The organism is Mesorhizobium sp. M0601, from assembly GCF_040320845.1.
GTDB lineage: Bacteria > Pseudomonadota > Alphaproteobacteria > Rhizobiales > Rhizobiaceae > Mesorhizobium.
Genome location: NZ_JAMYQK010000030.1, coordinates 1 through 55,097, shown reverse-complemented (window position 1 = coordinate 55,097; position 55,097 = coordinate 1). Strand labels below are relative to the sequence as shown.

At 63.5% G+C, this 55,097-nt stretch carries 57 protein-coding genes (1 of these 57 running past the window's edge); 39 read left to right on the top strand and 18 right to left on the bottom strand.

Translation table 11 applies throughout. The annotated features are described in order from the left end of the window. From NKI41_RS23465 to NKI41_RS23455, 3 genes are all read left to right on the top strand, one after another. Positions 1-1,912, top strand: partial view of an ABC transporter permease gene (locus tag NKI41_RS23465; RefSeq protein WP_352685368.1) — the 3' portion only. The gene continues 638 nt to the left of window position 1, outside the view; only the last 1,912 of its 2,550 coding nucleotides appear in the window; its start codon lies off the left edge, out of view; the stop codon is at positions 1,910-1,912. A gap of 219 nt (positions 1,913-2,131) precedes the next feature. Next, positions 2,132-2,911, top strand: a complete 780-nt coding sequence (locus NKI41_RS23460; RefSeq protein ID WP_254817871.1) for a Bax inhibitor-1/YccA family protein — start codon at positions 2,132-2,134, stop codon at positions 2,909-2,911. Positions 2,912-3,021: 110 nt separating this feature from the next. Further along, entirely contained in the window at positions 3,022-3,591 is a 570-nt protein-coding gene (locus tag NKI41_RS23455) for a GNAT family N-acetyltransferase (protein ID WP_352685347.1), read from the top strand. A gap of 4 nt (positions 3,592-3,595) precedes the next feature. On the opposite strand, the gene NKI41_RS23450 is transcribed toward NKI41_RS23455, so the two are convergent. Together NKI41_RS23450 and NKI41_RS23445 are read right to left on the bottom strand one after the other, a co-directional pair. Then, a complete protein-coding gene (locus NKI41_RS23450; protein ID WP_031212724.1) occupies positions 3,596-3,982 on the bottom strand; it encodes a DUF2794 domain-containing protein in 387 nt (128 codons plus the stop codon). A 481-nt stretch (positions 3,983-4,463) separates the two neighbouring features. Next, positions 4,464-5,213, bottom strand: a complete 750-nt coding sequence (locus tag NKI41_RS23445; RefSeq protein WP_352685346.1) for a DUF1223 domain-containing protein — start codon at positions 5,211-5,213, stop codon at positions 4,464-4,466. Positions 5,214-5,388: 175 nt separating this feature from the next. Here NKI41_RS23445 and NKI41_RS23440 point away from each other — a divergent pair, with 175 nt between their 5' ends. After that, the gene (locus NKI41_RS23440; protein WP_352470827.1) at positions 5,389-6,069 is read left to right on the top strand and encodes a ceramidase domain-containing protein; all 681 of its coding nucleotides are present in this window, start codon (positions 5,389-5,391) and stop codon (positions 6,067-6,069) included. A gap of 69 nt (positions 6,070-6,138) precedes the next feature. Here NKI41_RS23440 and acnA read toward each other — a convergent pair whose 3' ends face one another. Further along, the gene (gene acnA, locus NKI41_RS23435) at positions 6,139-8,829 is read right to left on the bottom strand and encodes an aconitate hydratase AcnA (RefSeq protein WP_352685345.1); all 2,691 of its coding nucleotides are present in this window, start codon (positions 8,827-8,829) and stop codon (positions 6,139-6,141) included. A 282-nt stretch (positions 8,830-9,111) separates the two neighbouring features. Here acnA and ccmA point away from each other — a divergent pair, with 282 nt between their 5' ends. From ccmA to NKI41_RS23405, 6 genes are all read left to right on the top strand, one after another. Then, a complete protein-coding gene (gene ccmA / locus NKI41_RS23430) occupies positions 9,112-9,720 on the top strand; it encodes a heme ABC exporter ATP-binding protein CcmA (RefSeq protein ID WP_352685344.1) in 609 nt (202 codons plus the stop codon). Between the two features lie 196 nt (positions 9,721-9,916). Then, entirely contained in the window at positions 9,917-10,582 is a 666-nt protein-coding gene (gene ccmB / locus NKI41_RS23425; RefSeq protein ID WP_352470824.1) for a heme exporter protein CcmB, read from the top strand. After that, positions 10,582-10,959 carry an Imm50 family immunity protein gene (locus NKI41_RS23420; protein WP_352470823.1) on the top strand — a complete coding sequence of 126 codons (378 nt, stop codon included), beginning with the start codon at positions 10,582-10,584 and terminating at the stop codon, positions 10,957-10,959. Before ccmB ends, NKI41_RS23420 begins: the two co-directional genes overlap by 1 nt. A gap of 102 nt (positions 10,960-11,061) precedes the next feature. Then, positions 11,062-11,229 (top strand): heme exporter protein CcmD, encoded by a 168-nt coding sequence (gene ccmD / locus NKI41_RS23415; protein WP_352456348.1) that lies wholly within the window; start codon positions 11,062-11,064, stop codon positions 11,227-11,229. After that, positions 11,226-11,801, top strand: a complete 576-nt coding sequence (locus NKI41_RS23410; RefSeq protein WP_352491647.1) for a DsbE family thiol:disulfide interchange protein — start codon at positions 11,226-11,228, stop codon at positions 11,799-11,801. Before ccmD ends, NKI41_RS23410 begins: the two co-directional genes overlap by 4 nt. Before the next feature lie 15 nt (positions 11,802-11,816). Beyond that, entirely contained in the window at positions 11,817-12,860 is a 1,044-nt protein-coding gene (locus NKI41_RS23405) for a DUF2332 domain-containing protein (RefSeq protein WP_352491646.1), read from the top strand. Positions 12,861-12,876: 16 nt separating this feature from the next. Here the strand turns inward: NKI41_RS23405 and NKI41_RS23400 are convergent, their stop codons facing one another. Further along, positions 12,877-13,044, bottom strand: coding sequence for a hypothetical protein (locus NKI41_RS23400; protein WP_023721879.1), 168 nt, complete (start codon positions 13,042-13,044; stop codon positions 12,877-12,879). Between the two features lie 264 nt (positions 13,045-13,308). Here NKI41_RS23400 and NKI41_RS23395 point away from each other — a divergent pair, with 264 nt between their 5' ends. Both NKI41_RS23395 and NKI41_RS23390 read left to right on the top strand, forming a co-directional pair. Beyond that, the gene (locus NKI41_RS23395) at positions 13,309-14,226 is read left to right on the top strand and encodes an SMP-30/gluconolactonase/LRE family protein (protein WP_352470820.1); all 918 of its coding nucleotides are present in this window, start codon (positions 13,309-13,311) and stop codon (positions 14,224-14,226) included. Positions 14,227-14,258: 32 nt separating this feature from the next. Then, the gene (locus NKI41_RS23390; protein WP_352685343.1) at positions 14,259-14,468 is read left to right on the top strand and encodes a tautomerase family protein; all 210 of its coding nucleotides are present in this window, start codon (positions 14,259-14,261) and stop codon (positions 14,466-14,468) included. 411 nt (positions 14,469-14,879) lie between these two features. Here NKI41_RS23390 and NKI41_RS23385 read toward each other — a convergent pair whose 3' ends face one another. The 8 genes from NKI41_RS23385 to NKI41_RS23350 all read right to left on the bottom strand — a co-directional run bounded on the left by NKI41_RS23385 (position 14,880) and on the right by NKI41_RS23350 (position 21,990). Beyond that, positions 14,880-15,413, bottom strand: coding sequence for an NADPH-dependent FMN reductase (locus NKI41_RS23385; RefSeq protein ID WP_352685367.1), 534 nt, complete (start codon positions 15,411-15,413; stop codon positions 14,880-14,882). 40 nt (positions 15,414-15,453) lie between these two features. Then, positions 15,454-16,074 (bottom strand): pyridoxamine 5'-phosphate oxidase family protein, encoded by a 621-nt coding sequence (locus tag NKI41_RS23380; RefSeq protein ID WP_352685342.1) that lies wholly within the window; start codon positions 16,072-16,074, stop codon positions 15,454-15,456. A gap of 90 nt (positions 16,075-16,164) precedes the next feature. Then, on the bottom strand, positions 16,165-16,830 hold the full coding sequence (locus NKI41_RS23375; protein WP_352493215.1) for a septation protein A: 666 nt from the start codon (positions 16,828-16,830) through the stop codon (positions 16,165-16,167). A gap of 60 nt (positions 16,831-16,890) precedes the next feature. Next, on the bottom strand, positions 16,891-18,474 hold the full coding sequence (gene ftsY / locus NKI41_RS23370) for a signal recognition particle-docking protein FtsY (RefSeq protein WP_352685341.1): 1,584 nt from the start codon (positions 18,472-18,474) through the stop codon (positions 16,891-16,893). A gap of 11 nt (positions 18,475-18,485) precedes the next feature. Continuing rightward, positions 18,486-19,787: a tRNA (N(6)-L-threonylcarbamoyladenosine(37)-C(2))-methylthiotransferase MtaB gene (gene mtaB, locus NKI41_RS23365; RefSeq protein ID WP_352685340.1), complete on the bottom strand. Its 1,302-nt coding sequence runs from the start codon at positions 19,785-19,787 to the stop codon at positions 18,486-18,488. Next, positions 19,787-20,671, bottom strand: coding sequence for a diaminopimelate epimerase (gene dapF / locus NKI41_RS23360; RefSeq protein ID WP_352470815.1), 885 nt, complete (start codon positions 20,669-20,671; stop codon positions 19,787-19,789). Before dapF ends, mtaB begins: the two co-directional genes overlap by 1 nt. 74 nt (positions 20,672-20,745) lie before the next feature. Then, the gene (locus NKI41_RS23355; protein ID WP_031195454.1) at positions 20,746-20,907 is read right to left on the bottom strand and encodes a DUF1328 family protein; all 162 of its coding nucleotides are present in this window, start codon (positions 20,905-20,907) and stop codon (positions 20,746-20,748) included. A 72-nt stretch (positions 20,908-20,979) separates the two neighbouring features. Next, complete coding sequence (locus NKI41_RS23350) at positions 20,980-21,990, bottom strand: MBL fold metallo-hydrolase (RefSeq protein ID WP_352685339.1); 1,011 nt, start codon at positions 21,988-21,990, stop codon at positions 20,980-20,982. A gap of 306 nt (positions 21,991-22,296) precedes the next feature. Here NKI41_RS23350 and NKI41_RS23345 point away from each other — a divergent pair, with 306 nt between their 5' ends. Then, positions 22,297-22,836, top strand: coding sequence for a protease inhibitor Inh/omp19 family protein (locus NKI41_RS23345; RefSeq protein ID WP_352540820.1), 540 nt, complete (start codon positions 22,297-22,299; stop codon positions 22,834-22,836). A 144-nt stretch (positions 22,837-22,980) separates the two neighbouring features. Next, positions 22,981-24,183 (top strand): cell division protein ZapE, encoded by a 1,203-nt coding sequence (zapE, locus tag NKI41_RS23340; protein WP_352685338.1) that lies wholly within the window; start codon positions 22,981-22,983, stop codon positions 24,181-24,183. Positions 24,184-24,214: 31 nt separating this feature from the next. Here zapE and NKI41_RS23335 read toward each other — a convergent pair whose 3' ends face one another. After that, entirely contained in the window at positions 24,215-24,643 is a 429-nt protein-coding gene (locus NKI41_RS23335; RefSeq protein ID WP_352685337.1) for a GNAT family N-acetyltransferase, read from the bottom strand. A gap of 232 nt (positions 24,644-24,875) precedes the next feature. Here NKI41_RS23335 and mdh point away from each other — a divergent pair, with 232 nt between their 5' ends. From mdh to lpdA, 10 genes are all read left to right on the top strand, one after another. Continuing rightward, positions 24,876-25,844 (top strand): malate dehydrogenase, encoded by a 969-nt coding sequence (gene mdh, locus NKI41_RS23330; RefSeq protein WP_352456335.1) that lies wholly within the window; start codon positions 24,876-24,878, stop codon positions 25,842-25,844. A gap of 41 nt (positions 25,845-25,885) precedes the next feature. Continuing rightward, entirely contained in the window at positions 25,886-27,079 is a 1,194-nt protein-coding gene (sucC, locus tag NKI41_RS23325; protein ID WP_352685336.1) for an ADP-forming succinate--CoA ligase subunit beta, read from the top strand. A gap of 261 nt (positions 27,080-27,340) precedes the next feature. Then, positions 27,341-27,712, top strand: a complete 372-nt coding sequence (locus NKI41_RS23320) for a cupin domain-containing protein (RefSeq protein WP_352540826.1) — start codon at positions 27,341-27,343, stop codon at positions 27,710-27,712. 2 nt (positions 27,713-27,714) lie between these two features. Further along, positions 27,715-28,212, top strand: a complete 498-nt coding sequence (locus tag NKI41_RS23315) for a DUF1579 family protein (RefSeq protein WP_352685335.1) — start codon at positions 27,715-27,717, stop codon at positions 28,210-28,212. Positions 28,213-28,224: 12 nt separating this feature from the next. Then, positions 28,225-29,127, top strand: coding sequence for a succinate--CoA ligase subunit alpha (sucD, locus tag NKI41_RS23310; RefSeq protein ID WP_352685334.1), 903 nt, complete (start codon positions 28,225-28,227; stop codon positions 29,125-29,127). A gap of 126 nt (positions 29,128-29,253) precedes the next feature. Then, positions 29,254-32,241 (top strand): 2-oxoglutarate dehydrogenase E1 component, encoded by a 2,988-nt coding sequence (locus NKI41_RS23305; RefSeq protein WP_352615459.1) that lies wholly within the window; start codon positions 29,254-29,256, stop codon positions 32,239-32,241. A gap of 29 nt (positions 32,242-32,270) precedes the next feature. Further along, the gene (gene odhB, locus NKI41_RS23300) at positions 32,271-33,572 is read left to right on the top strand and encodes a 2-oxoglutarate dehydrogenase complex dihydrolipoyllysine-residue succinyltransferase (RefSeq protein ID WP_352470805.1); all 1,302 of its coding nucleotides are present in this window, start codon (positions 32,271-32,273) and stop codon (positions 33,570-33,572) included. A gap of 95 nt (positions 33,573-33,667) precedes the next feature. Next, on the top strand, positions 33,668-34,123 hold the full coding sequence (locus NKI41_RS23295; RefSeq protein ID WP_502901234.1) for a hypothetical protein: 456 nt from the start codon (positions 33,668-33,670) through the stop codon (positions 34,121-34,123). After that, entirely contained in the window at positions 34,120-34,875 is a 756-nt protein-coding gene (locus tag NKI41_RS23290; protein ID WP_352685332.1) for an SDR family oxidoreductase, read from the top strand. The genes NKI41_RS23295 and NKI41_RS23290 overlap by 4 nt, the downstream gene beginning before the upstream one ends. An 18-nt stretch (positions 34,876-34,893) precedes the next feature. Beyond that, complete coding sequence (gene lpdA / locus NKI41_RS23285; protein ID WP_352685331.1) at positions 34,894-36,300, top strand: dihydrolipoyl dehydrogenase; 1,407 nt, start codon at positions 34,894-34,896, stop codon at positions 36,298-36,300. A gap of 911 nt (positions 36,301-37,211) precedes the next feature. Here lpdA and NKI41_RS23280 read toward each other — a convergent pair. Continuing rightward, positions 37,212-38,279: a TraB/GumN family protein gene (locus NKI41_RS23280; RefSeq protein ID WP_352685330.1), complete on the bottom strand. Its 1,068-nt coding sequence runs from the start codon at positions 38,277-38,279 to the stop codon at positions 37,212-37,214. Between the two features lie 85 nt (positions 38,280-38,364). Then, a complete protein-coding gene (locus NKI41_RS23275; protein ID WP_352685329.1) occupies positions 38,365-39,303 on the bottom strand; it encodes a tyrosine recombinase XerC in 939 nt (312 codons plus the stop codon). Positions 39,304-39,418: 115 nt separating this feature from the next. Here NKI41_RS23275 and rimM point away from each other — a divergent pair, with 115 nt between their 5' ends. Then, positions 39,419-40,018, top strand: a complete 600-nt coding sequence (rimM, locus tag NKI41_RS23270; protein WP_352685328.1) for a ribosome maturation factor RimM — start codon at positions 39,419-39,421, stop codon at positions 40,016-40,018. Next, complete coding sequence (gene trmD, locus NKI41_RS23265; RefSeq protein WP_352685327.1) at positions 40,015-40,713, top strand: tRNA (guanosine(37)-N1)-methyltransferase TrmD; 699 nt, start codon at positions 40,015-40,017, stop codon at positions 40,711-40,713. Before rimM ends, trmD begins: the two co-directional genes overlap by 4 nt. Here the strand turns inward: trmD and NKI41_RS23260 are convergent. Further along, positions 40,695-41,447 carry a sulfite exporter TauE/SafE family protein gene (locus NKI41_RS23260; protein ID WP_352500810.1) on the bottom strand — a complete coding sequence of 251 codons (753 nt, stop codon included), beginning with the start codon at positions 41,445-41,447 and terminating at the stop codon, positions 40,695-40,697. The genes trmD and NKI41_RS23260 overlap by 19 nt on opposite strands. Before the next feature lie 366 nt (positions 41,448-41,813). On the opposite strand from NKI41_RS23260, the gene rplS reads away from it, so the two are divergent. The 5 genes from rplS to leuC all read left to right on the top strand — a co-directional run bounded on the left by rplS (position 41,814) and on the right by leuC (position 46,832). Continuing rightward, complete coding sequence (rplS, locus tag NKI41_RS23255; RefSeq protein WP_254817835.1) at positions 41,814-42,353, top strand: 50S ribosomal protein L19; 540 nt, start codon at positions 41,814-41,816, stop codon at positions 42,351-42,353. Between the two features lie 262 nt (positions 42,354-42,615). Then, positions 42,616-43,413: a transporter substrate-binding domain-containing protein gene (locus NKI41_RS23250; protein ID WP_031212709.1), complete on the top strand. Its 798-nt coding sequence runs from the start codon at positions 42,616-42,618 to the stop codon at positions 43,411-43,413. A 262-nt stretch (positions 43,414-43,675) separates the two neighbouring features. Next, positions 43,676-44,485, top strand: coding sequence for an amino acid ABC transporter permease (locus NKI41_RS23245; RefSeq protein ID WP_352685326.1), 810 nt, complete (start codon positions 43,676-43,678; stop codon positions 44,483-44,485). A 52-nt stretch (positions 44,486-44,537) separates the two neighbouring features. Further along, complete coding sequence (locus tag NKI41_RS23240; protein ID WP_352615448.1) at positions 44,538-45,173, top strand: class I SAM-dependent DNA methyltransferase; 636 nt, start codon at positions 44,538-44,540, stop codon at positions 45,171-45,173. Positions 45,174-45,422: 249 nt separating this feature from the next. Beyond that, positions 45,423-46,832 carry a 3-isopropylmalate dehydratase large subunit gene (leuC, locus tag NKI41_RS23235; protein ID WP_352450161.1) on the top strand — a complete coding sequence of 470 codons (1,410 nt, stop codon included), beginning with the start codon at positions 45,423-45,425 and terminating at the stop codon, positions 46,830-46,832. A gap of 58 nt (positions 46,833-46,890) precedes the next feature. Here leuC and NKI41_RS23230 read toward each other — a convergent pair whose 3' ends face one another. Beyond that, positions 46,891-47,202 (bottom strand): hypothetical protein, encoded by a 312-nt coding sequence (locus tag NKI41_RS23230; protein WP_023679773.1) that lies wholly within the window; start codon positions 47,200-47,202, stop codon positions 46,891-46,893. A gap of 160 nt (positions 47,203-47,362) precedes the next feature. On the opposite strand from NKI41_RS23230, the gene NKI41_RS23225 reads away from it, so the two are divergent. After that, positions 47,363-48,559 carry a GGDEF domain-containing protein gene (locus tag NKI41_RS23225; protein WP_352685325.1) on the top strand — a complete coding sequence of 399 codons (1,197 nt, stop codon included), beginning with the start codon at positions 47,363-47,365 and terminating at the stop codon, positions 48,557-48,559. A 75-nt stretch (positions 48,560-48,634) separates the two neighbouring features. Continuing rightward, entirely contained in the window at positions 48,635-49,855 is a 1,221-nt protein-coding gene (locus NKI41_RS23220; RefSeq protein WP_352470793.1) for a GGDEF domain-containing protein, read from the top strand. On the opposite strand, the gene NKI41_RS23215 is transcribed toward NKI41_RS23220, so the two are convergent. Then, positions 49,839-50,198 carry a hypothetical protein gene (locus NKI41_RS23215; RefSeq protein ID WP_352685324.1) on the bottom strand — a complete coding sequence of 120 codons (360 nt, stop codon included), beginning with the start codon at positions 50,196-50,198 and terminating at the stop codon, positions 49,839-49,841. The genes NKI41_RS23220 and NKI41_RS23215 overlap by 17 nt on opposite strands. A 251-nt stretch (positions 50,199-50,449) precedes the next feature. Between NKI41_RS23215 and NKI41_RS23210 the strand changes: the two genes are divergently transcribed. From NKI41_RS23210 to NKI41_RS23185, 6 genes are all read left to right on the top strand, one after another. Continuing rightward, on the top strand, positions 50,450-50,827 hold the full coding sequence (locus NKI41_RS23210; protein WP_352685323.1) for a hypothetical protein: 378 nt from the start codon (positions 50,450-50,452) through the stop codon (positions 50,825-50,827). A 242-nt stretch (positions 50,828-51,069) separates the two neighbouring features. Further along, positions 51,070-51,489, top strand: a complete 420-nt coding sequence (gene sdhC / locus NKI41_RS23205; protein WP_292663224.1) for a succinate dehydrogenase, cytochrome b556 subunit — start codon at positions 51,070-51,072, stop codon at positions 51,487-51,489. Between the two features lies 1 nt (position 51,490). After that, positions 51,491-51,886: a succinate dehydrogenase, hydrophobic membrane anchor protein gene (gene sdhD / locus NKI41_RS23200; RefSeq protein WP_352685322.1), complete on the top strand. Its 396-nt coding sequence runs from the start codon at positions 51,491-51,493 to the stop codon at positions 51,884-51,886. 4 nt (positions 51,887-51,890) lie between these two features. Beyond that, positions 51,891-53,729, top strand: coding sequence for a succinate dehydrogenase flavoprotein subunit (gene sdhA, locus NKI41_RS23195; protein ID WP_352685321.1), 1,839 nt, complete (start codon positions 51,891-51,893; stop codon positions 53,727-53,729). Position 53,730: 1 nt separating this feature from the next. Further along, the gene (locus NKI41_RS23190) at positions 53,731-54,171 is read left to right on the top strand and encodes a DUF3052 family protein (protein WP_352685320.1); all 441 of its coding nucleotides are present in this window, start codon (positions 53,731-53,733) and stop codon (positions 54,169-54,171) included. Further along, positions 54,171-54,950: a succinate dehydrogenase iron-sulfur subunit gene (locus NKI41_RS23185; protein ID WP_352685319.1), complete on the top strand. Its 780-nt coding sequence runs from the start codon at positions 54,171-54,173 to the stop codon at positions 54,948-54,950. Before NKI41_RS23190 ends, NKI41_RS23185 begins: the two co-directional genes overlap by 1 nt. Positions 54,951-55,097 lie beyond the last annotated feature (147 nt).

The following is a 55,097-nucleotide window of genomic DNA, read 5'->3' as shown; positions in this document are numbered from 1 at the left end:
GAACGCCTATAAGGTCCGGCTGCCCGGCGGCACCGGCGAGGCACGGATCAAGGCGATCCAGGACCAGGCGGCAAACCAGTTCCCGCAGGCCGGCTGGTCGATCCGCACCCGCAGCAACGCGGCGCCGGCGCTGTCCTCCAACATCGAACGGTTCTCGCAATTCCTGACGCTGGTCGGGTTGACGGCGCTGGTGGTCGGCGGCGTCGGCGTGGCCAATGCCGTGCGTGCCTATCTCGACGGCAAGCGCGGCGTCATCGCCACCTTCAAGAGCCTGGGGGCTTCGGGCGGGTTCGTCTTTGCCGTCTATCTGGTGCAGATCCTGATGATCGCCGCCCTCGGCATCACGCTAGGCCTTGTGCTTGGCGCGTTGATGCCGTTCGCGGCCAGCGCGGCACTCCAATCGGTCATTCCAGTGCCGGCGGAAGGTGGGTTCTATCCCGGCGCCCTCGGCATGGCAGCGCTGTTCGGGCTGCTGGTGACGCTGGCTTTCGCCTTGCTGCCGCTCGGCCGCGCCCGTGACGTGCCGGCAACGGCGCTGTTTCGCGAAATGGGATTCGAGGGCCGCGGTTTTCCCCGCCCGCTCTATATCGCCGCGGCATTGGGCATCGCGCTGCTGCTCGCGGTACTGGCGATCCTGTTTTCCGGCGACCGCCGTATTGCCTCGATCTTCGTTGGCGCCACGATCTTTTCGTTCCTGGTGCTGCGTGTGGTCGGCTCGCTGGTGCAGTGGGCGGCGAAGAAAAGCCCGCGCGTGCGCTCGACCGCGCTCAGGCTCGCCATCGGCAACATCCATCGGCCTGGCGCCTTGACGCCGTCCGTGGTGCTGTCGTTGGGACTCGGGCTGACGCTGCTGGTGACGCTGGCGCTGATCGACGGCAATCTCAGGCGGCAGATCTCGGGCAGCCTGCCGGAAAGAGCACCGAACTTCTTCTTCGTCGATATCCAGAGCAGTGACGTCGATGCCTTCTCCGCGCTGGTCGGCAAAGAGGCACCGCAAGGCAGGCTGATCAAGGTGCCGATGCTGCGCGGCCGGGTGATGGCGCTCAACGGCGTCGATGTCGACAAGGTCAAGGTTCCGGCCGAAGGCGCCTGGGTACTGCGCGGCGATCGCGGCCTGACCTATGACGCAAAGCTGCCGGAGAATGCGACGCTGACCGACGGCAGCTGGTGGCCGGAGAACTATGCCGGCGAGCCGCTGGTCTCGTTTTCCGCCGAGGAAGGCAAAGAGATCGGGCTGAAGCTCGGCGACACCATCACCGTCAACGTGCTCGGCCGCAACATCACGGCCAAGATCGCCAATTTCCGCCAGGTCGAATTGGAAACCATGGGCATCAATTTCGTCATGGTGTTCTCGCCCAACACATTCGCCGGTGCGCCGCATGGCTGGTTGGCGACGCTGACCGAGACGAATGCGTCGGCAGCCGACGATGCGCATCTTCTCAACGCCGCCACGCGTGCCTTTCCCGCGGTGACGACGGTCAGGGTCAAGGACGCGCTCGAAATCGTCAACCGGCTGGTGGCGCAGCTCGGCACAGCAATCAGGGCGGCGGCGGGCGTGGCGTTGATCGCCTCGGTGCTGGTGCTGGCCGGGGCGCTCGCCGCCGGCAACCGGGCTCGCATTCACGACGCGGTGGTGCTGAAGACCCTGGGTGCGACCAGAAAAACGCTGATCGCCGCGTTTTCGCTGGAATACATGCTGATCGGCCTTGCTACCGCGATCTTCGCGCTGGCGGCGGGCGCTGTGGCGGCATGGTTCGTCGTCGCGCGCATCATGACGCTGCCATCGCACTTCATGCCCGAGGTGGCGGTGGCGACCATCGGCTTTTCGCTGGTGGTCACGGTCGGCATCGGCCTTGCCGGCACGTGGCGGGTGCTGGGCCACAAGGCGGCGCCGGTGCTGCGGAATCTTTGAGCCAGAGCCGTTTTGGATTAAATCTCGGTAATGTTCCGGGCGGGAAGGCCAATAAAACCGTATCTCTGGCACTTCACGGAGCATTACGCTTGGTTACGGTCTTGTCCTTTACGCCAAGAACCATCATATTTCGGCGCAGGCATGCTGGAGCCCCGCCAGCGGCGCCTGGGTTCAAAAGGACCTGACACCGGACGGGGCAGAAGCAATATGAGGATTTCCATGGCTGATCCCGTTCGCAATTATCAGACGCGCGCCGTGCCCGGCGCCGGCGTCGATGCTGCCATCGACCAGGGCCTGCGGGCCTACATGATCAAGGTCTACAATCTGATGGGGCTTGGCCTCCTCATCACCGGCCTTGCCGCGGTCGGCACAATCATGCTGGCCACTACCAGCGATCCCGCCTCGGCGGTCGCGACGTTGCCAAGCGGCGAGATGCTGACCTCGTTCGGCTACGCGATCTTCGGCTCGCCGCTGAAATGGCTGGTGATCTTCGCCCCGCTGGCAGCGGTGATGTTCCTGTCGTTCCGCGTCCAGTCGATGAGCGTTTCGGCCGCGCAGACGACATTCTGGGTCTACGCCGGCCTCGTCGGCCTGTCGCTGTCGTCGATCTTCCTGGTCTACACCACCGCCAGCATCTCGCAGACCTTCTTCGCCACCGCCGCCGCCTTTGGCGGGCTGTCGCTCTACGGCTACACGACCAAGCGCGATCTCTCGGCGTTCGGGTCGTTCCTGGTCATGGGCCTGGTCGGCCTGATCATCGCGATGGTGATCAACATCTTCCTGCAGTCGTCGGCGCTTTCCTTCGCCGTTTCGGCGATCGGCGTGCTGATCTTCGCTGGCCTCACCGCCTACGACACGCAGAACATCAAGGAGATGTACTTCGAGGGCGACGAGACCGATGTCGCCGGCCGCAAGGCGATCATGGGCGCATTGAGGCTCTATCTCGACTTCATCAACCTGTTTATGTTTCTGCTGCAGTTCATGGGCGACCGTCGCTAAGTACGGTTTTCCTGGACCAGCGAGTTTGGAAAGGGCGGCCCAATGGCCGCCCTTTTCTTTTGTCCCGGCTTTTGCTGTGATATAGGGCAGATGAACGACGTGCCTAAATTATGAGCAGCATCACGATACGCGCCGCGACATTGGCCGACCTTGACCAGATCACGGAAATCTATGCCGACGCGGTGATAAACGGCACGGCGAGCTACGAACTCGAACCGCCGAGCCGCGCCGAGATGGGCACGCGCTTCGACACTCTGATGGCGGGCGGCTTTCCCTATCTCGTTGCGGAAAAGGCCGGCGCCGTGCTCGGCTATGCCTATGCCGGGGCGTTCCGGCCGCGCCCGGCCTACCGCTTCGTCGTCGAGGATTCCGTCTATGTCGCGCCCGAGGCCAAAGGGCAAGGCGTCGGGCTGCTCTTGATGCAAGGGCTGATCGAAGCGGCCAAGGCGACGGGTTTTCGCCAGATCATCGCGGTGATCGGCGACGGCCGGCCCGACAGCGCCTCGGTAAGGTTGCACGAGAAGCTCGGCTTTCGTCATTCCGGCCGCCTGGAAGGCTCAGGCTATAAGCACGGACGCTGGCTGGACACGGTTTTCATGCAGCTGCCGATCAACGGCGGGGCGTCCATCCCGCCTGATCCGCAATCGCTGCCCGAGCGCAAGTTCCGCCTGCAAAAATAAAGGGTTACGCCTCGACCAGCTTCAGTGTTCGGTCGAACACACCAAGCACCCGGCCGAGTTCCTGGCCGCGCTTGAGGATGCGCCCGCCGGCGGCGATGACGGCGAACGCGCCTTGCCGGCGCGCCAGCTTCGGATCCTTGACGATCTGGAAAAGCGGCACTTCGCTGGTGCGGCGGAAGACGGAAAAAACGGCGCGGTCGGCGAGATGGTCGATGGCATAGTCGCGCCACTCATTGGCGGCAACCATACGGCCGTAGAGCCTGAGGATCTGGTCCAGTTCGCGCCGGTCGAACCGCACCGGCTGGTCGAGGCGTTCGCGTCTTGCCTCATGCAGCGGGATCAATATTGCGGATGCGTCCCCATCCTCCGTCCCGCTGCTGCGATCAGTCATGCCTGGATCCTCGCAATGAATCGTACGCCGACCAAAGTTGGCGCTTTCGTTGCCGAATTGCAAGGCCCGGCCGGGCAACGGCAGCACCGTGCGGTTTCTCCAGCGTCCAGTCACGTTTGCGAAACGCCTGTTGAAATTGGTGATGCTTCGCCACAATCCTGCCTTTTTTTATCCGTGCTCATGCCCCAATGTCCGACGAATTTACCGGCGTTGCCTGAGACGGTTCGGTCCGGCACCGGCTCGTAAACCCCAAGCCCCCCGCCCACGGGTCTGCGTCGGATCGAACCAACCTCGGTTTTTCCTTGGAAAGATCGGGTGCGACGATCCCAAAACCTAAATGACCGGCGTCAGAAGCAAGCTGACGCCGGTTTTTTATTGGCCGGAGCCGTGGCGATGCGATCCATCCAGATAGGCTGTCGTCGGAGGCTTGAGCGCGGTTATCCCTTCTCCCACAACAAGGGGAGAACGGGGAGCGCTCTGTCTAAGGCTTGCGGATAAAGGCTGCACCCAGGATCGGACCGGGCATGCCGTCCTTGCCGACCGACTGCAGCAGCACGGCGCAGCCGCCCTTCTTGGCGATCTCGCTCATCGGCAGTTCGTAGCGCTGCGCCTTGCCGTGCCACATGCCGGCGGTCTGGATGCTGGAGACGGCGTTCCAGTAGGTCATGCTGCGGCCACTGTTTTCACCCTTGCCGATCTTTATCGTCTGCGGCGGATTGAAATAGACGATGACGACATGCGCGTCGGTTGGGCCGGTCACAGCGTCGCCGGCATCGATCATGACGCGATCGCTGGTCCGGCTGACCTTGATGCCGACGCGCATGCCTTCGCCGACCCTCTCCATGCGGGCCAGCGCGCCGTCGACTTCCTTGCGGCTGGCGCCGTTGACATGGCTGCGGCCGTTTATGACGGCTTGCGGGGTGTAGACGGAACGACTGCCAAAGGCGCGCATATACTCGTATTGCCGCTCGGTATTTTCCTTGCGGCTCAGCGTGTCCTGCCAGCCGAGGTAATCCCAATAATCGACATGATAGGCGAGCGCGACGATGTCCTCCTTGGCGGCGAGCTCGGCGAAGAATTCATCTGCCGGCGGACAGGAGTTGCATCCCTGGCTGGTGAAGAGCTCGACGACGCCTAATGGCTTGTCGGTTGGCTCGGCAAGGGCCCTGACGGCAAACGCCGAGAGGGCCAGCGCAAGGGCCGCAAGCCGCAATGGTCTTCGAGATGGCATGGCCGTTCCGATCCCGCCGGTGACGCCGGCTTTGTTCTGGTTGTCGAAATATGTGGCAGAAGCGGCAGTCAACGGGAAGTCACGTTGCGGTGAAATTTTGCCGTTGCAACCGCTGGCAAGGGCGCAATAGGTGGACTTGCACTTCACCATGGAAGCGATTCGGGCGGCAATCAGCATGTGGCAATCTCTCCTGGCGCCGGTCGACCTCTATTGCGAACGGACGGGGCCGGAATTCTGGGCCGAGCCGCTCAATGCGCTGAGCAATCTGGCTTTTTTTGCCGCCGGGCTATGGGGTGTCTGGCAGGTGCGCAAGCGCGGCACCGGCACCTTCGCCGAAGTGCTGGCCTGGTGGGTGGTGGCGATCGGCGTCGGCTCGTCGCTGTTCCACACCTTTGCCAACCGTGGCACGGTCTGGGCCGACGTGCTGCCGATCGCCGGGTTCACGCTGGCCTACACGCTGTTCAACCTGCGGCGTTTTCTCGGCATGAAATGGGGCAAGGCGATCGCCATTTTCGTCGCCTTCTATGCCGTCGCCGGGCTAGTGACCTTTGCCGTGCCCGACTGGCTGCGCCAGGCGTCGAACGGGACGACCGGCTATCTGCCGCCCTTCCTGGCGCTCGCCTTCTTCGGCGCCATGGTGGCGGCCAGCGGCAACCGTGCCGGCTGGTACAATCTGGCGGGCTCGGCGATCTTCGTCGTGTCGGTCATCTGCCGGATGATCGATCCGCTGGTCTGCGGCGGCTTTCCGCTCGGCACGCATTTCCTGTGGCACATATTCAACGGGCTGATGCTCGGCGTGCTGCTGGCGGCGACAGCGCGGTTTGGAAAGCCGGGAATTAGGGCAGTAGGGCAGTAGGGCAGTAGGGGAATAAGTCGCTTCTCCTTGCTTCACCCTACTGCCCTACTCCCTTATTGCCCTACTCCCTTAAGCGGCCAGATCGCGCAGCACGTATTGCAGGATGCCGCCATTCTTGAAGTAGTCGAGCTCGTCCAGCGTATCGATGCGGCAGATGATCGGAACCTCTTTGACGCTGCCGTCGCCGTAGGTGATCCTGGCGATCATCTTCTGCCGCGGCTTGATGTTGCCCAGTCCGTTGATCTCGACCAGTTCGTCGCCCTTGAGGTTGAGCGAGGCCCATGAGGTGCCTTCCTCGAAGACGAAGGGGATCACGCCCATGCCGACCAAATTGGAGCGGTGGATGCGCTCGAAGGACTGGGCGATGACCGCGCGGACGCCCAGCAAATTGGTGCCCTTGGCCGCCCAGTCACGCGACGAGCCGTTGCCATATTCGACGCCGGCGAAGATGACCAGCGGCACGCCTTCCTTCTTGTATCGCATGGCGGCGTCGTAGATCGATTCCTCTTCTTTCGACGGGTAATGGATGGTGTAGCCGCCCTCGCGGCCGTTCTCGCCCAGCATGTGGTTGCGGATGCGGATGTTGGCGAAGGTGCCGCGCATCATTACCTCATGATTGCCGCGGCGCGTGCCGTACTGGTTGAAATCGGCGACGCCGACGCCGTGGTCGGTGAGGTACTTGCCGGCCGGCGAGGCCGCCTTGATCGAACCGGCCGGCGAAATGTGGTCGGTGGTGATCTTGTCGCCGAACAGACCGAGCACACGCGCGCCCTTGATATCGCCGATCTTGCCGAAGCCCGACGTCATGCCGGCGAAATAGGGCGGGTTCTGCACATAGGTGGAATTGTCGTCCCAGGCATAGGTCTGGCCTTCCGGCGCCTTGACGTTCTGCCAGTACTCGTCGCCCTTGAAGACGTCTGCATATTTGCGGGCGAACAATTCGCGCGTGACGTTCTTCTCGATGAATTCCTGGATCTCGACCGAACTCGGCCAGATATCCTTGAGATAGACCGGATTGCCGTTGCGATCCTCGCCGAGCGGTTCGGTGGTCAGATCCTTGGTCACGGTCCCGGCCAGCGCGTGGGCGACGACCAGTGGCGGCGAGGCGAGATAGTTCGCTTGCACGTCGGGCGAGACGCGGCCTTCGAAATTGCGGTTGCCGGACAAGACTGCCGCAGCAATCAAGCCCTTATCGTTGATGGTCTTGGAGATCGGCGCCGGCAATGGGCCGGAATTGCCGATGCAGGTGGTGCAGCCGAAGCCGACCAGGTTGAAGCCGATCTGGTCGAGCTCCTTCTGCAGGCCGGATTTCTCGAGATATTCGGCGACGACCTGGCTGCCCGGCGCCAATGAGGTCTTGACCCACGGCTTCTGCTTGAGGCCGAGCCGGTTGGCATTGCGCGCCAACAGCCCGGCGCCGATCAGCACGCTCGGGTTCGATGTGTTGGTGCAGGAGGTGATGGCGGCGATGACCACATCGCCATGGCCAAGATCGTAGCTCGTGCCCTCGACGGCATAGCGCTTGTCGATTTCGGCGGCCTTCCTGTATTCGGACTCCATGGCCTTGGCGAAGCCAGCCGGAATGTCTTCAAGTGCGACCCGGCCTTCCGGCCGCTTCGGGCCGGCCATCGACGGGACGACACTGCCGAGATCGAGCTCCAGCAGGTCGGTGAAGACCGGATCGGCCGAGCCGGCATCGCGCCACAAGCCTTGCGCCTTCGAATAAGCCTCGACCAGGGCGATGCGGCTTTCGTCGCGACCGGACATTGTCAGATAGCGGATGGTTTCGCTGTCGACCGGAAAGAAGCCGCAGGTGGCGCCATATTCCGGCGCCATGTTGCCGATGGTGGCGCGGTCGGCCAGCGTCATGTTGGACAGGCCCGGCCCGAAGAATTCGACGAACTTGCCGACGACGCCCTTCTTGCGCAGCATCTGGGTGACGGTGAGCACCAGGTCGGTGGCGGTGACGCCTTCCCTCAGCCTGCCGGTGAGCCGGAAGCCGATGACTTCAGGCAGCAGCATGGAGACCGGCTGGCCAAGCATCGCGGCCTCCGCCTCGATGCCGCCGACGCCCCAGCCGAGCACGCCGAGGCCGTTGATCATCGTGGTATGTGAATCGGTGCCGACGCAGGTGTCGGGATAGGCGGTGGTCTCGCCGTCTTCGCTGTTGGTCCACACGACCTGGCCGAGATATTCGAGATTGACCTGATGGCAGATGCCGGTGCCGGGCGGCACGACGCGGAAATTGCGGAACGCCTGCTGGCCCCATTTCAGGAACTTGTAGCGTTCCTCGTTGCGCTCATATTCAAGCTCGACATTGCGGGCGAAAGCCAACGGCGTGCCGAATTCGTCGACGATGACCGAGTGGTCGATGACCAGATCGACCGGCACCAGCGGATTGATCTTTTGCGGATCGCCGCCGAGCGAGGCCATGGCGTCGCGCATGGCGGCAAGGTCGACCACGGCTGGAACGCCGGTGAAATCCTGCATCAGCACGCGAGCCGGGCGATAGGCGATCTCGACGCCGGCGGTGCCCCGGTCAGTCAGCCAGCCGGCGACCGCCTGGATGCTCTCCTTGGTAACGGAACGGCCGTCCTCGTTGCGCAGCAGATTCTCCAGCAGCACCTTCATCGAATAGGGCAATTGGGCAATACCGGTGAGGCCGTTCTTTTCGGCCTCGACAAGGTCATAGTAAATGTACTCGGTGCCGCTGGCGGTCAGCGTGCGGCGGCAATTGAAGCTGTCGAGTGATTTGGACACGTGCGATCCCTAACTGTCGGTTGCCGGAAGGGAACGGACGCCAGTGGGCATGCAAATCACGCGCAAAGGTGCGGGTACGGCCATTTCCGCTATCCGTTCCCAAGCGTCCGGGCCGTTCAAGGCGGCACGCGCGCTGGTTCGGCGCAAATTCGGTTCCCGTGCCGACCGCTGGCACGGATGATGCGGATATAGAGAATTTTCTGGAATAGTTCTAGACACGGAATCGCCATTTTTGCTGCGGCGCACCGAAGCCGCGCCTGAACTTTCGGCGAAGGGGGACGGATGCGGCTGATCGCCGAAAATCTGGGCGGCGAACGCGGCGGCGAGACGGTATTTTCCGGCATCGAATTCGCGCTGGGGGATGGCCAGGCTCTGGTCGTCACCGGGCCGAACGGCGCCGGCAAATCGACGCTGCTCAGGATCGTCGCCGGACTGTTGCCGGTGGCGGCAGGCCGTGTGCGGTTCGAAGATGGTGGCGAAGACTTTGCGTCGGCGGCCTCGGCGTGTCACTATCTCGGCCACCTCAACGCGATGAAGACGGCGCTGAGCGTTACGGAAAACCTGTGCTTCTGGCGCGATTTTTCGGGCGCCGGTTCCGCGGGTGTTGGAGAGGCGCTGGAAACCGTCGGGCTGGGCGGCATCGGCCATCTGCCTTTCGGCTATCTCTCGACCGGGCAACGCCGCCGCGCGGCGATTGCAAAACTGCTGGTAAGCCACCGGCCATTGTGGCTGCTCGATGAGCCGACGGCAGGACTGGACAACGCATCGGAGGAGAGATTCGGCGAATTGATGGGGAAACACCTCGAGAGTGGGGGGATCGTGGTTGCGGCGACGCATTTGCCGCTTGGGATCGAGGGGGCACAAGGGCTGGTGATGGGCGAGGCCGTTTGATGTTGGTGCTCTACGGCGCCCCCCTCTGTCCTGCCGGACATCTCCCCCACGAGGGGGGAGATTGGCAGGTTCGTCGCTGCGCTCAACTCTCAACGATCGAGATTGGCGAAGGCAGTCGTGACAGCCAATCTCCGCCCTTGAGGGGGAGATGTCCGGCAGGACAGAGGGGGGTGCCCAGGCGAAAGCATCTCACATCATGCTAGCCCTCTTCCTGCGCGACATCCGCCTGAGTATCCGCGCCGGCGGCGGGGCGCTTACCGGCGTGATTTTCTTTCTCGCCGTTATCGCGACCATCCCCTTCGGCGTCGGTCCCGAGCTGAAGCTGCTGGCCCGCATCGGCCCGGCGATCCTGTGGATCGCCGCATTGCTGGCCTGCCTGCTCGGCCTCGACCGGCTGTTCCAGGCCGACCGCGAGGACGGCTCGCTCGATCTTCTGGTGCTTGGCAACGACCGGCACATGCTGGCCTTGACCGTTCTGACGAAATGCCTGGCGCATTGGGCGGGAAGCGTGCTGCCGCTGGTCATCGCCGCTCCCTTGCTCGGCCTGTTCATGAACATGGAGCCCATCGGCATCGGTGCGACGGCGCTGACGCTTCTGGTCGGTACGCCGGCGATCACCTTCATCGGTGCCGCCGGTGCCGCGGTGGCGGTGGCGCTGCCGCGCGGGGGCCTGCTGATCTCGGTGCTGGTGCTGCCGCTAACCATTCCCGTGCTGATCTTCGGCGTATCAGCAAGCTATGGCGCGGTGGCGAACCCCGATCCTTTTCTGCAGCCCTTCCTCATTCTCGCCGCGCTGACCCTGTTCCTTGCCGTGCTCGGGCCGGTGGCGGCGGCGCTGGCGCTTCGGCACGGAACGGATTGATGTGGCCGCTGCGCATAGAGAACCCGATCTTTCTCCAGACAATCTACGGCAACTATCCGGACCTGTCTTCCGTCGAGGTAACCAAGGCCGAAATCAATCGTGAAGGGCCTAGCATGTACCTTTCCTTCATCTCGACCGTCCTCCCCTACCGGCCCCCCGCCAAATGGGCGGCGTTCAATGCCGTGTCTTTCGGGCTTGAGTTCATCGCGGTCGAATCGATTAGCCTTCGCAAGTTCCGGAGCCATGGCTGGAGTGCAATCAGGATGTGGGATGACGCCGGTAGAATCCTGCTTACCTGCGAAGGGGCTGTCAGGCTGTCTCTGACGTGCCAATACATGCGTATCAAAAACATATCAGGTGTTTTGCGTTCGCAGTGACCTTCGGCTTGCGATAACCGCAAATCTGCCGCAGACCCGTTCATTGCGACAAACAGCCGGTGAGGCTATGAATTCCGCCGTGAGAAGCCTTGGATCGGGAAAATGAGCGTTCACGCCCTTTATGTCACCGCCGCCTATGCGATCACGGCCGTGGTGCTGGGTGGGCTGATCGGCTGGATTCTGCTCGACCAGCGCGGCCGCAAACGAGAGCTTGCCGAGCTGGAGGCATCCGGCGTGCGCCGGCGCTCCGATAAGGCAGTAAAATCATGAGCACGGAAACCCAAACACCGGCGCGCCGCCGCCTGATCGTGCTGCTGCCGCTGGTGGTCTTTCTCGGGCTGGCGGGATTGTTCCTGGCGCAGCTTTTGTCCGGGCGCGACGTGTCGGAAGTGCCGTCAGCGCTGATCGGCCTGCCGGCGCCGCAGACCAACCTGCCGGCGCTCGAAGGCACCAATTTGCCGGGCCTCGATTCAAAACAGTTCGCCGGCAAGGTGACGCTGGTCAACGTCTTCGCGTCCTGGTGCGCGCCGTGCCGCGAAGAGCATCCGGTGCTGCTGGCGCTGTCGCAGGACAGACGCTTCGTCATGGCGGCGCTGAACTACAAGGACCAGCCGGAAAACGCCCGTCGGTTCCTTGGCGATCTCGGCAATCCATTCCAGGCGATCGGCGTCGACCAAGCCGGACGCACGGCGATCGACTGGGGTGTCTACGGCGTGCCGGAAACCTTCGTCATCGGCAAGGATGGCAAGATCGCCTATAAGCATGTCGGGCCGCTGACGCCGGACTCGGCGCGGACGCTGCTGTTGCCCGAAATCGAGAAGGCGCTCGCGGCTCCGGGCTGAGACACCTGAAACGCGATGGACGAACGAGACATCCGCGATCATTTTCTGGCACAGGCGAAAGCCTGCGATGGACTTGGCTCGCCTTTCACCGCGAATTTATGCCGTGCGCTCGCTAAGGTTCTCGACGCAAACACCAGGACCGGGCAGGCGGTGCTCGGTTGGCCGGGCGACGCGCGCGCCGACGCCCTCGCATTGCGGCTTTGCGGCGCGCTGCATGGGTTGGTCCTGACGGGTGCCAATGAGCGATTGGCACTGATCTATCCGCCCAACCAGACAAGCGAATCCGAGATCGCGGCGGTGCTGCCGGAGGCAATTGCGCGATCCGACGAGCGGATCGTCGCCGGCCTCGCCGGTGCGCCGCAGACCAATGAAATCGCCCGGTCGGCGATGCTGCTGCCTGGATTTCTGACGGTCGCGCGGGAAACCGGCCTGCCGCTGGACTTGTGCGAGATTGGCGCCAGCGCTGGGCTCAATCTCCTGTTCGACAGCTTTCACTACCGCTACGGCGATGCCGAGTGGGGCGACCGGACCTCCACCGTTCGGTTGGCGCCGGAGGTGCGCGGACTCGCTGTTCCGCTTGGTGGAGCGATCGACGTCCGCCACCGCGCCGGCTGTGACATCGCGCCGGTAGATGTCGCCGACGCAGCCACACGGTTACGGCTTCGGTCTTACGTCTGGGCCGATCAGGCTACGCGGCTGGCCCGGCTCGACGCTGCGCTGTCACTTGCCGAAAAGTTTCGACCGCCACTTGTCAAAGCGGACGCGGCGGATTTTGTCGGGAAGGCGCTGGCCGCGCGGCAGGAGGGTGGCGCTTTTGTGCTCTATCATTCGATCATGTGGCAATACCTGCCGCGGGCGACCAAGGATGCGATCATCGTCGCCCTGGAGCAGGCGGGCAGACAGGCCACGGCCGCTGCGCCTATCGCAAGGCTGAGGATGGAGCCGCGCGATCCCACAAACAATTGGGCGGTACTCAGCCTGACTTTATGGCCGGGCGGCGAGACGCACCGCCTGGCCCATTGCGATTACCACGGCCGCTGGATCGAATGGGTGGGCTAAGCCCGATCCCATTCACTCAGCCGTAGATCTGCTTGTGGACCTGGTAGAGCATTTCTGAGCGGTCGGCGCGCATGTCGGCGAGGTCGCGGCTGCTGAAGCTGTCGATTTCGGCGACGAGGCGGTTGTAATGCCGGCGCTTGGCGATGCTGGCGCGAGCGCGGCTCATGAGGCTGTCGATGATCATAGCGAGTTTCCTTTTGCGCCGCATTTCGCGGCCAGTTGTTCCTCCCTTGATCGATACGGAGCATGACATAGTTATGGTGCGTTGCAAAAATAAGATGTTGCAATGCACCATTGCGCTGGGCGCATAGCCGGTTAACGGGATGTGACCTGCCGTCCGGGCCAGCATTCGCTTCCATAATGCTTCAGACGCATCATCGATCTTGCCATATCGATCGCAGGCTGGCTTGATCGCGCCCTTGCCAAGCGACTGCTACCGGGAGGAACCATGGCCAGCGAATTCTACGAAGTTCTCGATCCGCGCTTTTCGCGGCTTTTCAACGGCAATGCACAGGTGGACAGGCTGTTTACCGGCTGCCGATGGGCGGAAGGACCGGCCTGGTTTGCAGCCGGGCGCTATGTGGTTTGGTCCGACATCCCGAACAATCGCATGCTGCGTTACGACGAGACCGACGGCAGCGTCAGCGTGTTCCGTCAGCCGTCCGGCAATTCCAACGGCAACACCGTCGACCGGCAAGGCCGGCTGGTTACTTGCGAGCATTCCGGCCGCCGCGTCAGCCGCACCGAGCATGACGGCTCGGTCATCACCATCACCGACAAATGGCGCGGCAAGCGGCTGAACTCGCCCAATGACGCGGTGGTCAAGTCCGATGGCTCGATCTGGTTCACCGATCCGAGCTACGGCATCGATACCGATTACGAGGGCGACAAGGCCGAAAGCGAGATCGGCGCCTGCCATGTCTACCGGGTCGATCCCGGCACCGGCGAGACCGAGGCGGTGATCACCGACATGGTCAGGCCCAACGGGCTCGCCTTCTCGCTCGACGAGAGCAAGCTCTATGTCGCAGATACCGGCCGCACGCATGGTGCGCAAAACCCAGCGCACATCCGGGTGTTCAATGTCGGCCAGGGCGGCAAGACGGTCTCAGGCGAAAAGGTCTTTGCCGACTGCACCGCCGGCCTGTTCGACGGTTTCAGGCTGGATGCGGACGGCCGCATCTGGACCAGCACCGCCGACGGGGTCCATTGCTACGATCCAGACGGGACGCTGATCGGCAAGGTCAAGGTACCGGAAGTCGTTGCTAATTGCGTGTTCGGCGGCAACAAGCTGAACTGCCTCTACATCGCCGGCACCACATCGCTCTACATGGTCCGGCTCATGGTCAACGGCGCCAAAACCTACTGAGCGGCTGCCAAGCATATGCAAGGGAGGGAACCATGCCATTCGTGAATATCCGCCTGGTCAAGGAGGTGATTGCCGACGACCCGGCCGGCAAAAAGGCCGCGATCGCCGCCCAGGTGACATCGGCCATCACCGGCGTCACCGGCCTGACCAACAACAATGTCTGGGTGGTTTTCGAGGAGGTCGCTGCACGCGACTGGTTCGTCGGCGGGACCGACATCGAGACGCGGAGACGGAAGGGCTAATCTCCCGACGGAACGGCAGCGAGGCGGAAGTTTGCGAGAGGCCTAGGGGACAGCGCCCCCTGCCCTGCCGGCCATCTCCCCCACGAGGGCCCACTTGGGGGAGATCGGCAGCTTCGTCGCCTAGCCCGTCTTTCAACGTTGGAGGTTGGCGAAAGCGGGGATGACGGCCAATCTCCCTCCTGTTTGGACCGGAGACATCGCGCTCGTGTCCTCGAATGGCATCCCGAACCTCCCGGCGCAAAGCGCGCCAAACTGTTCGCGATGTCCTCGCACACCTGTTCGCGATGTCTCCGGTCCAAACACCTCCAAGAGGGGGAGATGTCCGGCAGGACAGAGGGGGGCGCGAAGGATCGCCGACGCTCGCTTCGCGTTCGCTCTGCCCTGGGATAACGACAGCACGATGGCCGCCACTTAACGCGAGCGGATGAACTCCGCGAAGGCGGATAGGGCATCGCGCATCGTCAGCCGGTTTTCCGGCTGCGATAAGATATCCTCCACCTCCGGCGGCTTCTTGCCGAGCAGCGCTATTTCGAGCGCTGCCTCCCCATAGAGCGCGAAAGAAATTGTCCGCATGACCTCGGCCAGTGCGGCGCGGGCAAACAGCGAGCGCGGCGAGGCGTGGACCAGCATGGCCGGTTTGCCGACGGCGGCATCGCGCGACACCAGCCAGTCGAGCGCGTTCTTCAGGCCGCCTGGCATACCGTGGGCATATTCCGGGCAGGAGACAATGAGGCCGTCAGCGGCGGTGACCGCGTCGATCAGCGCCGCTGCTTGCGGCGGCGTCCGCTCGCCTTCGTCGTCGGGGTTGAAGATCGGCAGCCGGCCAAGTCCATCGTAGACGGAGACGTGACAGTCCGGCGGCGCGTTTTGCGCGAGTGCCGCGACCAGGGCCGAATTGGTCGAGGCGGCGCGCAGGCTGCCGGAGATGGCGAGGATGTTCAGCAAAGGAATGGAGACCGGCTTGGGCGATTCGTTGCCGGGCACGCTACCACATGGTCTCCCTGTATTCCTCATCCAGCCAGCGGTCGGTCGCCTCGGCCGAATCGGCGAGCGCCAGCTGGTCGCGCAGGATCTGGCCGAGCGTCGGCAGCGTCGCGCGGTCGTACCAGCTCTCCGGCTTCCACAGTTCGGAGCGCATGAAGGCCTTGGCGCAATGCATATAGGCGGCCTTGACCGTCACCACGACGACGCTTTGCGGCGCCTTGCCGTCGACCGCCAGCCGCTCGCGTAACGCCGCATCGACGGTGATGCGGGCATCGCCGTTGACACGCAGCGTCTCGTTCATGCCGGGAATGAGGAAGAGCAGCCCGACCGAGCGATTGAGAAGGATGTTCTCCAGCGTGTCGAGCCGGTTGTTGCCCGGCCGGTCGGGGATGGCGATGGTCTTCTCGTCGAGCACTGCCACAAAACCCGGCCTGTCGCCCTTGGGCGTCACATCGGCATTGCCGGCGCCGTCGGACGAGCCGATCAGCACGAACGGGCTCTTGCCGATGAATGAACGGCAGTGGCCGTCCAATGTCTTCAATTCCTTGCGGATCGAGCCGTCGGTCAGCCGAGGCGTCTTGTAGATCGTCCTCAACTCGTCGCGCGTGGTGATGAATTCCATGCCCCTCTCCCCTTATTCTGATGCAATTCCCTAGGGAAAACGCTACGCGCTTTTCCCGGGAAAACCGCTACACACTTTCCTGGAATTGCTCTATTTGCCGGCCTTCTCTTCCTTGCCGGCCTTGTCCTCGAGCGAATGGCGCAGGATCAACGGCATTTGGCTTAACGTGAAGACAAGGGTAATGGGAATCGTGCCCCAGACCTTGAAATAAAGCCAGGCTTCCTCAGAAAAGTTGCGCCACACGATCTCGTTCAGCGCAGCCAGAAAAAGGAAGAAGAGTCCCCATCGGAAAGTGAGCTTGCGCCAGCCTTCGGCGTCGAGATTGAAGGCGGAATCAAAGACATAGCCCAACAGCGATCTGCCAAACGCCAACCCGCCAAGCAACGTGATGCCGAACAGGCTGTTGATGATTGTCGGCTTCATGAAAGCGAAGGTCTTGTCCTGCAGCCACAGCGCCAGCGCGCCAAACACAAACACCACGATGGCCGAGACCAACGGCATGATCGGCCAGCTGCGCGTCAAAATCCACGAAACGCTGAGCGATAGCGCCGTCGCCACCATAAAGAACGCTGTGGCAATCAGGATAGGCTCGCCGATATGGCCGAGGATCGGAAACTTCCCGACAAGCCACGCGCCGCGGATGGTGGTGAAAAAGAACACCAGGCCAGGCCCGAGTTCGAGCAGGAATTTCAGGCCGGGGTTCAACGCCCTGCGTCGCGGATCGGACGGGTCGCCTTCGAGGATGGGTGGGTTCATAGCGTCCTTCTTACGCATGATCCAATCCAAAGAGCCTGCAACTTTTCGGAATCATGCTCGTCAAGCCACTCCAGCGATCGCCCTGGCGAATTCGCTTGCGGAAAAGGGTTCGAGGTCGTCGACCTGTTCGCCGACGCCGATGAAATAGACCGGCAATTTGTGCTTTGCCGCGATCGCCACCAGAATACCGCCGCGCGCCGTGCCGTCCAGCTTGGTCATTACCAGGCCGTTGACGCCGGCGACATTGCGGAAGATCTCGACCTGGTTGAGCGCATTCTGGCCGGTGGTGGCATCGACCGTCTGCAGCACGGTGTGCGGCGCTTCCGGATCGAGCTTGCCCAGCACCCGGACGATCTTTTCCAGTTCCGCCATCAGTTCGGTCTTGTTCTGCAGCCGCCCGGCGGTGTCGATGATCAGCACGTCGGAGCCGGCCTCCTTCGCCCGCTCGAATGCGTCATAGGCGAGGCCAGCGGCGTCGGCGCCGAGCTTCGAGGCAATGACTGGCGAGTTGGTGCGCTCGCCCCAGATCTTCAGCTGCTCGATCGCGGCGGCGCGAAAAGTGTCGCCGGCGGCGAGCATCACCGAGAGGCCGCCATCGGTCAGCTTTGCCGCCAGCTTGCCGATGGTTGTGGTCTTGCCGGTGCCGTTGACACCGACGACCAGGATGACATGCGGCTTGTGGCTTAGATCGAGTTCCAGCGGCATGGCGACATGCGTCAGCACCTTCTCCACCTCGGCCGCCATGATGGCGCGGACTTCGGTGTCGGAGACGTCCTTGCCGTAGCGGCTGGCGGAGAGCGCGTCGGTAACGCGCAAAGCCGTCTCCATGCCGAGATCGGCGCGGATCAGCACATCCTCCAGGTCCTGCAGCGTGTCCTCGTCAAGCTTCCGCTTGGTGAAGACGCCGGCGATGTTGCCCGACAACTCCTTGGAAGAGCGGGCAAGCCCGTCTCGCATGCGCTGGAACCAGGAGCGCCTCGGCGCCGGTTCGGGCGCCTTCTGCGGCTCGGCTTTCTGCTCGACCTTCTTGGTTACGGTGACTTTGCCGGGGGCGGGCTTTGGCTCAGGTTGCGGAACGGCTTCCGGCTCGGGCTTTACCTCCCCCTCGATGGGAGGGTGGGGCGCCGGCACGACCTCCGGTTCGGGCGCGATCTCGGTCAAGATCGGTTTCGTCTCGGCCGGCGCTGGCTGGCGGATCGGGGGCGGTATTTCGGCGGGCGGGACTTCGCGCTCTGGCGCTGCTGAGGGAGCCTCGGTGGGCACTACCGGCACTTCGACGGGTGCAGGTTCCGGCTGGGAGGGGACGATTTCTGGCTGCTGCCGCTCGGCCCGGATCTCCTCCGGTTCCTCAGCAGGCGTTTCCGGCTCGGGTGGAATGGTCGGCGGCGGCTCAGGCTTCTGCTCTTCCGGCGCCGGTTGCGGTGCCGGAGACAACTCTGGTTCGACTGGCGGTGGAGGTACGGCTTCGACTTCGGGCCGCGATTCTTCGCGTTTCAAAAACTCCGGGACGGCCTGCTCGGCGGCCGGTTTCAGCGCCTCCAGTTCGTCCCATTTGATCGGCGGCAGCGGCGCGGCCTCGTCGGGCCGCTCCTCGACGACTTCCTTCTTGCCGAACGAAAATATCTTCTTGAAAAACCCAGCCATGTCTTGCGCTCTCAGGCGGCGCGGGCGGCAAGCGGCGCGGCGATCAGTCGGATACCGTCATGGCCGGCGATATCAGCCTCGACAATGTCGCCCGGAGCGCCGGCAGAGACCGCGGCCAGCGTAAACCCTTCGGTGCGGCCAAGGCCGTCACGCTCGACCAGGATCGACTGATGCGTTCCAGCGAGCGAGGTAAGATGGCGGCGATAGGCGGCCTCGCCGGCGGCGCGCAGGCGTGCCGCGCGTTGCTTGACGACGTCGCGGCGGAGCTGCGGCATGCGCGCGGCGGGCGTGCCCTGGCGCGGCGAAAACGGGAAGACGTGGAGATGCGTCAGGCCGCATTCCTCGACGATCTCCAGCGAGTTTTCGAACATGGCGTCCGTCTCGGTCGGGAAGCCGGCGATGATGTCGGCGCCAAAAACAATGCCCGGGCGCAGTTTGCGCACATCCTCGCAAAAGCGGATCGACTGGTCGCGGCTGTGCCGGCGCTTCATCCGCTTCAGGATCATGTCGTCACCCGATTGCAGCGACAGATGCAGATGCGGCATCAGCCTCGGCTCGGTGGCGATGGCGTCCAGCAGATCGTCGTCGGCTTCGATCGAGTCGATCGAGGAAAGCCGCAGGCGTTTCACGTCTGGCACCTGCTTCAGGATGGTCTTGACCAATTTGCCGAGCTTCGGTGCGCCCGGCAGATCGGCGCCAAAACTGGTCATGTCGACGCCCGTCAGCACGATCTCGGCATAACCATTGCCGACGAGTCGCTTGATCTGCTCGACCACGGCGCCCATCGGCACCGAGCGCGAATTGCCGCGACCGTAGGGAATGATGCAGAAGGTGCAGCGGTGGTCGCAGCCGTTCTGCACCTGGACAAAGGCGCGCGCCCGGCCCTCGATGGCGTCGACCATGTGGGCGGCCGTCTCGCGCACCGAAAAGATATCGTTGACGCGCGCCTTCTCAGTGTCGTTGACGCCGAAATCCGGCAGCGCGCGATAGGAATGCGCCTTCAGCTTTTCCTCATTGCCGAGGACGAGATCGACCTCGTCCATGGCGACGAAATCCTGCGGGCCGGTCTGCGCGGCGCAGCCGGTGACGATGATGCGGGCGGCCGGGTTCTCACGGCGGGCTTTTCTGATCGACTGCTTGGCCTGGCGTACAGCCTCGCCGGTGACGGCGCAGGTGTTGAAGATGATGGCACCGCCTTCGAGGCCGCCGAGGCCCGCACTTTCGGCTTCACGCCGCATCACCTCGGATTCATAGGTGTTCAGCCGGCAGCCGAAGGTGACGACCTCGATACCCTTGTTGCCAAGAGGAGCCATCAGGCGGCGCTTTCGGTGTCGCGCGCCCACGCCCCGGTCGACGGATCGAAGCTGCCGGAAAATTCCCATTCGGCGGCACCGGTGAGGATGACGTGGTCGTCGTCGCGCCACAAAACATGCAGCGAGCCGCCGCCGGGCGTCATCAGCGTGACGCCGCGGCCGGTACGCCGGGTGCGGGACGCGGCGACCACAGCGGCGCAAGCAGCCGTGCCGCAGGCCTTGGTCAGGCCGGCGCCGCGCTCCCAGGTGCGGATGGCCATGGTCTCCGGCGAGGTCACCTGCGCGATGGTGATGTTGGCGCGCTCGGGGAAGATCGGGTGGTTTTCGAGCAGCGGGCCGAAGCGCTCGAGCTCGTACGACCAGACGTCGCGGTCGACCCAGAAGATGGCGTGCGGATTGCCCATCGAGACGACCGACGGCGAATGCAGCACCGGAGCATCGATCGGGCCGATCTGCAGCTCGATCATGCGGGTGTCGCGGAATTCCTCGGCCAGCGGGATGTCCTGCCAGCCAAAGCGCGGCCTGCCCATGTCGACCGAGATCATTCCGTCGGCATGTTCCTCGGCATTGAGGATGCCGGCGACTGTTTCAAAGGCAAATGTCTTCTGGCCGGTCTCGGCGGCGAGCGCCTGGACGACACAACGCATGCCGTTGCCGCAGGCTTGCGCCCTGGTTCCGTCGGAATTCAAGATGTCGATGAAAAAGGCGGTGCCCGGCGTCCTGGGGTCGTGGATCGCCATGATCTGGTCGAACCTGGTCGCCGCATCGGCATTAAGCGCGACGGCTGCCGCAGGCGTCACGCGATCGGCACGGCCACGCATATCGGCAACGATGATTTCGTTGCCGATGCCGTTCATCTTGGCGAAAGGGGCCGCGCTTGCCATCGATCGAAAGGTCTCTTGCCGGTTTGGCGCCTATATGGCGGATAGCGGCAGAAATTACCAGCGCGGCGTGATTTTCAAGTCACCGCGAAGACGCCAAGCACGATCAGCAGGAAGATGATCAGCACGATGCCGATGAGGATGCGCGCGCCGGTGGCGGCGGCTCCGGCCAGTGCCGGCATGCCGAGCAGGCTCGCCGCGGCCGCGATAATCAAAAGAATGATGATCCACCTGATCATGAGAGACACCTCGCGCAGGCGACAGGTTTGAACACCTACAAACGTCTATGTGATGCCTTAGGTTCCGCCGCGCTAGACCGCCGGCACGTCCCAGACTTCGCCCGGCCGCAAGGCGCGAAAACGTTGCCGCAGCAGGCCGGCAGCATCGAGCGCTTCGCCGAGCTTTCTGGGCGGCTCGTCGATCGGCTCGTTGGTGAGCCGGAACGTGCCCCAGTGACAGCCGGCTGCATAGGCGGCGTTGCACAAAAGCATGCCTTGCACCGCCTCCTCCGGATCCTGGTGATGTGGCGCCATGAACCAGCGCGGCTCATAGGCGCCGATCGGCAGGATGGCGAGGCGGAAGCCGCCGTGCTTTTGCGCCATCAGCCGGTAATTGATGCCACCGTGGAAGCCGGTATCGCCGGCGAAATAGATCTTTGCGTCGGGTGTCTCGACGACGAAACCCGCCCACAGCGCCATGCGCCGGTCGCGAGTACCGCGGGCCGACCAGTGGTGCACCGGCTCGACATGGACGGCGACGCCATCGCCGATATCGACCCGGTCGCCCCAGTCATGCGCGGAAAGCCTCATACGGGGCACGGCAGCGCCGATGATCGTGTCGTTGCCGAGCGGCGTCAGCAGCAGCGGGTCGTGTCTTGTCTTCAGGCGCTTCAGCGTGGCGAGGTCGAGATGGTCGTAATGGTTGTGGCTGACCAGCACGAGGTCGATCGGCGGCAAATGCGAAAACGCGATGCCCGGCGGATTGACGCGTTTCGGACCGGCGAAGGAGAGCGGCGAGACGCGTCGCGACCAGACCGGGTCGGTCAGGATGTTCAGGCCGGCTGTCTGGACGAGCAGCGAGGAATGACCGACCATGGTGAGGCGCAGCGCAGAACCATCGATGCGCTCGACCGGTCTTGCCGGTGGAAACGGGCTCGGATCCGCCGCCGGCCATTTCGAGCGCTCGCGGCTCAATTGCCATTTCAACAGATCGGCAAAGCGACCGGGCGGCCGTCCGTCGGGATTGAAGAACAAGGTGCCGTCGAAATGATCGCTGGGCGGCCCGCTGTAATAGCGGTTGGCGGCTCTCTTTCTCGCGGCCAAGAAATCGGCTCCCTGCAGTTTGCTGATCGCCAAGAGATAATGCCGGCGCCGGCCCGCACAAGCATTTGAGGTGAACGCCAGGGATTTGGCGCCAGCGCGCCGTATCGAAATCAACCGCAGGTGTCGGCCAAACGGCCAAGGCGTAACGCAATTTCAGGCAATGTGAATTTTGCGACAAATTTGCAACATTACCGGCGCAAACCGTATTTTAACCATATCGGGTTGAAATTTCGCCACCTTCTCCATCTTGGTGAGGGGGACATTGCGCGGACGGCATCCCCAGCCCGATCCGACGGAGGTTGAAGAATGAAATTTTCGAAAACCGGCCCGCTGGCCGTATCGTTGGCCGTGCTCGTTGCGAGCGGCTGTTCAACCTCACGGTTCACATCGATGGACGAGCAGCAGCCGGCGCCGCTGGAAGCTGCGCCCGCCGGCAAGGTGACTGCAAACCAGCTGCCGCCACCGGCGACACCCGGCCCGGCCGACCCGTCGAAATTTCCGACCGCGCCGCAGAACACGCAGGTCGCCTCGCTGCCGCCCGACGGGACCGCGCCGGCCGGTGCGGCCGACCTGACCGCGTCCAGCGTCGCCGGTGTTTGGAAGGCAAGCGTGTCCGGCCAGAGCTGTCAGGTGGCGACGCCGCAGACCAAATTCGGGTCGGGCTACCGCGCCGGACCGCTGCATTGCCCGGCGCCGCTCGATGGCATCAAATCCTGGAACGTCGCCGGCAAGCAACTGACGCTCTACGACGAGAATGGCGGCACGCTGGCACGGCTTTATTCCTCAGGCGGCGAGAAATTCGACGGCCAGACTTCCAACGGCCTGCCGATCTCGCTTACAAGGTAAGAAAACGGCCCTCATTGTTACGCAATTCCGGACGGAAAACCGTTACACACTTTTCTTGGAATTGCTCTCTTTTGTTTTTTACGCAATTCCGGACAGAAAACCGCTGCACACTTTTCTTGGAATTGCTCCGGAACGACGTGACCAATGCATCTGCGTGACGGCCTCCAGACTCATGCGACCGTCAAGCAGCGCTATGACCATCTGGTCGAGACGGGCGCCATCGGGCGCGATCCGGCGCAGGAGCGGATCGCCGCTGCGCTCGACCGGCTGATCGAAGAGATATCGGCAAAGCGGCTGGCGCAGAAATCAAGCGCGCTGGGGTGGTTGTTCGCCCGCAAGCGCGAGGTGCACGAGGCGGTCAAGGGCCTTTATATCCATGGCGGCGTCGGCCGCGGCAAGACCATGCTGATGGACATGTTTTTCGAGCTGCTGCCGGTGCGGCGCAAGCGCCGGGTGCATTTCAACGACTTCATGGCCGACGTGCAGGACCGCATCCAGAAGCACCGACAGGCTCGCAAGAACGGCACGGCCAAGGAGGACGATCCGATCCCGCCGGTGGCGCGCGCGCTGGCCGAGGAAGCCTGGGTGCTATGCTTCGACGAGTTCTCCGTCACCGACATCGCCGATGCGATGATCCTGTCAAGGTTGTTTTCGGCGTTGTTTGCCAATGGCGTGGTGCTGGTTGCCACTTCCAATGTCGCGCCGCAGGATCTCTACCGCGACGGCCTGAACCGTCAGTTGTTTTTGCCGTTTGTCGCTATCCTGGAGCGCCACGCGCAGGTGCTGGCGCTGGACGCCGATAAAGACTACCGCCTCGACAAGCTCAGCCGCATGCCGGTCTACATCACCGCGGCCGATGCCGCCGCCGACCATGCGCTCGACGACGCGTGGGCGGTGATGACGCATGGCAGGCCGACGGCCGAGACGATGCTGACGGTGAAGGGCCGGCACGTCGTGGTGCCGCGTTCTGCCGGCGAGGCGGCGCGGTTTTCCTTCGCCGATCTCTGCGAGAGGCCGCTCGGCGCCCGCGACTATCTTGCCATTGCCAGCCGTTTCTCGACCATTTTCATCGACCGTGTGCCGGTGCTCGGCGAAGGCAAGCGCAACGAAGCCAAGCGCTTCATCCTGCTGGTCGATACGCTCTACGATCATCATGTACGGCTGGTGCTGAGCGCCGCGGCACCGCCGGCGCAGCTCTATACGGCCAAGCGCGGCAACGAAGTCTTCGAGTTCGAGCGCACCGCATCGCGGCTGATCGAGATGCAGAGCCACGACTGGCTGGAGAACTGGGCGGAGAGGCAGGGGGCGCAGGGATCATCGACCGAGGCACGGCAGGCTCAGGCGTGAGGGATAGTACAGAAGGGGTCGCTGCCGCCGGCTATAACCGATAAACATACATGACGAACCCCTCCGCCGGTCCATGCGGCTCTTTTCGCGACTCGTAAAGTGCGCGAGCAGCAACATTGTCCGGGTCGGTGCCGACCCACGCCTCCTCACAGCCATGCTCGCGACCGCGTGCCAGCATGGCGCCGAGCATCCTCGTCGCAATGCCTAGGCGTTGAAAGGCCGGCGCCACGCCGACCTCGTCTATGTAGAGTTCGCTCACCTTGTCCGGGTGGCGGTGGATGACGGCTGCGCATTGGCCAACGACGATGCCGTCGGCGAGGTTCACGACCATGAAATGACCGGGCCCCGCGAGATAGGCGGAGAGCCGATCCGGCCTGACCGGCTCGTCGAAGACTTCGTCGGCAACCCGCATCACAAGGGCGTCATCGCCAGGAAACGGCCTTCTGATTTCCACTGCCATTGTGTAGAATTCCTCTAGTCGGCTTCAGAATTTTGACATTTACGTAATTCCCATTGTTTCTAACCGATTGAAATTACTCACTCCAAAATAATCGTTTGAATTTTTGTGCGGCCGGGGCTATTTCGTGCGGCGAATTTCGCGGTTCCGCAGCATTCCGGCCTCTTCCTCCGACGCCGTCATCAAATCGTCAAGGATTTGGGCGCCGTCATAGTCAAAGGGAAAACATCCTGACATGGCACGCAACAAGATAGCGCTCATCGGCTCGGGCATGATCGGCGGCACCCTCGCCCACATGGTCGGCCTCAAGGATCTCGGCGACGTCGTGCTGTTCGATATCGCCGAAGGCATCCCCCAAGGCAAGGGACTGGACATCGCGCAGTCGTCGCCGGTCGATGGGTTCGACTCGAGGCTGACCGGCGTCAACGACTATGCCGGCATCGAGGGCGCCGATGTCTGCATCGTCACCGCCGGCGTGCCGCGTAAGCCCGGCATGAGCCGCGACGATCTTCTAGGCATCAATCTGAAGGTGATGGAGCAGGTCGGCGCCGGCCTCAAGAAATACGCGCCGAAAGCCTTCGTCATCTGCATCACCAATCCGCTCGACGCCATGGTCTGGGCGCTGCAGAAGTTTTCCGGCCTGCCCAAGAGCCATGTCGTCGGCATGGCCGGCGTGCTCGACAGTTCGCGCTTTCGTTATTTCCTGGCCGAGGAATTCAAGGTCTCGGTCGAGGACGTCACCGCCTTCGTGCTCGGCGGCCATGGCGATTCCATGGTGCCGATGATCCGCTATTCGACGGTTGCCGGCATCCCGCTGCCCGACCTCATCAAGATGGGCTGGACCTCGAAAGAGCGGCTCGACCAGATCGTGCAACGCACCCGCGACGGCGGCGCCGAGATCGTCGGCCTGCTCAAGACCGGCTCTGCCTTTTATGCGCCGGCCGCCTCGGCCATCGCCATGGCCGAAGCCTATCTCAAGGACAAGAAGCGGGTGCTGCCCTGTGCGGCGTACCTCTCCGGCCAATATGGCGTCAAGAACACCTATGTCGGCGTTCCCGTGGTAATCGGCGCCGGCGGCGTCGAGCGGATCATCGAGATCGAGCTCGCGAAGAGCGAGCAGAAGATGTTCGACAATTCGGTCGCGGCGGTGCAGGGCCTGTGCGACGCCTGCGTCAAGATCGCTCCGCATCTCGCGGCCAAGTAAGCCGGTAACCAAGCCCGCCAAGCAAGCTGGAGACATAGCGCATGAACATCCATGAATATCAGGGCAAGGCGCTGCTGAAAGGCTTTGGCGCACCCGTGGCCGAGGGCGTGCCGGTGTTCAAGGCGAGCGAGGCGGAAGCTGCCGCCAAGGCGCTGCCCGGCCCACTCTATGTGGTCAAGAGCCAGATCCATGCCGGCGGCCGCGGCAAGGGCAAGTTCAGGGAGCTCGGGCCCGATGCCAAGGGCGGCGTCAGGCTGGCGAAGTCGGTGGCCGAGGTCGTCGCCAACGCCGAGGAGATGCTCGGCCATACGCTGGTCACCAAGCAGACCGGCCCGGCCGGCAAGCAGGTCAACCGGCTCTATATCGAGGACGGCGCCGACATCGAGCGCGAGCTCTATCTGTCGATCCTGGTCGACCGCTCGGTCGGGCGCGTCGCCTTCGTCGTCTCGACCGAGGGCGGCATGGACATCGAGGCGGTCGCCCACGACACGCCGGAAAAGATCATCACCGTCGCCATCGACCCGGAAAAGGGCGTGACTGCGGACGATGTGAGGAAGCTCAACGCGGCGCTGAAGCTCGACGGCGACGCCGCCAAGGATGGCGCGACGCTGTTCCCCATCCTCTACAAGGCGTTTGTCGAGAAGGACATGAGCCTGCTCGAGGTCAACCCTTTGATCGTCATGAGGAGCGGCCGGCTGCGCGTTCTCGACGCCAAAGTGTCGTTCGACAACAATGCGCTGTTTCGCCACCCGGACGTGCTCGAATTGCGCGACACCACCGAAGAGGACGAGAAGGAGATCGAGGCGTCGAAATACGACCTCGCCTATGTCGCGCTCGACGGCAATATCGGCTGCATGGTCAACGGCGCCGGCCTCGCCATGGCAACGATGGACATCATCAAGCTTTATGGCGCCGAGCCCGCCAACTTCCTCGATGTCGGCGGCGGCGCGTCGAAAGAAAAGGTGACGGCGGCGTTCAAGATCATCACCAAGGATCCGGCGGTCAAAGGCATTCTGATCAACATCTTCGGCGGCATCATGAAATGCGACATCATCGCCGAGGGCGTCATCGCAGCAGTCAAGGAGGTCGGCCTGCAGGTGCCGCTGGTGGTGCGGCTGGAAGGCACCAATGCCGAGCTCGGCAAGAAGATCATCAACGACAGCGGGCTAAACGTGGTGTCGGCCGATGACCTCGATGACGCAGCCAAGAAGATTGTCGCGGCGGTGAAGGGCTGAGCATTTGGAAAACGCTCCGTTTGCCCATCCAATATGGTCAATATTTATGATTGCCATGGGTATCGGCGGACTGTGGGCCTTTCCCGAGCGGAGAAAGATGTCGGAAAAGATGCGCCGCCACACCTCGTTCAGAATTGTTCTTCCAAGATCGCTTGACCTTGGGGTGCATCTTGGCGTGAGCGTCATTCTCTTCTTGGTGGGCCTCCTGTTGCTGTTTCGGATTATCCAGTGAGAACAGAGCGAGTCAGAGGTCGATAGGCGATGCCTCCGCACAAGATAAACCTCGTCGAGGCGGCGGATCAGAAGATCAAGAAGGTCTTCGATCCGCATATCGCCGGCGACGTGAACGACAGCCAGGTCAAGATCGCCAAGTTCGGCGATGTCTTCGACTGGCACGCGCATGACAATGAAGACGAAGCATTCCTGGTGCTGCGCGGCCGCATCGCCATCGATTTCCGCGACGGCACGGTTGAGCTTGGCAGCGGCGAGTTCATCGTTGTGCCGCGCGCCGTCGAGCACCGTCCGCGCTCACTGAGCGAGGAGCCTGTCGTGCTGATGTTCGAGCCGGCGACGACGCTCAACACCGGCAACGCTAAGAGCGACCTCACCGTCGCCGATCTCAAGCGGCTCTGACCATGAACGCTGCGCCCTTCTCCTCACTCTCGGCCGATCACCAGCGCCTGCGGGCGCTGGTCGGAGCGTGGCGCGGCGAGGAAGAGGTGTCGGCCACGAAATGGGCCGATGCCGGAACAGCGAGTTCGGAAATACTGGCAGAGGCACAGTTCGGCGGCCTGTTCGTAGTGCAGCGCTATCGCCAGCGCCGCGACGGCACGGTTTCGTTCGGCGCGTACAGCGTGTTCGGCTTCGACCAGCAAAACAAAATCGTCACCATGCACCAGTTCGATTCGATGGGTTTCGTGCCGATGTCGCCGGCCAAAGGCAGCTGGAACGGCACGGAGCTGGTTCTGGAGCGGTCGTCGCAGCGCGGCTCCGCGCATGTGACTTATATTTTCGACAATGCCGATGCCTTCCGCATGCGACTGCATTTCAAACCTGCCGGCGGCGATGGCTGGCAAGACATGGTGAGCGGCGTCTATCGGCGCGTCTCGCCTTCCTCGATCAACGGTTTTTAGAAAAGGGCTCCGATGTCCATTCTCGTCGACAAGAACACCAAGGTGCTGGTGCAGGGCCTGACCGGCAAGACCGGCACGTTTCACACTGAACAGGCGCTCGCCTATCACGGCACAAAGATGGTCGGCGGCATCCACCCCAAGAAGGGCGGCGAAACCTGGACCGGCGCCAAGGGCGAGACGCTTCCGATCTTCGCCACCGTAGCCGAAGGCAAGGCCAGGACCGGCGCCAACGCTTCGGTCGTCTACGTGCCGCCGGCGGGTGCTGCCGAAGCGATCCTGGAAGCGATCGAGGCCGAGATCCCGCTGATCGTCTGCATCACCGAGGGCATACCGGTGATGGACATGATCAAGGTCAAGGCGAGGCTCGACCGTTCGACGTCGCGGCTGATCGGGCCGAACTGCCCCGGCGTGCTGACCCCCGACGAATGCAAGATAGGCATCATGCCCGGCAACATCTTCCGCAAGGGCTCGGTCGGCGTTGTTTCCCGCTCGGGAACGCTTACCTATGAGGCGGTGTTCCAGACCACCAATGTCGGCCTCGGCCAGACCACCGCCGTCGGCATCGGCGGCGACCCGGTCAAAGGCACGGAGTTCATCGACGTGCTGGAGATGTTCCTCGCCGACGACGAGACCAAGTCGATCATCATGATCGGTGAAATCGGCGGTTCGGCCGAGGAAGACGCCGCGCAATTCCTCAAGGACGAGGCAAAGCGCGGCCGCAGCAAGCCGATGGCCGGCTTCATCGCCGGGCGCACCGCGCCGGCGGGCCGCACCATGGGCCATGCGGGCGCGGTCATCTCCGGCGGCAAGGGCGGCGCGGAAGACAAGATCGCGGCGATGGAATCGGCCGGCATCAAGGTTTCGCCGTCGCCGGCCCGGCTCGGCACGACGCTGGTCGAGGCGATCAAGGGTTAGGGGAGTAAGGGAGTGCGGGAATAGGGGAGTAGGGAACAAGACGAGGGCATTTGCCCTACTCCCTTACTCCCCTATTCCCTTACTCCCCTCCAACAAAGGAGACGAAGCAAAGGCTTCGACAGTGACATGGCAAGACAAGATCAGGCCAACGACCAATTTTCGCTTACCTCTTTCCTCTATGGCGGCAATGCCGATTACATCGACGCGCTCTATGCCGCCTATGAGGACGATCCCGCGTCGGTCGATCCCGAATGGCAGGACTTCTTCGCGGCGCTGAAGGATGACGCCGGCGACGTGCGCAGGAACGCCAAGGGCGCCTCTTGGGCCAAGCCCTCCTGGCCGATGCAGGCCAATGGCGAGCTGGTCTCGGCGCTGGACGGCAATTGGGGCCTGGTCGAAAAGCACATCGAAAAAAAGGTCAAGGACAGGGCGGTCGGCAACGGCGCAGCGCTTTCCGACGCCGACGTGCATCAGGCGACGCGCGATTCCGTCCGCGCCATCATGATGATCCGCGCCTTCCGCATGCGCGGCCATTTGCACGCCAATCTCGATCCGCTGGGCATTGCCAAGCCGCTCGAGGATTATAACGAGCTGTCGCCGGAGAATTACGGCTTCACCGAAGCCGATTACGACCGGCCGATCTTCCTCGACAATGTGCTCGGGCTGGAATTCGGCACCATCCGGCAGATGCTCGATATCCTGACCCGGACCTATTGCTCGACGCTCGGCGTCGAATTCATGCATATTTCCGATCCCGAGGAGAAGGCCTGGATCCAGGCGCGCATCGAGGGCACCGACAAGGAGATCTCCTTCACCGCCGCCGGCAAGAAGGCGATCCTGCAGAAGCTTGTCGAGGCGGAAGGCTTCGAGCAATTCATCGATGTCAAGTACAAGGGCACCAAGCGCTTCGGCCTCGATGGCGGCGAGTCGCTGATCCCGGCGCTGGAGCAGATCATCAAGCGCGGCGGCCAGCTCGGCATGAAGGAGATCGTGCTCGGCATGGCGCATCGCGGCCGGCTGAACGTGCTGTCGCAGGTGATGGCCAAGCCGCACCGCGCCATTTTCCATGAGTTCAAGGGCGGCTCCGCCGCGCCCGACGAGGTCGAGGGCTCGGGCGACGTGAAGTACCATCTCGGTGCCTCGTCGGATCGCGAGTTCGACGGCAACAAGGTGCATCTGTCGCTGACCGCCAATCCCTCGCATCTGGAAATCGTCGACCCGGTGGTGATGGGCAAGGCGCGCGCCAAACAGGACTATCTGTTCGGCCGCAGCCGCGAGGAGATCGTGCCGCTGGAAGAGCGTGCTAAGGTGCTGCCCTTGCTGCTGCATGGCGACGCCGCCTTTGCCGGCCAGGGCGTGATTGCCGAAATCCTCGGCCTGTCGGGCCTGCGCGGCCACCGCGTCGCCGGCACGCTGCATTTCATCATCAACAACCAGATCGGCTTCACCACCAACCCGCGCTTCTCGCGCTCGTCGCCCTATCCGTCCGACGTGGCCAAGATGATCGAGGCGCCGATCTTCCACGTCAATGGCGACGATCCGGAAGCCGTGGTCCATGCGACCAAGGTGGCGATCGAATTCCGCATGAAGTTCCACAAGCCTGTCGTGGTGGACATGTTCTGCTACCGCCGCTTCGGCCACAATGAGGGCGACGAGCCCGCCTTCACCCAACCGATCATGTATCGCAAGATCCGCAACCAGAAGACGACGGTGCAGATCTATGCCGACCGGCTGATTTCCGAAGGCCACATCACCCAGGCCGAGTTCGAAAAGATGAAGGCCGATTGGCGGGCGCATCTCGAGCAGGAATTCGAGGTGGGCCAGCATTACAAGCCGAACAAGGCGGACTGGCTGGACGGCGCGTGGTCCGGCCTGCGCTCGGCCGACAACCAGGACGAACAGCGGCGCGGCAAGACCGCCGTGCCGGTCAAGATGCTGAAGGAGATCGGCAAGAAACTGACCGAGGTGCCGAAGGATTTCGAGGCGCACAGGACGATCATCCGCTTCCTCGACAACCGCCGCCAGGCGATCGAGTCCGGCGAAGGCATCGACTGGTCGACGGCCGAGGCGCTGGCCTTCGGCGCCATCCTGCTCGACGGCAATCCGATCCGGCTGTCCGGACAGGATTCGGAGCGCGGCACCTTCTCGCAGCGCCATTCCGTGCTCTACGACCAGCGCGACGAGACACGCTACATTCCGCTCAACAATCTGTCGGCTGCGCAGGCCGGCTTCGAGGTCATCAACTCGATGCTGTCGGAAGAGGCCGTGCTCGGCTTCGAATATGGCTACTCGCTGGCCGAGCCGAAGGCGCTGACGCTGTGGGAAGCGCAGTTCGGCGACTTCGCCAACGGCGCCCAGGTGGTGTTCGACCAGTTCATCTCGTCGGGCGAGCGCAAATGGCTCAGAATGTCGGGCCTCGTCTGCCTGCTGCCGCATGGCTATGAAGGCCAGGGGCCGGAGCATTCGTCGGCCCGGCTCGAGCGCTTCCTGCAGCTTTGTGCCGAAGACAACATGCAGGTCGCCAACGTCACGACGCCGGCCAATTACTTCCACATCTTGCGCCGGCAATTGAAGCGGGACTTCCGTAAGCCGCTGATCCTGATGACGCCGAAGTCGCTGCTGCGCCACAAGCGGGCGGTATCGACGCTGCCGGAAATGTCGGGCGAAAGCGCCTTTCACCGGCTGTTGTGGGACGACGCGCAGCTGCTGTCAGGCCAGGCCATCAAGCTCACCAAGGATTCGAAAATCCGCCGTGTCGTGCTCTGTTCGGGCAAGGTCTATTACGACCTCTACGAAGAGCGCGAGAAGCGCGGCATCAACGACATCTATTTGCTGCGCGTCGAGCAGCTCTATCCGTTCCCGGCCAAGGCGCTGATCACCGAACTGTCGCGCTTTCGCAATGCCGAGATGGTGTGGTGCCAGGAGGAGCCCAAGAACATGGGCGCATGGTCGTTCATCGACCCGTATCTCGAATGGGTGCTGGCGCATATCGACGCCAAGCATCAGCGGGTGCGCTATACAGGCCGGCCAGCCGCCGCCTCGCCGGCGACCGGATTGATGTCGAAGCATCTCGCCCAGCTTGCCGCCTTGCTCGACGACGCGCTTGGTGAATAGAACAGAACCGAAAGAAACGGACAGGCACAATGGCAACCGAAATCCGCGTCCCGACACTTGGTGAATCCGTCACCGAGGCGACCATCGGCAAATGGTTCAAGAAGGTCGGCGACGCGATCGCCGCCGATGAGCCGCTGGTTGAGCTCGAAACCGACAAGGTGACGGTGGAAGTGCCGGCCGCCGCCGCGGGCACGCTCGCCGAGATCGCCGTCAAGGAAGGCGAGACGGTCGGCGTCGGCGCACTGCTCGGCACGATTTCGGCGGGCGCCGGCGCGGCAGCCAATGCCGCCGCCGCTCCGGCGGACAAACAGGATGCGGTATCGCAGGCTTCGGCTCCCACCGCAGCCTCGAGCGTCAAGCAGGCCGCTGCCGAGACGGCCAAGATCGCCGGCGACGCCGGCGCGATCGAGACGCGCACAATGCCGCCGGCGCCGTCGGCGGCAAAGCTGCTGGCCGAGCACAATCTCGCGGTCGACCAGGTATCGGGCTCGGGCAAGCGCGGCCAGGTGCTGAAAGGCGACGTGCTCGACCTTATCGCCAGGGGCGCGCCGTCGCAGCCGGCCGAAATGCCGAAGGCAGCGCCTGTACCGGCACCCGTTGCCGCGCGCGCGCCGTCCCCGGCCGACGATGCGTCGCGCGAGGAGCGCGTGCGCATGACCAAGCTGCGCCAGACCATCGCGCGCCGCCTCAAGGAAGCGCAATCGACCGCCGCCATGCTGACCACCTTCAACGAGGTCGACATGAGCGCGGTGATGGCGCTGAGGGGCAAATACAAGGACGTGTTCGAGAAGAAGCACGGCGTGAAGCTCGGCTTCATGGGCTTCTTCACCAAGGCCGTCACCCATGCGCTGAAAGAGATCCCGTCGGTCAATGCCGAGATCGACGGCACCGACATCATCTTCAAGAACTACGCTCATATCGGCGTTGCCGTCGGTACAGAGAAAGGCCTTGTCGTGCCGGTTGTGCGCAATGCCGACCAGATGTCCATCGCCGAAATCGAGAAGGACATCGGCAGGCTGGGGCTTGCGGCGCGCGACGGCAAGCTCTCCGTCGCCGATATGCAAGGCGGCACGTTCACGATTTCCAACGGTGGTGTTTACGGGTCGCTGATGTCGACGCCGATCCTCAATGCGCCGCAGTCGGGCATTTTGGGCATGCACAAGATCCAGGAGCGGCCAGTGGTGGTCGGCGGCCAGATCGTCATCCGGCCGATGATGTATCTGGCGCTGTCCTACGACCACCGCATCGTCGACGGCAAGGAAGCGGTGACCTTCCTGGTGCGGGTCAAGGAAAGCCTGGAGGATCCTGAGCGGCTGGTGCTCGACCTCTAGGGGCGGCCGACGTGAGCCGGAGCATGGATCTGCGCCGCCGGATGAGTTCGTCTCGTTTCCGGTCCGGTTTGTTTGTCACAATCTGCGCAGTCGGCGTGCAGACGGTCTCCGCCGCGCACGCCGCCTGCCCGCTCGAGCTCGCCGTCTATGGCGATCCTGAAAACGCCGCCGAGATCGATTTCAGGCCGACCGGCGAGTCGGCCGCCGTCACCAACAGCTTCAAGATGGTGCTCGACAAGGGCGTCGTGCTCGACGGCATCGTCATGTGGACCGAGAGCGCGGCGCGGCCGCATGGCTCGCTGATGTACAAATGCCCGGCCGGCGACGTCACCGGCGACGAGCTCGCCGCCTGCACCGTGTGGGAGGGCGTCATCTACACTGCCGACGACCAGGGCAATATCGCGTTGCTGCCGGGCGAAGGAAAGGATGCGCCGAAGAAGCTGATCCTGCCCGATCTGGGAGCGTCGTTGCAGATGTCGGCGGCCTACGGCGCCAACGGCTTTTCCAAGGTGCCCTGGGACGTCTTTGCCCTGAAAGGATGTCAGGAATGAGCGCGAGCGGAAAGATCCTGCTGGTGACCGGCGGCAGCCGCGGCATCGGCGCCGCTACATGCAGGCTTGCCGCCAGGGCCGGCTATCGTATTGCGGTCAATTACATGTCGAATGCAAAAGCCGCCGAAACGGTGGTCGCCGACATCGAGGCTGCTGGCGGAGAAGCCTTTGCGGTCAAGGGCGATGTCGGCAGCGAGACGGACGTGTTGGCCATGTTCGAGGCTGTCGATGCCCGTTTCGGTCGGCTCGACGCGCTCGTCAACAATGCCGGCGTGGTCGACCAGAGCGCGCGCGTCGACGAGCTGAGCGCTGCGAGGCTGGAGCGCATGATGCGCATCAATGTGATCGCGCCGATGCTTTGCGCCCGCGAGGCGGTGAAGCGGATGTCGACCAGGCATGGCGGCAAGGGTGGTGCCATCGCCAATGTTTCTTCGATCGCGGCAAGGCTTGGCGGGCCGGGTCAATATGTCGACTACGCCGCCTCCAAGGGCGCGGTCGATTCCTTCACCATCGGGCTTGCGCGCGAAGTGGCCGGCGAAGGCATTCGTGTCAACGCGGTCAGCCCGGGCATCATCGACACCGAAATTCATGCCTCCGGCGGGCAGCCGGACCGCGTCGAGAGAATGCGCAAGGTGGTGCCCATGCAGCGCGTCGGCACCGCCGAGGAAGTCGCAGCCGCAATTCTCTGGCTGCTGTCGGACGAGGCGTCCTACGCAACCGGCGCCAATCTGGAAATCGGCGGCGGCCGCTAAAGCAAAAGGGACAGTATCATGGCCTATGACGTCGTTATCATCGGATCGGGACCAGGCGGCTATGTCTGCGCCATCAAGGCGGCGCAGCTCGGTCTGAAGACGGCGGTGGTCGAAAAGAACCCGACCTTCGGCGGTACCTGCCTCAACATCGGCTGCATCCCGTCAAAGGCGCTGCTGCATGCCTCCGAGATGTTTGCCGAGGCCGGCCATTCCTTCGAGGCGCTCGGCGTCGAGATCGGCGCGCCCAAGCTCAACCTTGGGAAGATGATGGCACACAAGGATGCGACGGTGACGGCCAACGTCAATGGCGTCGCCTTCCTGTTCAAGAAGAACAAGATCGACAGTTTTCGTGGCACCGGCAAGGTGGTTGCGGCCGGCAAGGTGTCGGTGACCTCCGATGACGGCAAGGTCGAGGAGATCGAGACCAAGAACATCGTCATCGCCACCGGCTCCGACGTCGCCGGCATTCCCGGCGTCAAGGTCGATTTCGATGAGAAGGTGATCGTCTCGTCGACCGGCGCGCTGTCGCTGGACAAGGTGCCGGGCCATCTGGTGGTGGTCGGCGGTGGTGTCATCGGTCTGGAGCTCGGCTCGGTATGGGCGCGGCTCGGCGCCAAGGTCACCGTGGTCGAGTTCCTCGACACCATCCTGGGCGGCATGGATGGCGAGGTCTCCAAGCAGTTCCAGCGCCTGCTGTCGAAGCAGGGCTTTGAATTCAGGCTGAGCGCCAAGGTGACCGGCGTCGCCAAGGCAAAGAAGGGGGCGACGGTTACCTTCGAGCCGGTCAAGGGCGGAGCAGCTGAGACGATCGAGGCGGACGCGGTGCTCATTGCGACGGGACGACGGGCCTATTCGGACGCTCTCGGGCTGAAGGAGGCCGGCGTCGACGTCGACGAGCGCGGCCGGGTCAAGACCGACGGCCATCTCAGGACCAACGTGCCCGGCATCTACGCCATCGGCGATGTCATCGCCGGGCCGATGCTTGCCCACAAGGCCGAAGACGAGGGCGTGGCGGTGGCCGAGACCATCGCCGGCCAGGCCGGTCATGTGAACTATGACGTGATTCCGAGCGTCGTCTACACCACGCCGGAAATCGCCACGATCGGCAAGACCGAAGAAGAATTGAAGAAGGCCGGCATCGACTACAAGGCCGGAAAATTCCCGTTCAGCGCCAATGGCCGCGCGCGCGCCATGCTGCACACCGACGGCTTTGTGAAAATCCTTGCCGACAAGGCCAGCGACCGTGTACTCGGCGTCCACATCGTCGGCTTCGGCGCCGGCGAGATGATCCACGAGGCGGCCGTGCTGATGGAATTTGGCGGCTCGTCGGAAGACCTAGCCCGCACCTGTCACGCCCATCCAACAATGTCGGAAGCGGTAAAGGAGGCGGCATTGGCGACGTTCTTCAAGCCGATCCATATCTGAGCGGTTGAATCGCAGGCGACGGTGGCGATTGGCGAAATAGCCAATCTCCCCCAAGTGGCCCCAACTGGGGAGATGTCCGGCAGGACAGAGAGGGGCGCGAAGGATCACCACAGACGGCTTCCATTCTCAACCGCAGATGGATTCCAGGGTCTCCGCGATGTCGCTTCGCTCCTGCTCCGCGCTGGATGACGAAGATGAAGTTGGCCCATGGCTAATCGCAGCTCAGAGCATCGACGGCTGCTCTCAAAAAAACGGCCCGCCTTTCAGCGGACCGTTCATATATTAAATCAGCAGTCTGATCACTGAGCCGGTGCCGGCGCTGGTGCTGGTGCCGGGGCCGGGGCCGGGGCGGGCGCAGGGGCCGGAGCCGGAGCCGGAGCGGGTGTTGCCGGAGCTGGCGCAGGAGCTGGTTCGGCTGGTTTCATCGGCTCGGCCGGCGCTGGGGCGGGAGCCGGTGTGCTGGCTGCGGGCGGTTCGGCAGGCGCAGGTGCCTCGCTACGTCTTCCAAAAACATAATAGGCGACAATTGCCAGGATAACGACGACCAGCGCAATCAGCCAGCCGCTGCCGCCGCCGCTTGGCCGTGCGGAGCCCGGCGAGGTGAATGGGTCGTTCGGATTGGGTGTGTTCGCCATAAAAGTGTCCTCCGTGGATGAAAAACATCAAGTAATAGCCATCAACGTACAATCGTTGAATCGGTTTCACATTAGGCGTTGAAAACGCCGAAAACAGGGCAATTCTGATCCGGAATCGCTCGCAGGCATGCATTTCCACCGCAAAATGGGTTCGATCGAGCCAAACCGAACCTTTTTCGGTTTCTTGGCACGAAGCGCGGCTGGTCCGCCGGCGCGCCACGCGTAAGGGCTGATCCCGCCTCGGCAATGATTCGGTGTGCAACTCCGCCGTGTCGTTCAGTTGACGGCGGTCACCGTATAGCCGGTCTTGCGGAAACCCTCGACCAAGCCTTGCGCTCCGGGAAGGTGCATGGTGCCGACCGCCATGAAGACATTGCCGTGGGCGAGGATCGGCGCTGCACGATCGACCATCACCTTGTTGCGGCTGGTGATCATGGTCTGCTCGAATTCGGCGTAACCCGATTGGTCGTCGACCTGTTCGGGGACGACAGCCCGAAACAGCGGTACATACATGCCAGTGTCGCCACGCCGGTAAAGCACGATCATGGTTTCGTTGACGTCGTTCACCTTGTCGCCAAGCTTCAGCGTATCGACCAGCCCCTTCAGGTGAAAGGCGATCGGCAGCGAAGCCATGGCGCGCAGCTGGTCGGCGATTGTCTCCAGCCCCTCGACCGATTTGCCCGAAGCCTCGGCGTCCTTGGCAAGCTTGACGTCGAGCACCGGCGCACCGCCAGCCTGGCGGGCTACTTCGCATGCAGGTAGCGCCACCATCGCCGACAGCAACCAGGGTTTCATCTTGGCGACGGTCGCTGGCGGGATGCCACGCGCATCGAGCGCCTTGTTGACCACCGCCGCATCCTCCGGCGACAGCAGCGACGAAAGCGTCGTCTTGTCGGTGAACATCATCAGATCCGGCTCTTTCAGCATTGCTGCCATCATCTTCTGCTTGTCGAGCACTTCGGTGGTCTCGATGATGACGGTGCCAGCCGCATCGAATGCCTTCTGCGCGGCGGGTGGCAGCGTGGTGACGCGCGGGTCGGTAACGTGCATGGTGCCGAACAGGAAGGACGGTTTTTCGCCCGATTTTTCGAGCTTCCACAGCAGGCCCTTGCCGTTCGGCGTCGCTGCCGCCTCCGCCTCGATCTTGCGGTAGGCAGCCGGGTCGTCCTTTTGCAGCGCGCTCAGCATATCGCTACCGGTGCAGGCCGAAGTCTCGGCGCGTGCCTTGCCCGCCGCGAGCAGCGCGACGATGAGGAAAGAGAGGAAAAACAGGGCGTTCAGCGCGACGAGCAGCTTCAGCGACACATGGGTCGCGCGGTCGGCGATGGCGATGAGGCGTTTCATGCTGCGGTTCTAGGCGCAAAAAGCGGCAAAACGGTTAACCGGCGCATCAAAATTGTTGCGAGATGGCCACCGACACATGCATCGATCACGCACGAGGATGAGCTGCTTCGTAAATCTCGAGCAGCCTGGCGGTGTCGACGCCGGTGTATATCTGGGTTGTCGACAGGCTGGCGTGGCCGAGCAACTCCTGGATGGTGCGCAGGTCGCCGCCGCGCCCTAGCAGATGCGTGGCGAAGGAATGGCGCAGCGCATGCGGCGTCGCCGTGTCGGGCAGGTTGAGCGCCGAGCGCAGCTTGGCCATGTCGCGCTGGACGATTGCCGGGTTGAGTGGGCCGCCGCGGGCACCGCGAAACAGCAGGCCCTTGGGATCGAGATGCCAGGGACACAAGCGGCGGTATTCGGCAATCGCCCGCAGCGCCACCGGCAGCACCGGCACCAGCCGGGTCTTGCCACCCTTGCCGGTGACGCGCAGCACGGTATCACCAGGTGAGGAAAGATCGGCGCCCGACAGGCCGAGCGCCTCGGAAATCCGCAAACCGGACCCATAGAGCAGGGTCAGCACGGCGGCGTTGCGCGCGGCAATCCACGGCTCCTCCGCCAGTTGGCCTTCCACCGAGACGACGTGTTTTGCATCGCTTGCGGTCAGCGGCTTGGGCAGCGATTTCGGCTGCCGCGGCGCGCGCAAGGCTGTCGCACCTGCCGCATTGGCGAGGCCGCGCCTTTCCAGGAAACGCAACAGCGAGCGGATGCCGGCCAGCCCGCGCCCGAGCGTACGGGCGCCGGCGCCCTCGGCACGGCGGGCAGCGAGAAAGCCGCGCAAATCGGCGGGGCGCAGATCGGCGATGTCGGAAATGCCGGGCGAGCCGCCGCAATGGCCGGTCAGGAAATGCAGGAACTGGCGTGTGTCGCGCTCATAAGCCTCGACGGTTTCGGGCGACAGCCGGCGTTCGCGCGCCAGCATCTTCAGCCAGGCCTCGCGCGCCGCCTGCAGGTCGGGTTTTGCCGATATGAGGAATTCCTGCATTGCACTCTTCCAGTTCCCCGCCATCTTCCGGCACGCGGGTTAGGAAGCGGTGAAGAGCGGCGTCATTGAAATGACGACGGGCTGGGGTTAGAGCAAGGCAAAGGATTTTCCGCAGATGAGCAAGCCGCAAAACCCCGTCCAGATGGCCGTGATCGGTGCCGCGCACGGCATCAAGGGCGAATTGCGCGTCAAGAGCTTTACCGGCGACCCGCTGGCGCTGGCCGATTACGGTCCCCTCTACGCCAGGGACGGCCGCGCCTTCCAGATCGTTGACATCAGGCCCGCCAACACCGTGGTGGTGGTGCGCTTCAAAGGCGTCAACGACCGCAATGCCGCCGAGGCGCTGGCCGGCACCGAATTGTTCGTCGATCGTTCGGTGTTGCCCGATGAGGGCGAAGAGGATGAATTCTACCATGCCGACCTCGTCGGACTGGAGGTCAAGGACGACACCGGTGCGGTCGTCGGCAAGGTCGTCGCCGTGCACAATTTCGGCGGCGGCGACATTCTCGACGTGACGCTGGCGGGGCGCAAGGGCGTGCTCATCCCGTTCACGCAGGCCGCCGTTCCGGAAGTGTCGATCGCCGGCGGCTTTGTCCGCGTTGATCCAGCCGCCGCAGGTTTGGTCGAGGATGAGGACGGCGAGCCTCCCGCTGACGACGGTTTCGACCCCAGGGGCAGGCCGCGCGGGCCGAGGGACGCCGGAGGCAACCGGTGAGTTTTTCGGCTTCGGTGCTGACGCTCTATCCCGAGATGTTTCCCGGCGCGCTTGGCCTGTCGCTGGCCGGCCGCGCCCTCGAGACCGGCATTTGGTCGCTCGAAACGATCCAGATCCGCGACTTTGCCAGCGATCGTCACCGTACCGTCGATGACACGCCGGCCGGCGGCGGCGCCGGCATGGTGATGCGGGCAGACGTGCTGGCCAGCGCCATTGACCATGCCTCGCCGGCAGCCGATCCACGTCCGCGCCTGCTGATGAGCCCGCGCGGCAAGCCGCTGAACCAGGCACGCGTGCGCGAACTCGCCGCTGGGCCGGGTGCGGTGATCGTCTGCGGCCGCTTCGAAGGCGTCGACCAGCGGGTCATTGAGGCGCGCGGCCTCGAAGAAGTTTCGATCGGCGACTTCATCCTGTCCGGCGGCGAGCCGGCGGCACTGGTGCTGCTCGACGCCGTGGTGCGCCTGCTGCCCGGCGTCATGGGCAATGCGGAATCGGGCGAGGAAGAGAGCTTTGAAAACGGCCTGCTCGAACATCCGCATTACACACGGCCGCAGGAATTCGAGGGGCGGCCGATCCCCGAAGTGCTGATTTCGGGCAATCACAGGAAGATCGCGGCGTGGCGGCGGGCCGAAGCGGAGAGGCTGACGAAGGAGCGACGCCCGGATCTGTCAGCCGCTCAGCCCTTATCGAAATAGTAGAAAGCCAGGAACAGGCCGACGGCGATGACGAAGCCGCGCACCGCGTTCTGCGGCACGCGCCTGGCGATCCAGACGCCGGCATAGCCGCCCAGCGCGCCACCCGGGATCATGATGATCGCCTGCAGCCAGGCAATGACGCCGCCCGAGACGAAGACGAGGATGGCAACCGCAGCGATGACTACGGCCAGCATGTTCTTCAGTGCGTTCAGCCGGTGATAGTCGCCGGACTGGGTGAGACCGAGCGTCGCCAGCATCATGACGCCCATGCCGGCGCCGAAGAAGCCGCCATAGACGGCGGTGGCGAACTGCGCCAGCGACCCGACCAGCGAACCTACCGCGGCCTCATGCCCCGGCTTGGGCGCCGGCTTCAGCCATGGCCCGGCAGCGAACAATGCGGTTGCCGCCAGCAGCAGCCACGGCACCAAGGCGCGGAACGACGGGTTGTCGAGCCCTAGAAGGATGAGCGCGCCAGACAGCGCACCGAGAGCCGAAATGAGGCTGAGCAGCAGTGCGCCACGCCAGAAATGCTTGATGTCGTGCCAATAGGCGAGCGTCGAGGTGATGTAGCCAGGAAATTGCGTCACCGACGATGTCGCATTGGCGACGATCGGCGGCAGGCCGGCCAGGGTCATGGCGCCAAAGGTTATGAACGTGCCGCCGCCGGCAACGGCATTGACCGCGCCTGATAGAAAGCCGGCGAGAAAGAGCAGGACCGCGTCCAAGATTGGCATGAGGGTGTCGTCGCTGGAGGAAAATGCTTATCTTCCGGCTTAGGAAGCTTGACGCGCGGGCGCAACCCCCTGGACCACAAGCGATCACGGGATTGCCACAGCGGCCTCAGCCAAAAAGAAACAGCGCCAAAAAAGAAACAGCGAAGGCGTGACAAAGCGCCGAAATAGCTGTATGTGCGCGCCGAACCGGAAGAAAATATGCCAAGAGCGATCTTCTGGCCCGTCAACAATGACGGTGTAGTCGCCCCTGCCCGATGTTCTCGAACAGAAGTTCTCGAACGAAGGGCATAGCCGAGCGGTCGATGCGACTGCAAGGCGAGTGTCGGACGCTCTGACTGTCGGAAGAACAAGAAGTGGATTATTGAGATGGACATCCTCCGTCAGCTCGAGGCCGAGCAGGCCGCCAAGATCGAAGCCAAGCGCAAGCTCCCCGAATTCCAGCCCGGCGATACCGTGCGCGTCCAGGTCCGTGTGACCGAAGGCACCCGCACCCGCGTCCAGGCCTATGAGGGCGTCGTCATCGCCCGCGCCGGCGCCGGCTTCCAGGAAAACTTCACCGTCCGCAAGATCTCCTACGGCGAAGGCGTGGAGCGGGTGTTCCCGGTCTATTCACCGATGGTCGAAGGCGTCGAGATCGTGCGCCGCGGCAAGGTGCGTCGCGCCAAGCTGTACTATTTGCGTGACCGTCGCGGCAAATCGGCCCGCATTTCGGAAAACACCGGCGTGCGCGCCCGCAAGCTGAACGACGAAGAGCGCGATGCGCTGAACGCCGAGAAGGCGCGCATCGAGGCCGAGAAAGTGGCCGCCGCCCAGGCGCTGGCCGCCGAGAAGGCCGCGCAGGACGCCGCCGAGAAAAAGGCCGCCGACGAGGCCGCCAAGGCCGCGGAAGCAGCTGCCGCCGAATAAGGCTCTTCAAGAACGTATTTTCGGAAAGGCGGCTTCGGCCGCCTTTTTGTTTCGCGAGGCGGATTCTATTTTGCCGGGCTGCATCGGCCGCAATCGATACGGATCGTTCCGTAATGCCGCCGTTGAAAGCATTGAAATCCATTTTCGTGCCGAACGCCGCATCGGAGCGGCTTGCAAGGCGCCGGCGGAAAGCTAAAGTCGGCGCCGGATTTCCTGCATGCCTCGGCCGATCGAGGCGGTTCAGTTCCTGGGGAGCATCGTCATGATCAATTCGAAACTGCTGCTGGCCGGCCTGCTGGCTTGCCTTCTCGTGCCTGTCGCGGCTCTGGCGCAGGCGCTGCCCGACCTCGGCGGCAAGAAAGTGGTGGTGGTGACCGAAAACGCCTATCCGCCGCTGCAGTTCATCGATGCCAAGACCGGCAAGCAGATCGGTTGGGAATATGACGCGATGAACGAGATCGCCAAACGGCTGAATTTCAAGGTCGAGTACCAGAATACCTCCTGGGACGCGATGATCCAGGCGGTTTCCGACAATCAGTACAACATCGGCATGACCGGCATCACCATCAAGGACGACCGCAAGCAGAAGGTCGATTTCTCCGATCCGTATATGCGCTCGGAACAGTTCATGCTGGTGCGCGGCGACGAGAAGCGCTTCACCGATGCAAAGACGTTCGCCGCCTTCAAGGACGGGCTGATCGGCGCGCAGGCCGGCACCACGCCCTTCTACACCGCCGTCTACAGCGTGCTCGACGGCAACGAGCAGAACCCGCGCATCAAGCTGTTCGAGACATTCGGCGCGACGGTGCAGGCGCTGAAGGCCGGCGACGTCGACGTCGTGCTCACCGACGGCACTGCCGGCAAGGGCTATGTCGATGCGTCCAATGGCGGCCTTAAGCTGATCGGCGGCCCACTCGGCACCGAGGATTTCGGCTTCATCTTCCCCAAGGGCTCCGACCTGGTGAAGCCGGTCAACGCGGCAATCGCCGCGCTCAAGGCCGACGGTACGCTCGACGCGCTCAACAAGAAGTGGTTCCTTGATTACAAGATGGGGCAGTAGGACTTTTGTTGCGGACGTTGTGGGACCCGCAGGAACTCGCGCTGTCTTCGTTCCTTCGCGCCCCCCTCTGTCCTGCCGGACATCTCCCCCACTTGGGGGGAGATTGGCTGTCGCGACCGCTTTCGCCTACCTGCAGCGTTGAAAAAGAAGCGCCTTCGCAAGAGCTGCCAATCTCCCCCCAAGTGGGGGAGATGGCCGGCAGGCCAGAGGGGGGCGCCATAGAGCGCTGCCTTCGCGATCTTTTTGCCGCCGGCACTGCCTAATGCCTCCCGCCCCGCCCTCCAAATCCGACTTCCCGTGGTGGCTTGCCGTGGCCGTGGCGATCGCCTTGGCCGCCGCCATCTTCATCGCTGCCAGCGACGTCTATGCCCAGGTCTTCGCAACCGTCGCCAAGGGCATCGGCGTCACCATCTTCGTCACGGTGGTCGCCTTCGCGCTGGCTTGCGCGATCGGCCTCGGCGTCGCGCTGATGGGCCTGTCGGGCTCACGCTGGCTCAGCCAGATCGGCCGCTTCTACGTCGAGATCATCCGCGGCGTGCCGATGCTGGTGCTGTTGTTCTGGATCGCCTTTGCCGGCGCGCCGGCCTTCGTCGCGGCATGGAACGCGCTGATGGCGCCGCTGCAAAGCGCCGGCCTCTTCGGTGAGCTGCTGGTACGCGACGTGTCGTTGCTTTGGCGCGCCGTCATGGCGCTGACCATCGGCTATTCGGCCTTCATCTCGGAGGTGTTCCGCGCCGGTATCCAGGCGGTCGAGAAGGGGCAGATCGAAGCGGCCAAGGCGCTCGGGCTGACGCGCACCCAGCGCTTCCGGCTGGTCATCTTTCCGCAGGCGATCCGCACTATCCTGCCGCCGCTCGGCAATGATTTCGTCGCCATGGTCAAGGATTCCTCGCTGGTCTCGGTGCTCGGCGTCGCCGACATCACCCAGATGGGCAAGATCTACGCCGCCGGCTCGTTCCGCTTCTTCGAAACCTATTCGATCGTCGCCTATATCTATCTCATCCTGACCGTCGGCCTGTCGTTGGCCTTGCGGGCGCTGGAGAAGCGGCTGCGCCACCAGCATGGGGAATAGAAGGCAGGCGAAAACGGCGCTACCATCGAGCGGACGCGACCGGGGAGGACCCATGATCATCGACAAGGCCAATGCGGCGCTGGAAGCGGTCTATACGGCCGACACGCCCGAGACGCTCGCCAAGGCCTATGCGCAATGGGCCGCGACCTATGACGGCGAAACCGCGGCGCTCGGCTATCTCCTGCCGTTCCTGATCACCGCCTGGGTGGCGCGCCATGTGCCGCCGGGCGAAGGGCCGCTGCTCGACGCCGGTTGCGGCACCGGCCTGTCGGGGCCGTCGCTCAAGGCACTCGGCTACCACGATATTGCCGGGCTCGACCTGTCGCAGGACATGCTGAAAATCGCCGGCAGCCGGCAGGCCTACAGCGAGCTGAAACAGGCGATGCTCGGCGGGCCATTGCCTTGGGCGGACGGGTATTTCCGCGCCTTTTTCTCGACCGGCGTGTTCACCATCAGCCACGCACCGGCGTCGGGCCTGCATGAACTGATACGCATCACCAGGACGGGCGGCCACGCCATCTTCACGGTCCGCGACCAGGTGTTTGAAAGCGGCGGGTTCAAGGCCGTGTTTGGCGAACTGGAGCAGGCGAAAAAATGGCGGCCGGTCGAGGAGAGCCCGTGGTTCCGCTGCTACGCAATCGCCGAGCCCGACGCGCTGGTGAAGACCTTCGTGTTCAAGGTGCTGTGAAGCGCCTGCGAAGGCAGACGCGATTGCTGAAAAGCCAAAACATTGATATGAGCAGCGCCATGGAAGAGCTTTTTGGCGATCCGGCCTATAAAGGTTTCGTGCTGCAGGACAGGAAACGCCTGCCGTCGCGATTTTCCGCGCGCGTTTCCGGCGCTCTGACCAGCCGACTTCGCTAGGGCAGACTCGCCAGGCTGCTTCGCCGGGCCGACCGGCGTCCTTTTCCCTTTTTAAATCGACGGATTTACGCACATGAGCGCACCGCGCACCCTCTACGACAAGATTTTCGACGACCATGTCGTCGACCGCCAGGACGACGGCACCTGCCTGCTCTATATCGACCGCCATCTGGTCCACGAAGTCACCAGCCCGCAGGCTTTCGAAGGCCTGCGCATAACCGGCCGCAAGGTTCGGCATCCGGAAAAGACGCTGGCCGTGGTCGACCACAATGTGTCGACCTCGCCCGAGCGCAAGTTCGGCATCAAGAACGAGGAAAGCCGCATCCAGGTCGAGGCGCTGGCCAAGAACGCCAAGGATTTCGGTATCGAATATTATTCCGAGAAGGATATCCGCCAGGGCATCGTCCACATCATCGGTCCCGAGCAAGGCTTTACGCTGCCCGGCATGACCATCGTCTGCGGCGACAGCCACACCTCGACGCATGGCGCGTTCGGGGCGCTGGCGCATGGCATCGGCACCTCGGAAGTCGAGCATGTGCTGGCGACGCAGACGCTGATCCAGCGCAAGGCCAAGAACATGCTGGTGCGCGTCGACGGCGCACTGCCGGAAGGCGTCACCGCCAAGGACATCATCCTTGCCATCATCGGCGAGATAGGCACGGCCGGCGGCACCGGCTATGTCATCGAATATGCCGGCGAGGCAATCCGTGCGCTGTCGATGGAAGGCCGCATGACGATCTGCAACATGTCGATCGAAGCCGGCGCGCGCGCCGGCCTGATCGCGCCCGACGAGACCACCTTCGCCTATGTCAAGGACAAGCCGCGCGCCCCCAAGGGCGAAGCCTGGGACGCCGCGCTCGCCTACTGGAAGACGCTGCAGTCCGACGAAGGCGCGCATTTCGACAAGGTGGTCGTGCTCGACGCGGCAAAGCTGCCGCCGATCGTCTCCTGGGGCTCCTCGCCCGAGGACGTGGTCTCAGTGCAAGGCATCGTGCCGAACCCGGACGACATCACTGATGAGAACAAGCGCACCTCCAAGCAGCGCGCACTCGACTATATGGGCCTGAAGCCGGGCACCAAGATCACCGATATCGAACTCGATCGCGTCTTCATCGGCTCCTGCACCAATGGCCGCATCGAGGATCTGCGCGCCGCCGCCAAGGTGATCGAGGGCAGACAAGTCAATCCGCGGGTCAGTGCGATGATCGTGCCGGGCTCCGGCCTGGTCAAGGAACAGGCAGAGGCCGAAGGCCTCGACAAGATCTTTGTCGCCGCCGGCTTTGACTGGCGTGAGCCGGGCTGCTCGATGTGCCTTGCCATGAACGACGACCGGCTGAAGCCGCATGAACGCTGCGCCTCGACCTCGAACCGCAATTTCGAAGGGCGCCAAGGCTTCAAGGGCCGCACCCATCTGGTGTCGCCGGCAATGGCCGCGGCGGCGGCGATCGCCGGCCATTTCGTCGACATCCGCGAGTGGAAATAGGGCAGGCGCGCGCAGTCGGACATGAGCAACCCGAGCCGCAATGCGGTTCGGGCATTCTTCAGTCGGGCCGCCTGACGAATTCGTGGAATCCCTCACGGCGGCCGGGTTGGTCCTTTGCGACGACCAGCGCCAGTTGGCGCTCGTCGAAGAGTTTGAACCATTCGTCCCATTCGACCAGTTCGTAGCCGCCGGCATTGACCGGGCGTTCGGCCTCATCCTGGTCCTGGTAGGCATGCTGGCCGAAGACCAGCCTCAGCATGGGCTGCGTTCCGGCTTCGGGCGACACGTCGACGATCGCCGGAAAGCCGGCGCGTGCCGCGGCCCATGAGCGAATTGCATCGTGATCGGTCAGCATGATCGTGTCGGCCATCGGAGCGTCTCCTGGTTGCCGTCGTGAAACGCCGCTCGCCGTTCGCGGTTCCGCCCAGCGGCTTTGTCGACGCACCTGTCGCATATTCGCTTTCGCTTAACCGCTTGTTTGGGCTTCCGCTCTAAGGTCCTCCAAGGGAAGCGAGGGGAAATTACAGCGCTTGGACACCGGCCTGCTCATAGCGCTGCTCAATCCAGGCATCGCCCTCACACTCGGCGCCGCATTTCTCGTGCTGTGGTTCTATCAGCGCCACCGTCCCTATCTGGCTGTGCTGGCGGCGGGCTACTCGGCCTCGGCCGCAGGCTTCCTGCTCCAGTATTTCACGCTGCCGGTCGGCATGGCACCGACCAAGCTCATCTCGATCCTGTGCTTCACCTTCGCCACCTGCTGTCTCGCCGGCGCGGTCATTGCGCGCTATGGGCGGCGCGTGCCTTACCCGGCGGTCGGCATTCTGGCCTGCGGCGGCCTGGCCGCGTTCTCGTGGTTTCTTTTTGCCCGGCCGGATCTCACCTGGCGCATTCTTGCCATCAATTTCAGCTTCGGCGGCATCAGCCTGGTTGTCGCCGCCGAGTTGCGCGTGGTGCGCAACAACGGCCCGACAGAAATGATCCTGTTCGTGCTGTCGCTGCTTTCCGGCCTGAACTTCCTGGCGCGGACGCTTGCCGTCGTCATCGCGCATGGGCCGTTCACCAGCTATGAAGGGCTTTACTCCTCGTCCTACTGGACGACGGCGCTGCTGTCGCATGCATTGCTGTCGCTGCTCATCGCGCTTTGCCTGTTCGGCGCCGCCGCGCTCGATGTGATGAAGGCCCTGAAGACCGAAACCCTGACAGACCCGCTGTCGGGCCTGCTCAACCGCCGCGGGTTCGAGGAGCGCGCCACGCTGGTCCTGCAGCACTGTGCCACGGCGCGATTGCCGGTTGCGCTGGTGCTGTCCGATCTCGATCATTTCAAGGCGCTGAACGATCAGCATGGCCACGCAGCCGGGGATCGCGTCATCGCCGATTTTGCCGCCAAGCTTCTGTCGGCTGCAGGCACGGGCGGCGTTGCCGGCCGCATCGGCGGCGAGGAGTTCGCCGTGCTGTTGCCGCTCAGCGACCTTGGCGCGGCAAGACTGTTTGCCGAAACCATTCGCACGCTCTATTCGGCGGACAGAATCGACGGGCTTCCGCCCGAGACAAGAGTGACCGCCAGCTTCGGCGTGGCCGCCCGCACCAGCGACGAAGGGCTGGACCCGCTGATGCGCCGCGCCGACGAAGCGCTCTACAGAGCCAAAAGGAGTGGCCGCGACAGCGTATGCCTGTCCTATCAGCGGCCTGAAACGGTCGTCCTTCCCAATAGGACCAGTGCTGGCTGAGCGTCAGCGGCGGCTTCGAATTAACGTCTTTTTCGCGCGTTGGTGATTTGCTGTTCGGGGGAGTGCCAAAACGCCATGGGCAGCGCTAATTTCATCCTGCTGATCAACCTGTTCGTTGCCGGGCTGCTGGCGGCGGCCTTCATGACGATCGCGGTCTATGACGCCGGCCGGGTGTCGGCACGCTGGCTGGCGTTCGGCTATGTGCTCGGCACGGCTTATTTCGCGATCGAGTTCAGCATTCCTGCCTTCGACAATGCGCGCCCCGTGGTTGTCGCCGCCTTTGCCGCCTTCCTTGGCGCTACCGTCGCCTTCAATGGCGGGCTTGCCCATAAATACCGCGTTTCGCCGCCTTGGCCGCCGATGCTGTTCTTCCTGGTCTTCGCCACCCTCGCGGTCTACTTCGTGCAGGACCTGCCACGCCAATCCTTTGTGCGAATGGCGGCCTACCAGCTTCCCTATGCGGCCATGCAGTTCACCGGGCTGGCGATCGTCTTGTCGTCCAGGCAAAGACGCGAGCGGCTCGACTATATGCTGATGGCTGTCCTGGCGGCCAGCACGTTGCAGTTCGCCAGCAAACCCTTCATCGCCCATGCGCTTGGTGGCTGGGGCGCCAACCCGCAATCTTATGCGCAGACCAGCTATGCGTTGGTGTCGCAGTCGGTCGGCACCGTGTTCGGCCTGGCGCTTGCGCTGGTGACATTGGCTATCCTGGTCCGCGACGTGCTCGCCGAGGCGACGTCGAAATCGGAAACCGACACGCTTTCGCGGCTGCTCAACCGTGGCGGCTTCGAGCGCCATGCCGAGATCGCACTGCGTGACGCCATGCGGCGCGCCGTTCCAGCGGCACTGGTCATTGCCGATCTCGACCATTTCAAGCGCATCAACGATACTTACGGCCACGCGTCGGGCGATCGGGTCATCGAGACCTTTGCCGGTTTTCTCCGCGATGCCGCGGCCGACCATCATGTCGCCGGCCGCATCGGCGGCGAGGAATTCGCGATTTTCCTGCCGGGGACCAATCTAGCCGCCGCCCGGCTCTTTGCCGAGGGCACGCGGAGCGCCTTCGGTGCCACGCCGATCGACTGCCTGCCCGCGGATCACCGCTGCAGCGCCAGCTTCGGCGTTGCCGAGCTTGGTCCGGGCGAAAGCTTTTCCGACCTGTTGCGGCGCGCCGACAAAGCGCTCTATCAGGCGAAGGGCAGCGGTCGCGATTGCGTGCGTGTCTCGGTGGGGCCGGCTGTTGCCCTGCCGGCGCCGTCAACCAAGGGCGGCGTGGCCGTCAGCGGCAGGGGCTGAGCTCTGGCATTTCGCCGTCGGAGAGGCCGTACATATAGCTGCGGCCCTTGACGAAAACCGGCGGCCTATAGCAGTCGCCGCCGCGGACATCGTCCGATTCGTTTTCGTAGATCACGTCGGGCTGGCCGGCGCTGGTGTAGTCGGACAATTCCTTGGCCAGCTTGCCCTCGCCAACGAGGATACGCTTGTAGCCGGCGGCGCTGTCGATGACGAGATTGCCGAAGGAATCGGCATAGACGCGGTCATGATGGCGCGTCCCGGCGAATGCCGGTGCGACGACGCCGACGGCGAGCGCCGCCAATAGGAACCAGGGATGGCGCGATCCTGCTGAATTCGAATGCATGGCGTGCTGCTCCAGTTGCTGAGAGGCAAGCCTCCTCGAATCAGAAATTAACCTTTTATTAACCTTTGTTAAGAGGGCAACCGCAGCAGGGGCGAGGTCTCGGAAAATATGGTTAATACCCGATCGCCCACCGGCCATCATTCGGCCATGCCTTGTTCCCACCATCCCCAGCATCGGGCGCGACTCAAAAAGCATGAAATCCGGTGGCTTGCCGGAGCATCGCGGCGGGCTCGATGCGCGGGGAAAGCAGCATGAGATTACGCCGCACGTTTCGGATGGCGCTGGCCATTCCGCCGCTGCTGGCTGCAGCCGCCTGCGCGCCGCAGACCAGCGCGCCCAAGCTCGGCAACACGGCCGCCGCTTCCGTGTCGCTTGCTCCCGCTAGTGAACCGACGGCACCGCAGCCGCGCACAGCTACTTACAACTGCGCCGACGGCAGCGTGATGACTATCGAGAATCTCGGCACGTCGGTGCGCGTCCTCGGCCAGAACGGCGCCAGCGCCGAGCTGCCGGCCTCACCGGCCAATCAGACCAGCCGTTACGGCGAGGCGCATGACGCAATCGTGATCGATGGGCGTGAGGCGCTGGTGATGAAGGGCGGTGCACCACCGCTGGCCTGCAAGCGCTGATCCGCCCCTTGCGCCAGCCATATTTTGCAGTGCGGCGACATTGTGCCGGCGCAAGGCGACAGCCCTAATCGATTGAAGCTGAAAGCCTGGCTTTCATCAGACTAAATTACGTTTTCGAAACGGTTTTCCGGCTTTGACGCGGTGCAAAAAGAGCATTAGAAACCGGCTGTCCGAAGTCGCAACCGGAAGCGGTAATGCCGCATTCCCACCTGAGGCTCCAGAGACGCCGAACTGGGGGAGCCATGAGCAAATCACCAGCCACCCGCGAATTTGCCAGACGTGAACGGCCGCTTTCGCCGCATCTGACCGTCTATCGGCCGCCGATCACCATGACGATGTCGATCGTCCACCGCATCACCGGCGGGGCGCTCTATTTCGGCACGCTGCTGGTCGCGCTGTGGCTGATGGCGGCGGCGAGCTCGGAGGCGACCTTCAATGCCGTCAACTGGGCCTTCGGCTCGTGGCTGGGACGGCTGGTGCTGTTCGGCTACAGCTGGGCGCTGATGCACCACATGCTGGGCGGTGTGCGCCATCTTATCTGGGACACTGGGGCAGGGCTGGAAAAGCATACGGCATCGAGGATCGCCTGGGCGACGCTTGCCGGCTCGGTCACGCTGACGCTGCTGATCTGGATCGCCGGCTACATGGCGCGGGGAGCCTGACATGAACAGCAAGAACACCGACATGCGCACGCCGCTGGCCAAGGTCCGCGGTCTCGGTTCCGCCCGCGAGGGCACCGGCCATTTCTGGCGCCAGCGGCTGACGGCGATCTCCAATATCCCGCTGGTCCTGTTCTTCGTCGGCTTCCTGATCGCACTCAACGGCGCCAGCTATATCGAGGTGCGCGCCGCACTTGCCAATCCGTTCGTTGCACTGGTGCTGGCGCTGGTGCTGTTGTCGGTGCTCTACCACATGCGGCTCGGCATGCAGGCGATCATCGAAGACTATGTGCATGGCGAAGGCACCAGGCTGGCGCTGCTCGCCCTCAACACATTCTTTCCCGTAGTCGTCGGCGTCGCTTCGGTCTTCGCCCTGCTTAAACTGGCATTTGGAGGCTGATTTTTTGGCCAAGGACGCGAAGAACGCCAACACGGCTTCCGCCTATAGCTATGTCGATCACAAATTCGACGTCGTGGTCGTCGGCGCTGGCGGCGCCGGCCTGCGCGCCGCGCTCGGCATGGCCGAGCAGGGCCTGCGCACCGCCTGCATCACCAAAGTGTTCCCGACGCGCTCGCATACGGTTGCGGCGCAGGGCGGCATCGCCGCCTCGCTCGCCAATATGGGGCCCGACAACTGGCAGTGGCATCTCTTCGACACCGTCAAAGGCTCAGATTGGCTGGGCGACACCGACGCTCAAGAATACATGGTGCGCGAAGCGCCGGCGGCGGTCTACGAGCTCGAGCACTACGGCGTTCCCTTCAGCCGCACCGAGGACGGGAAAATCTACCAGCGGCCGTTCGGCGGCATGATGATGAATTTCGGCGAGGGGCCGCCGGTGCAGCGCACCTGTGCGGCCGCCGACCGCACCGGCCACGCCATGCTGCACACGCTCTACGGCCAGTCGCTGAAGCACAATGCGCAGTTCTTCATCGAGTATTTCGCGCTCGACCTGATCATGGAGCCGGACGGCACCTGCACCGGCGTCGTCGCCTGGAACCTCGACGACGGCACCATCCACCGCTTTTCGGCCAAGATGGTGGTGCTGGCGACCGGCGGCTATGGCCGCGCCTATTTCTCGGCCACCTCGGCGCATACCTGCACCGGCGATGGCGGCGGCATGGCCGCACGCGCAGGCCTGCCGCTGCAGGATATGGAGTTCGTGCAGTTCCACCCGACCGGCATATACGGCGCCGGCTGCCTGATCACCGAGGGCGCGCGCGGCGAGGGCGGCTATCTCGTCAATTCCGAGGGCGAGCGCTTCATGGAGCGCTACGCGCCGTCAGCCAAGGATCTGGCTTCGCGCGACGTGGTCTCGCGCTGCATGACGCTGGAAATCCGCGAGGGCCGCGGCGTCGGCCCGAAGAAGGATCACATTTTCCTGCATCTCGACCATCTCGACCCGGCCGTTCTGCACGAGAGGCTTCCGGGTATTTCGGAATCGGCAAAGATCTTTGCCGGTGTCGACCTGACCAAGGAGCCGATCCCGGTGCTGCCGACGGTCCACTACAATATGGGCGGCGTGCCGACCAATTACTGGGGCGAGGTGCTGAACCCGACGGCGTCGAATCCGGACCAGGTGTCGCCCGGGCTGATGGCGGTCGGCGAAGCCGGCTGCGCCTCGGTGCACGGTGCTAATCGGCTGGGCTCCAACTCGCTGATCGACCTGGTGGTGTTCGGCCGTGCGGCGGCAATCCGGGCCGGCCAGGTGATCGACCGCACATCGGCGATCCCTTCGCCCAACGAGGCCGCCGTCGAAAAGATCATGGACCGCTTCGACCGGCTGCGTCACGCCAACGGCTCGACGCCGACAGCGGTTTTGCGCGAAAAGATGCAGAAGGCGATGCAGGAGGACGCGGCGGTGTTCCGCACCCAGGACTCGCTGGAAAGCGGCTGCAGGCGCATTTCGCAGATCTGGGGTGAACTCGGCGACGTCAAGGTGTTTGACCGCTCGATGATCTGGAACTCCGACCTGGTCGAGACGCTGGAGCTGGAAAACCTGATGGCCAACGCCATCACCACCGTCTACGGCGCCGAGGCGCGCAAGGAAAGCCGCGGCGCGCACGCGCGGGAGGACTTTTCGGCCCGCGACGACGCCAACTGGCGCAAGCATACGCTGGCTCGGCTCAACGAGGCCGGCGAGGTGGCGCTCACCTACCGGCCGGTGCACACCGAAACGCTGCTTAAGGAAGCAGACGGCGGCATCAACCCGGCCAAGATCGCGCCAAAGGCCAGGGTGTATTGAGATGAGGCTGCTGGCGGTTGCGGGATATTCCGGCACGCCCCTTCCGGCCAAGCTCGGCCTGAAGGACGGGATGATTGCCGCTTTCGTCGCCTTGCCGGCCGAACTCGAGGATTTGACCGAAGCCGTGGATTTTGCCGAGCTCGACCGGCTGGCCAACTGGTCGGCGATTTCGGGCGTTCATGAGAAATACGATGCCGTACATGCTTTTACCCGGCAGCGTATCGAGATCGAGGACCGTCTAGGCGACGTCGAAGCGGCGATCAAGCGGGACGGCATGGTCTGGGTGTCATGGCCGAAGAAGGCATCGAAAGTGCCGACCGACGTCACCGAGGACGTTATCCGCACAGAGGCGCTGAAGCTCGACCTCGTCGACGTCAAGGTCGCCGCCGTGAACGAGATCTGGTCCGGGCTGAAGCTCGTCATCCGAAAGGACCTGAGGTAATGGTCGAACTCACGCTTCCGAAAAACTCGAAGATCATGGCCGGAAAAACCTGGCCGAAGCCGGAGGGCGCGACCAACCTGCGCGAATACCGCATCTACCGCTGGTCGCCGGACGATGACGAGAACCCGCGCATGGATGCGTATTTCGTCGACATGGACGATTGCGGGCCGATGGTGCTCGACGCGCTGCTCTGGATCAAGAACAAGATCGATCCGACGCTGACGCTGCGCCGCTCCTGCCGCGAAGGCATTTGCGGCTCGTGCGCCATGAACATCGACGGGTCGAACACGCTGGCCTGCACCAAGGGCTGCGACGACATTTCCGGCGCGATCAAGGTCTATCCGCTACCGCACATGGCCGTGGTCAAGGACCTGGTGCCCGACCTCACCAATTTCTACGCCCAGCACGCCTCGATCGAGCCGTGGCTGAAGACGGTGTCGCCCGAGCCGGCCAAGGAATGGCTGCAGAGCCATGAGGACCGCGAAAAGCTCGACGGGCTCTACGAGTGCATATTGTGCGCCTGCTGCTCGACCTCCTGCCCGAGCTACTGGTGGAACGGCGAGCGCTATCTCGGCCCGGCGACGCTGCTGCAGGCCTATCGCTGGCTGATCGATTCCAGGGACGAGGCGACGGGCGAGCGGCTCGACAATCTCGAAGACCCGTTCCGGCTCTATCGCTGCCACACCATCATGAACTGCGCCCAGACTTGCCCCAAGGGGCTCAACCCGGCCAAGGCGATCGCCGAGATCAAGAAGATGATGGTGGAGCGACGGGTTTAGGCGGCGGGCGGGTTGCAGCCGAGATCGTCTCGTCCGCAGCGATCCTTCGCGCCCCCCTCTGTCCTGCCGGACATCTTGTAACTTGTTTCTTGCCGACTCTGCTATGAAGGCAGGTGCGGTGGCGGACGGGAGACCGGAGCATCTTTG

Excerpts from the sequence above, each read along its gene's own strand:
- zapE (WP_352685338.1), top strand. The coding sequence starts at position 22,981 with ATGCATCTGCGTGACGGCCTCCAGACTCATGCGACCGTCAAGCAGCGC.
- NKI41_RS23290 (WP_352685332.1), top strand. The coding sequence starts at position 34,120 with ATGAGCGCGAGCGGAAAGATCCTGCTGGTGACCGGCGGCAGCCGCGGC.
- NKI41_RS23260 (WP_352500810.1), bottom strand. The coding sequence starts at position 41,447 with ATGCCAATCTTGGACGCGGTCCTGCTCTTTCTCGCCGGCTTTCTATCA.
- sdhD (WP_352685322.1), top strand. The coding sequence starts at position 51,491 with ATGAACAGCAAGAACACCGACATGCGCACGCCGCTGGCCAAGGTCCGC.
- NKI41_RS23420 (WP_352470823.1), top strand. The coding sequence starts at position 10,582 with ATGTGGCCGCTGCGCATAGAGAACCCGATCTTTCTCCAGACAATCTAC.
- NKI41_RS23395 (WP_352470820.1), top strand. The coding sequence starts at position 13,309 with ATGGCCAGCGAATTCTACGAAGTTCTCGATCCGCGCTTTTCGCGGCTT.
- NKI41_RS23210 (WP_352685323.1), top strand. The coding sequence starts at position 50,450 with ATGAGATTACGCCGCACGTTTCGGATGGCGCTGGCCATTCCGCCGCTG.
- NKI41_RS23345 (WP_352540820.1), top strand. The coding sequence starts at position 22,297 with ATGAAATTTTCGAAAACCGGCCCGCTGGCCGTATCGTTGGCCGTGCTC.
- sucC (WP_352685336.1), top strand. The coding sequence starts at position 25,886 with ATGAACATCCATGAATATCAGGGCAAGGCGCTGCTGAAAGGCTTTGGC.
- NKI41_RS23375 (WP_352493215.1), bottom strand. The coding sequence starts at position 16,830 with ATGAACCCACCCATCCTCGAAGGCGACCCGTCCGATCCGCGACGCAGG.
- NKI41_RS23245 (WP_352685326.1), top strand. The coding sequence starts at position 43,676 with ATGCCTCCCGCCCCGCCCTCCAAATCCGACTTCCCGTGGTGGCTTGCC.
- NKI41_RS23190 (WP_352685320.1), top strand. The coding sequence starts at position 53,731 with ATGAGGCTGCTGGCGGTTGCGGGATATTCCGGCACGCCCCTTCCGGCC.
- mtaB (WP_352685340.1), bottom strand. The coding sequence starts at position 19,787 with ATGGCTCCTCTTGGCAACAAGGGTATCGAGGTCGTCACCTTCGGCTGC.
- NKI41_RS23400 (WP_023721879.1), bottom strand. The coding sequence starts at position 13,044 with ATGATCATCGACAGCCTCATGAGCCGCGCTCGCGCCAGCATCGCCAAG.
- NKI41_RS23315 (WP_352685335.1), top strand. The coding sequence starts at position 27,715 with ATGAACGCTGCGCCCTTCTCCTCACTCTCGGCCGATCACCAGCGCCTG.
- ccmA (WP_352685344.1), top strand. The coding sequence starts at position 9,112 with ATGCGGCTGATCGCCGAAAATCTGGGCGGCGAACGCGGCGGCGAGACG.
- NKI41_RS23390 (WP_352685343.1), top strand. The coding sequence starts at position 14,259 with ATGCCATTCGTGAATATCCGCCTGGTCAAGGAGGTGATTGCCGACGAC.
- NKI41_RS23335 (WP_352685337.1), bottom strand. The coding sequence starts at position 24,643 with ATGGCAGTGGAAATCAGAAGGCCGTTTCCTGGCGATGACGCCCTTGTG.
- NKI41_RS23220 (WP_352470793.1), top strand. The coding sequence starts at position 48,635 with ATGGGCAGCGCTAATTTCATCCTGCTGATCAACCTGTTCGTTGCCGGG.
- NKI41_RS23215 (WP_352685324.1), bottom strand. The coding sequence starts at position 50,198 with ATGCATTCGAATTCAGCAGGATCGCGCCATCCCTGGTTCCTATTGGCG.
- odhB (WP_352470805.1), top strand. The coding sequence starts at position 32,271 with ATGGCAACCGAAATCCGCGTCCCGACACTTGGTGAATCCGTCACCGAG.
- NKI41_RS23445 (WP_352685346.1), bottom strand. The coding sequence starts at position 5,213 with ATGCCATCTCGAAGACCATTGCGGCTTGCGGCCCTTGCGCTGGCCCTC.
- NKI41_RS23250 (WP_031212709.1), top strand. The coding sequence starts at position 42,616 with ATGATCAATTCGAAACTGCTGCTGGCCGGCCTGCTGGCTTGCCTTCTC.
- NKI41_RS23280 (WP_352685330.1), bottom strand. The coding sequence starts at position 38,279 with ATGAAACGCCTCATCGCCATCGCCGACCGCGCGACCCATGTGTCGCTG.
- ccmD (WP_352456348.1), top strand. The coding sequence starts at position 11,062 with ATGAGCGTTCACGCCCTTTATGTCACCGCCGCCTATGCGATCACGGCC.
- sucD (WP_352685334.1), top strand. The coding sequence starts at position 28,225 with ATGTCCATTCTCGTCGACAAGAACACCAAGGTGCTGGTGCAGGGCCTG.
- rimM (WP_352685328.1), top strand. The coding sequence starts at position 39,419 with ATGAGCAAGCCGCAAAACCCCGTCCAGATGGCCGTGATCGGTGCCGCG.
- NKI41_RS23230 (WP_023679773.1), bottom strand. The coding sequence starts at position 47,202 with ATGGCCGACACGATCATGCTGACCGATCACGATGCAATTCGCTCATGG.
- NKI41_RS23440 (WP_352470827.1), top strand. The coding sequence starts at position 5,389 with ATGTGGCAATCTCTCCTGGCGCCGGTCGACCTCTATTGCGAACGGACG.
- dapF (WP_352470815.1), bottom strand. The coding sequence starts at position 20,671 with ATGGCAAGCGCGGCCCCTTTCGCCAAGATGAACGGCATCGGCAACGAA.
- NKI41_RS23460 (WP_254817871.1), top strand. The coding sequence starts at position 2,132 with ATGGCTGATCCCGTTCGCAATTATCAGACGCGCGCCGTGCCCGGCGCC.
- NKI41_RS23275 (WP_352685329.1), bottom strand. The coding sequence starts at position 39,303 with ATGCAGGAATTCCTCATATCGGCAAAACCCGACCTGCAGGCGGCGCGC.
- ccmB (WP_352470824.1), top strand. The coding sequence starts at position 9,917 with ATGCTAGCCCTCTTCCTGCGCGACATCCGCCTGAGTATCCGCGCCGGC.
- NKI41_RS23380 (WP_352685342.1), bottom strand. The coding sequence starts at position 16,074 with ATGGAATTCATCACCACGCGCGACGAGTTGAGGACGATCTACAAGACG.
- NKI41_RS23410 (WP_352491647.1), top strand. The coding sequence starts at position 11,226 with ATGAGCACGGAAACCCAAACACCGGCGCGCCGCCGCCTGATCGTGCTG.
- NKI41_RS23240 (WP_352615448.1), top strand. The coding sequence starts at position 44,538 with ATGATCATCGACAAGGCCAATGCGGCGCTGGAAGCGGTCTATACGGCC.
- rplS (WP_254817835.1), top strand. The coding sequence starts at position 41,814 with ATGGACATCCTCCGTCAGCTCGAGGCCGAGCAGGCCGCCAAGATCGAA.
- sdhC (WP_292663224.1), top strand. The coding sequence starts at position 51,070 with ATGAGCAAATCACCAGCCACCCGCGAATTTGCCAGACGTGAACGGCCG.
- NKI41_RS23405 (WP_352491646.1), top strand. The coding sequence starts at position 11,817 with ATGGACGAACGAGACATCCGCGATCATTTTCTGGCACAGGCGAAAGCC.
- NKI41_RS23305 (WP_352615459.1), top strand. The coding sequence starts at position 29,254 with ATGGCAAGACAAGATCAGGCCAACGACCAATTTTCGCTTACCTCTTTC.
- mdh (WP_352456335.1), top strand. The coding sequence starts at position 24,876 with ATGGCACGCAACAAGATAGCGCTCATCGGCTCGGGCATGATCGGCGGC.
- NKI41_RS23355 (WP_031195454.1), bottom strand. The coding sequence starts at position 20,907 with ATGATCAGGTGGATCATCATTCTTTTGATTATCGCGGCCGCGGCGAGC.
- ftsY (WP_352685341.1), bottom strand. The coding sequence starts at position 18,474 with ATGGCTGGGTTTTTCAAGAAGATATTTTCGTTCGGCAAGAAGGAAGTC.
- lpdA (WP_352685331.1), top strand. The coding sequence starts at position 34,894 with ATGGCCTATGACGTCGTTATCATCGGATCGGGACCAGGCGGCTATGTC.
- NKI41_RS23455 (WP_352685347.1), top strand. The coding sequence starts at position 3,022 with ATGAGCAGCATCACGATACGCGCCGCGACATTGGCCGACCTTGACCAG.
- NKI41_RS23320 (WP_352540826.1), top strand. The coding sequence starts at position 27,341 with ATGCCTCCGCACAAGATAAACCTCGTCGAGGCGGCGGATCAGAAGATC.
- NKI41_RS23185 (WP_352685319.1), top strand. The coding sequence starts at position 54,171 with ATGGTCGAACTCACGCTTCCGAAAAACTCGAAGATCATGGCCGGAAAA.
- leuC (WP_352450161.1), top strand. The coding sequence starts at position 45,423 with ATGAGCGCACCGCGCACCCTCTACGACAAGATTTTCGACGACCATGTC.
- NKI41_RS23450 (WP_031212724.1), bottom strand. The coding sequence starts at position 3,982 with ATGACTGATCGCAGCAGCGGGACGGAGGATGGGGACGCATCCGCAATA.